The organism is Streptomyces sp. NPDC047079, assembly GCF_040643755.1.
GTDB lineage: Bacteria > Actinomycetota > Actinomycetes > Streptomycetales > Streptomycetaceae > Streptomyces.
This window is the reverse complement of record NZ_JBEYUZ010000007.1, coordinates 115,344-171,394: the sequence shown is the minus strand read 5'-3', so window position 1 is coordinate 171,394 and position 56,051 is coordinate 115,344. Positions and strand designations below refer to the sequence as shown.

The following is a 56,051-nucleotide window of genomic DNA, read 5'->3' as shown; positions in this document are numbered from 1 at the left end:
GACACGGTCGGCCGGTCCAGGTGCAGCAGGTCCGGGATGCGGGAGAGGAACCCGGGCAGGCCGCCGGCGAAGTGGAAGTCCTCCATGAGGTACGTCCGTCCGCTCGGGCGGACGTTGGCGAGTACCGGGACCGTGCGGGCGATGCGGTCGAAGTCGTCGAGGGTGAGCCGGACCCCGGCGCGGCCCGCCATGGCGATCAGATGGATCACGGCATTGGTGGACCCGCCCAGTCCGAGGACCGTGGTGACCGCGTCCTCGAAGGCCTCGCGGGTGAGGATCTCGCTCAACCTGCGGTCCCGGTGGACCAGTTCGACGATCGTCCTCCCGGCCCTGGCGGCCATCCGCTCGTGCCCGGAGTCGACGGCCGGGATGCTGGACGCGCCCGGGACGGTCACGCCGAGCGCCTCGGCGGCGGCGGTCAACGTGGAGGCCGTCCCCATGGTCATGCAGTGCCCCGGCGAGCGCGCGAGTCCGCTCTCCAGCTCCGCCATCTCGCAGTCGCCGATGAGCCCTGCGCGTTTGTCGTCCCAGTACTTCCACATGTCGGTGCCGGAGCCCAGGACCTCGCCCCGCCAGTGACCGGGCAGCATGGGACCGGCCGGCACGAAGACGGTGGGCAGGTCGACGGAGGCGGCGCCCATGAGGAGCGCGGGCGTGGACTTGTCGCAGCCGCCCATCAGCACGACCCCGTCGACGGGATAGGACCGCAGCAGTTCCTCGGTCTCCATCGAGAGCAGATTGCGGTACAGCATCGGGGTCGGCTTCTGGAAGGTCTCGCTGAGCGTGGCGACCGGGAACTCCAACGGGAAGCCTCCGGCCTGCCACACGCCCCGCTTCACGGCCTGGGCGCGGTCACGGAGGTGGACGTGGCAGGGGTTGATGTCGGACCAGGTGTTGAGGATCGCGACGACGGGCTTGCCCAGGTGTTCCTCGGGCAGGTAGCCGAGCTGGCGGGTGCGGGCCCGGTGGCTGAAGGAGCGCAGCCCGTCGGTGCCGCACCACTGATGGCTTCTGAGGTCCTCCGGGCCTCTCCGCGGGAGGCTCATGCCGGCCACCCGGCGGCGATGGCGGCGACCTCGGCGCGCGCTTCCTCGGGCAGGGTCCTGCTCGGCGGGCGCACGTCCCGGCGGCACAGGCCGAGGGAGGCGAGGGCCTCCTTGACGACGGCGACGTTGTCGGCGGAGCCGTTCGCGGCGCGCAGTTCCTCGAAGCGGCGGATCCGCTCCCACACCTTCATGGCGGCCGGGTGGTCTTCGGACCGGAGTGCTTGGAGCATGTCCAGCGAGACGGCCGGTGCGACGTTCACTAGTCCGGACGTGAAGCCGGTGGCCCCGGCCGAGAAGTACGAGGGGGCGTACGGCTCCGCCAGACCCGCCACCCAGGTGAAGCGCTCCAGCCCGGCGTCCCGGGCGAAGGCGGCGAAGCGGACGGCGTCGGGGACGGCGTACTTCACACCGATGACGTTCGGGCAGTGGTCGGCCAGCTCGGCGAGCCGGACGCCGGGCAGCTGGGCGTTGCGGATGTAGGGGACCACGCCCAGCTCGGGCACGGCCTCGGCGACGGCCCGGTGGTAGTCGACCCAGCCGCCGTCCGCGATGTACGGATGCACGGGCTGGTGGACCATCACCATCGCAGCGCCCCGGTCTCGGGCATGCCGGGCGGAGCCGACGGCGGTGGGCACCTCGTGTCCCACACCGACGAGGACCGCGGCCCGCTCGCCCGCCTCGGCGACGGTCAGCTCCGTCACGAGCCGCCGCTCCTCAGGGGTGAGGGCGTAGAACTCTCCGGTGTTGCCGCACGGTGTCAGGGTTCTGATCCCGCCGTCGAGCAGGCGGCGCAGCAGGGCCCGGTGGGCGCCGCGGTCGACGGAGCCGTCCTCGGCGAACGGGGTCACCGGGATGGCGATCACGTCGGCCAGGGCCGCACGCTGGGCCTCGAAGGTCGTCGTCATGCCGGACCGTCCTCTCCCCGGGCCTCGGCTTCGGGGAAGGCCCGTCGTACGAACGACGCGATGTGGGCGTGCAGGGCGGTGGCCGCGCCGTCGGCGTCGCCGTCCAGGGCCAGCCGCAGGATCTGCCGGTGCTCGGCTGCCTCCCTCTCCCAGGAAGGGTCGGTGGCCCAGGCGACGGCGGACACGAGGGCCGCCTGGTCGCGGACCTCGTCGAGCATCCGGGCGAGCAGCGGGTTGCCGCACGGTGCGTACAGGGCGCGGTGGAACTCCCGGTTGGCCAGGGAGCGTTCGGCGGTGTCGGTGGCCGCGTCCGCCCGGTGCAGCGCGTCGCGCGCGGCGTCCAGGCAGGCTCCCCGGCGCACCGAGCGCCGCAGCGCCTCCGGCTCCAGGAGCAGCCGGACGTCGTAGACCTCGCGCGCCATGTCCGCGTCGACCATGCGCACGGTGACGCCCTTGTACTGGTTCATCACGACGAGCCCGGTCCCGGCGAGGGTCTTGAGCGCCTCGCGCACGGGAGTCTTGGACACCCCGAACAGTGCGGCGAGGTCGGTCTCGACCAGTGCCTGACCGGGCGTCAGCAGACCGGTGAGGATGCGGTGTCTGATCCCCTCCAGCACGACCTGGGTGCGGGAGGGGATCGGCGTGGGCACAGAGGTCATGCGCGCCTCTCGGATGTCGCGTACCTGATGTCGCGTCGGGCGTGTCATATATGACGTATGAAGTACGACGCGACGACGGTAAAAGCGCGCTGAGCTCACGTCAACGCCTGGGGCGCAGGGAAGCCGAAGTCGCCTCGAGCCACACGCCCCAGGGGCAACCGACAGGCTGCAACGGGTTCCCGTCCGGCGGCCGGGGCTCGGCGGTGACAGCAACGGCGGCGACGGCCGTCGCGTCGGCTCCGCCGGCTCAGAGCGCGGCGAGTGCCGTGCGTACGGCGTCCAGGTCGCCGTCGGACGCCAGTCCGGCGTGATACAGCCGCAGTTGCGCGGCGCCCAGCTCCGCCGCGGCCCGCGCGTCCCGCTCCAGCGTCGCCGGACTGCCCCCCATGCCGGAGACCACGGTGAAGTTGGCCGCGAGGACAGCGCCCGTCCGGCGCTGCTCCGCGAACGGTGTCAGCAGGCCCGCGCCGTTCGTGCAGGGCACCACCACCCCGTCCGCGACGGACAGGATGTGCGCGGGGTCGACGCCCGCGTTCGCCCCGCAGTGGTACGACACCGGGTCCGCGTGCAGCAGCACCTGGAAGCCGCCGGGTGCGGCCGCGCGGACCGCCGTCACCGCCGCCTCCTGAAGGGTGCGTGCGGTGTGGTCGCGCCACGCGCGCGTGGCGGCCGCCCTGGTCTCTCCGAGGAGCTTCTCGACTCCCGTCCAGCCTCCCCCGGTCTCGGCCTCGCTCGACCGGGCGGTCCCCCCGTCACAGTGGGCGCCGCGCCAGGCCGGCTCCAGCGCGGCCCGCACCGCCGCCGCGAGTTCGTCGGCGTCCAGGCCCCGTGTCCCGTAGCCCTCGCGGCAGACGGCGCAGAAGCACAGCGACATCAGGTACTGCCCGGCGTCCCCGAGCCCCACCCCGCCGATCTTGTCGTGGGCGTGCGGATGCGCAAGGCCGTACCAGCCGAGCGACTCCAGTTCGGTGCCGCGGGCGCCCGGCCGCACGGCCGCCTCGGCCGCGAGGTCCACGAGGTAGGCGCGCGTGTCCGGTTGCGCGATGCACGGCGCCCACGGGTAGCGGTCTCCGTAGGCGTTGACGACCGAGGTGTCCGGATGCTCCTCCCCGAGGCGGGAGTTGTGTGCCAGCACCACCCAGGTGTGCACCTCCAGGCCGGCGTCTGCGAGCGCCCTCGCCGCCTCGCCGAACGCGTCGCCCGGCGCCCAGTCGCCGGCCTGGTACGGCCGCAGGCGGCGGCCGTGCCAGCGCGCGTCCGGCGGGAAGAGCACGGCGGCGTGGCGGGCCGTCACGACGCGGTGGCGCGGATGGCGGGGCGTGAGCGCGCGCGTGGAGTGGTACGCGGACGCGAGGGTAACCTGGCGCACGCCGAGCGAGGCGACGCGGTCCGCAGCCTCCGGGTCCCCGGTGACGTCCCAGGGGTAGAGGAACGCCGACGCTCTCACATGCCCTCCCGCAGCAGGGCCTGGCCGCGGTCGATGAGGCGGGCGAGCCGTTCGACGTGCTCCTCGCTCGGCTCGTGCAGCGGCGGCCGTACCTCGCCGACGTCGAGGCCGCACAGCCGGACGCCCGCCTTGACGAGCGAGACGGCGTAGCCGCGGCCCTGGGCACGGAGTTCGACGAACGGGGCGTAGAAGCCGTCGAGGAGGCGGTGGACGGTGGTGTCGTCGCCGGAGTTCAGCGCCTTGTGGAAGGCGAGGGCGATCTCCGGCGCGAAGCAGAACACGGCGGACGAGTACAGCGCGACGCCGATGCCTCGGTAGGCGAGCTGGGTCTGCTCGGCGGTCGGCAGACCGTTGAAGTAGAGGAAGTCGCCGGGGACCGCCGTCCGTACGGCGCTGACGATGCGCTGCATCAGGTCCAGATCGCCGAGTCCGTCCTTGATGCCGATCACGCCGTCGGTGCGGGCCAGCTCGACCACGGTCTCGGGGGTGAAGACGGCGTTGTCGCGCTGGTATACGACGACCGGCAGCGAGGTCGCCGCGGTCAGTTCCCGGTAGTGCCGCAGCAGGCCCTCCTGACCGGCGACCACGAGGTAGGGCGGCATGGCGAGCAGTCCATCGGCCCCGGCCTCCTCGGCGAGCCGCGCGTAACGCACGGCGAGCGCGGTCCCGTATCCGGCGCCCGCCACGACGGGCACCCGCCCGTCGGCCACCTCGACGGCCGCCCGTACGCACTCCTCGAACTCCTCTGGTGCGAGCGCGTGGAACTCGCCGGTGCCGCAGCAGGCGAAGACGGCGGCGGCGCCCGCCTCGACCCCCTTGCGCACATGCGCGCGGTAGGCGCCGAGGGCCAGGGAGCCGTCGGGCCCGTACGCGGTCACGGGGAAGAACAGCGGCCCGCTGGGGATGCTGAGTCGAGCGGCGAGAGGGGCTGACGTCACGGGCTCTCCCTTGAACAGGCGTGCACAGGCGCTGACGCGGGGACCGATCCCACGCCGGTGCACGTTTCTGATCCATGTCCATATTTCTGAACACAGCCACGCTAAGGCGCCACCTCGGGGCAGGTCAAGCGTGCAAACCGGCAACTCAGAGGTGGATTCCCCCTTCGCGCGCGACACTTGACGGGCCGGGCCGCGCTCCCTAGCGTGTTTATGGATATGAATGTCGTACATGAATGCGGCCGTCGATTCCGCGAGTGAGCCGGGGGGCGCACCCCGACGGCGAACGAGCGACAAGACAAGGAGACCCGAGAGATGCCCGCTCCCCGCACCGTTCTGCTCACCGGCGCCGCCGGCGGACTAGGCACCCTGATGCGGGGACTGCTGCCCGGGTACGGCTACGAACTGCGGCTCCTGGACCTCAGGCCGATCGAGGACGAGCCGGACGCGATCATCGCGGACCTCGCCGACCGGGAGGCGCTGCGGGAGGCCGTGCGGGGCGTCGACGCGATCATCCACCTCGCGGGCATCTCCCTGGAGTCCACGTTCGAGAAGATCGTGAAGGCGAACATCGAAGGCACGTATCACCTGTACGAGGCCGCGCGCGAGGAGGGCGTACGCCGGATCGTGTTCGCCTCCTCCAACCACGCGGTCGGCTACACCCCGCGTCCCCGGGGCGACGACCCGCTGATCACGGTCGACACCCCGCGCCGCCCGGACACCTTCTACGGCCTGTCGAAGTCCTTCGGGGAGGACCTCGCCCAGTTCTACTGGGACAAGCACGGCCTGGAGACGGTCTCGGTGCGCATCGGCTCCTGCTTCCCCGAGCCGACCAGCGTGCGGATGCTCTCCGTCTGGATGAGCCCCGGGGACGGCGCCCGTCTCTTCCACGCGGCCCTGACGGCCGAGAACGTCGGACACACCGTCGTCCACGGCTCCTCCGACAACACCCGCCTGTGGTGGGACCTCACCAGCGCCCGGGCGCTCGGCTACCAGCCGCAGGACGACTCCGAGCCCTACGCCGCCAAGCTCATCGCCGAGCAGGGCGAGCTGGACCCGGACAACCCGGCTCACGCGTATCTCGGCGGCCACTTCGTCACCGACCCCCCGATCTGGCCGTACTGACGGAACACTCCGGGGCGGGCGGGCACCGAACGGGCCCGCCCGCCCCCCGTTTCGGTCACACGGGGTGCCCGATCCCACCGTCCACCCCGCTGCACTCCAGGTCCCCGAGGGGCACAGGGTCCGCCGAACGGGCGGGATCGGGCACACTCGGGCATGGAACAGGCCTGGTCGCCGCCGCATACCCGCTGTAGAAAGTCCTCCAAGGGCCTCACCGGGCCCGAACGGGCACCGGCTGGAGCGCCCCCTGGGTGAAACAAGCCACATTGGAGCAGCGGACCGACGGCGGGAGGCGACGATGACGACGAGGACCGCGGAAGAGCGCCAGCGCGAGATCGTCATGGCCGCCCGCCGCACCGGCTCGGTCGACGTCACCACGCTCGCCGCCGAACTGGGCGTGGCCAAGGAGACCGTCCGACGCGATCTGCGCGCCCTGGAGGACCACGGGCTCGTCCGCCGCACACACGGTGGCGCCTATCCCGTGGAGAGCGCCGGTTTCGAGACGACCCTCGCTTTCCGCGCCACCAGCCAGGTTCCCGAGAAGCGCCGGATCGCGGCCGCCGCGGCCGAGTTGCTCGGGGACGCCGAGACCGTCTTCGTGGACGAGGGGTTCACCCCGCAGCTGATCGCCGAGGCACTGCCCCGGGACCGTCCGCTGACGGTGGTCACCGCCTCCCTGGCCACCGCGGGCGCGCTCGCGGAGGCCGGGAACACCACGGTCCTGCTGCTGGGCGGCCGGGTACGGCCCGGCACGCTGGCCACCGTCGACCACTGGACGACGAAGATGCTCGCCGGATTCGTCATCGACCTGGCGTACATCGGCGCCAACGGCATCTCCCGCGAACACGGGCTGACCACGCCCGACCCGGCGGTCAGCGAGGTCAAGGCCCAGGCGGTCCGCGCCTCCCGGCGCACCGTCTTCGCGGGGGTGCACACCAAGTTCGGGGCAGTGAGCTTCTGCCGGTTCGCGGAGGTCGGCGCGCTGGAGGCGATCGTCACGAGCACGCTGCTGCCGGCGTCGGAGGCCCACCGCTACTCGCTGCAGGGCCCGCAGGTCCTCCGCGTCTGACCCCGTCCGACAACGCCCCCCCTCGCCCCGCTCCCCCCGAGCCCCCACACCCGTACGCGCCCCTTATATCCCCTTACGTCCAGGAGCGATCCATGCGCACCCAGAGCCGACGGAGGCCGCGAGCCACGCTCGCCATGGCCGCCGCAGGGACGCTGCTCGCCCCGCTTCTCTCCGGCTGCTGGGTCGGAGCGGGCGGGTCCGGGTCCGGCGGCGACTCCATCAACGTGCTGATGGTCAACAATCCGCAGATGGTGGAGTTGCAGAAGCTCACCGCCGCGCACTTCACCAAGGAGACCGGCATCAAGGTGAACTTCACCGTCCTGCCGGAGAACGACGTCCGCGACAAGATCAGCCAGGACTTCGCCAACCAGGCCGGCCAGTACGACGTCGCCACCCTCAGCAACTACGAGATACCGATCTACGCCCGCAACGGCTGGCTGCACGAGATGGACTCGTACGCGGCGAAGGACGGCGGCTACGACGAGCAGGACATCCTGAAGCCGATGCGCCAGTCGCTGACCGGCGACGACGGCAAGCTCTACGGGCAGCCCTTCTACGGCGAGTCGTCCTTCCTGATGTACCGCAAGGACGTGTTCGCCGAGAAGGGCCTGACGATGCCCGCCCACCCCACCTGGCAGCAGGTCGCCGACCTGGCCGCCGAGGCCGACGGCGCCAAGCCCGGGATGCGGGGCATCTGCCTTCGCGGACTGCCCGGCTGGGGCGAACTCATGGCACCGCTCACCACGGTCGTGAACACCTTCGGCGGCACATGGTTCGACAAGGACTGGACGGCGCACCTGAACGCGCCCGCGTTCGAGAAGGCGACAAAGTTCTATGTCGGCCTCGTGCGCGACCACGGCGAGTCCGGAGCCGCTCAGTCCGGGTTCGCCGAGTGCCTCAACAACATGACCCAGGGCAAGGTCGCCATGTGGTACGACGCCACGTCCGCGGCCGGTCTCCTGGAGGCCGCCGGGTCCCCGGTGAAGGGAAAGCTCGGCTACGCACCCGCCCCCGTCGAGAAGACCGCCTCCTCCGGCTGGCTCTACACCTGGGCCTGGGGCCTGCAAAAGGCGTCCCGCAACCCGGACAAGGCCTGGAAGTTCATCTCCTGGGCCTCCGGAAAGCGCTACGAGCAGCTCGTCGGGGACACCAGCGGCTGGGCCAACGTCCCCGCGGGCAAGCGGGCCTCCACCTACGAGAACGCGGCCTACCGCAAGGAGGCGTCCTCCTTCCAGGAGATGACCCGCGAGGCCATCGAGGGCGCACGGCCCCGTGACCCCGGGGTCCAGCCGCGCCCCGCGCCCGGCATCCAGTTCGTCGGCATCCCCGAGTTCACCGACCTCGGCACCAAGGTCTCCCAGGAGATCAGCGCGGCCGTCGCCGGACGCCAGTCCGTCGACGAGGCCCTGAGGAAGTCCCAGAAGCTCGCCGAGAAGATCTCCAAGGAGTACGAGGGACGATGACCGCCACGACCGCGGCCCCCGTGGCCGCCACTCCCGCACGCACCGTGCACCGGCCCCCCGCCCGTCTGCGCGCCTGGGCCACCCGGGCGCCGCTCCTGCCCGCCCTGATCTTCATGATCGCCGTGACCCAGCTGCCCTTCGTGGCCACGCTGGTGATCTCGTTCTTCGACTGGAACGCCCTCTACCCGAAAGCCCGTCACTTCACCGGCGTCGACAACTACCGCCAGGTCCTCACCGACCCGGACCTGCGCCACTCGGTGTGGACGACGGTCCTGCTGACGGTCGCGGTGGTGCTGGCCAGCCTGGTGCTTGGCCTCGCCCTCGCGCTCCTGCTGGACCGCAGGTTCCGCGGCCGGGGGGTTGTCCGCACCCTGCTGATCGCGCCGTTCCTGGTGGTCCCGGTGGCGGCGGCCCTGCTGTGGAAGCATGTGCTCTACAACCCCGAATACGGCCTGCTCAACGGGCTGTTGCACACGGTGGGCGGCCCCCAGCCCGACTGGATCTCGAGCACCCCGCTGCTCGCGGTCGAGGCCTCGCTGGTCTGGCAGTGGACGCCGTTCATGATGCTGATCCTGCTCGCCGGCCTGCAAAGCCGCGACCAGCAGCAGATCGAGGCCGCACGGGTGGACGGCGCGAGCGACTGGCAGATCTTCCGTCACCTGACCCTGCCGCATCTGCGGCGCTACCTCGAACTCGGCGCCCTGCTGGGCTCGATCTACATCGTCCAGAACTTCGACGCGGTCTTCACGATCACGTCCGGCGGACTGGGCACGGCGAACCTCCCGTACACCGTCTACCAGAGCTTCTACCAGGCCCACGAGAACGGGCTCGCCTCCGCCGCGGGCGTCCTGGTCGTCATCGGCTCGATCGTCATCGCGACCTTCGCCCTGCGCGTGGTGTCGTCCCTGTTCCGCGAGGAGGTGTCCCGCGCATGAGCACCATGGCCGTACGAGTCCGCCGCAAGGGTATGGGGCTGGGTCTGGTGGCCTGGCTGGCCGGCATCGTCTTCTTCCTGCCCATCGCCTGGATGGCGCTGACGTCCTTCCACTCGGAGGCGGACGCGGCGACCAATCCGCCCTCCCTCGCGGCGCCGCTGACCCTGGACGGCTACCGCGAGTTCTTCGGCAGCGGCGGCGGGGCGAGCCCGTGGCCGGCCCTGGTCAACTCGGCGGTGGCGTCGGTGGTCTCGACGCTGTGCGTCCTGCTGCTGGCCCTCCCGGCCGCCTACGCGCTGTCCATCCGCCCGGTGAGGAAATGGACGGACGTCCTGTTCTTCTTCCTGTCCACCAAGATGCTGCCGGTGGTGGCGGGGCTGCTGCCCATCTACCTGTTCGCCAAGAACGCCGGGATGCTCGACAACATCTGGCTCCTGGTCGTCCTCTACACCTCCATGAACCTGCCGATCGCGGTGTGGATGATGCAGTCGTTCCTGGCCGAGGTGCCGGTGGCGGTGATCGAGGCGGCGCGTGTGGACGGGGCGCGGCTGCCGACGATCCTGGCACGGGTGGTGGCCCCCATCGCGCTGCCGGGCATCGCCGCGACGGCGCTGATCTGCTTCATCTTCAGCTGGAACGAGCTGCTCTTCGCCCGGGTGCTCACGGGAGTGGTCGCCGGGACCGCGCCCGTCTTCCTGACCGGCTTCATCACCAGCCAGGGCCTGTTCCTCGCGAAGGTGTGCGCCGCGTCGCTCGTCATCTCCCTGCCGGTGCTCGCCGCGGGGTTCGCCGCCCAGGACAAGCTGGTCCAGGGCCTGTCGTTGGGAGCCGTCAAATGAAGGCCGCCGTCATCGAGTCCGTGGGCCGCGCCGTGGTGTCCGAGGTCCCGGACCCGACGCCCGGGCCCCGCGAGGTCGTCGTCGAGGTCGCGGCCTGCGGGCTGTGCGGCACGGATCTCCACATCCTCCAGGGCGAGTTCGCGCCCAAGCTGCCGATCGTGCCCGGACACGAGTTCGCGGGCACGGTGGTCGGGGTCGGCACCCAGGTCACCGAGGTGTCGGTCGGCGAGAGGGTGGCCGTGGACCCGTCCCTGTACTGCTACGAGTGCCGGTACTGCCGTACCGGCCACAACAACCTCTGTGAACGGTGGGCGGCGATCGGCGTGACGACCGCCGGAGGGGCGGCGCGGTACGCGGTGGCGCCCGTGGCCAACTGTGTGAAGCTCCCCGAGCACGTCCGCACCGAGGACGCGGCGCTGATCGAGCCGCTGTCCTGCGCGGTGCGCGGCTACGACGTCCTGAAGTCGCAGCTGGGCTCGCACGTTCTGATCTACGGCTCGGGGACGATGGGCCTGATGATGCTGGAACTGGCCAAGCGCACCGGCGCGGCGAGCGTGGACGTGGTGGACGTGAACCCGGCGCGCCTCGAGACCGCGCGCCGGCTCGGTGTCACGGCGTCCGCGGCGAACGCCGACGAACTGGACCGCCCTCAGGGCTGGGAGCTGGTGGTGGACGCCACGGGCAACGCGGCGGCGATCCAGGACGGTCTGGGACGGGTGGCCAAGGCCGGCACGTTCCTTCAGTTCGGCGTCGCGGACTATGCGACACGCGTCACGATCGATCCGTACCGCATCTACAACCAGGAGATCACGATCACCGGTTCCATGGCGGTGCTGCACAGCTTCGAGCGGGCGGCGGAGCTGTTCGCGGGCGGGGTCCTCGACCCCGACGTGTTCATCAGCGACCGTATCCCGCTGGAGCGGTACCCGGAGGCGCTGGAGCGGTTCGCGGCGGGAGTGGGGCGCAAGATCGTGGTCGTTCCGTAGCGACCCGGGCCGGGGGTCCGCCGCCTCAGCCATACGGCCGTCGGTAAGGGAACGGTAAAGCGGCCTCGTTCGTTCACGGGGCATGACAGCTATGACCCCCGGCTCGAACATCCCGCTCGGAGCCACCCGCGTGACCGTCGATGTCGCCGCCCCGGTGCGGCTCGACGTATCGGCCCTGCTGCTCACCGCCGACGGCAAGGTGCGCTCCGACGACGACTTCATCTTCTACAACCAGCCCACGGGCCCGGGCGTCATCCATCGCTCCGGCGGCGGTGCGAGCCCCGACTCGATCACGGTCGACACGGCCACCGTTCCCCCGGGCATCGAGAAGATCGTCGTCACGGCGAGCCCCGACGCCGCGGGCCAGAGCTTCCAGGGCATCGAGCCGACGGCCACCCTCCGCAACGCGGACGACAACAGCGTTCTGGCCACGTTCACCCCGCCCCAGCTCGGCACCGAGACGGCCCTGGTGGTCGTGGAGATCTACCTCAGAGGCGGCGTATGGAAGGCCCGCGCCGTCGGGCAGGGCTATGCGAACGGGCTGGCGGGCATCGCCACCGACTTCGGCGTCACGGTGGAGGAGCCGGCCGCGCCCCCGCAGCCGGTGTCCCCGCCCGCGCCCGCGATGCAGCCCCAGACCGCCCCTCCGGCCCCGGCCCTCGCCGCGCCCCCGGCGCCCGCCGCTCCCCCGGCTCCGCCCGCCCCTCTCCCCGGCGCCGGAAAGATCAACCTCGACAAGGGCCGGGTCAGCCTTCAGAAGAACCAGACCGTGTCCCTGGTCAAGGGCGGCCGCCCTCTGCTGTCCCAGGTCAGGATGGGCCTCGGCTGGGAGCCCGCTTTCCGGGGCAAGGACATCGACCTGGACGCCTCGGTCATCGCGTACGGCCCGCAGCGCAACCACATCGACAGCTGCTACTTCGGCAAGCTGGCCATTCTGGACGGCGCGATCAAGCACTCCGGCGACAACCTCACGGGCGAGGGCGGAGGCGACGACGAGGTCATCACGGTCGACCTCGGACGCCTTCCCCAGGAGGTGACGGGCCTGGTCTTCACGGTGAACTCCTTCTCCGGCCAGAAGTTCACCGAGGTCGCCAAGGCCTACTGCCGTCTCGTGGACGCCGCGACGGACCAGGAGCTGGTCCGCTTCGACCTCACGAACGCCGAGCCGCAGACGGGCGTGATGATGGCGAAACTGATCCGGCAGTTCTCCGGGGAGTGGGACATGACCGCCATGGGCGACTTCGTCAAGGCTCGCACGGTGCGGAACATGGTGAAGCCGGCGGCGCAGGCCCTGTAGGCAGTCGTACGACACCTGCGGGCCCCGGCCGGGGTCCGCAGGTGGGGCGCGGGCGGGGCCTCAGGGCCGCAACCCCTCCGTGAGCAGGGACAGATAGCGGCGGATGTGCCTGCCCTCCCCGTCCGCCAGTTCCGACGCCGTCGCCACCCCGTGCGCCAGCCGAAGGATCTCGATCGGTTCGATGTCCGCCCGCAGGCTCCCCTCCCGCTGCGCCGCCCGCACCAGACGCGTCGCCGCCCCCTTGATCGAGGTGCCGCAGACCGTGAGCGCCGCCGAGCCGCCGTCCGCGACGGCCGACCCCACGAGGGCCTTGAGCCCGCGCACCTGGATCGTCCCGACGCAGAGTTCGTTCAGCCACTCCGCCAGCGCCTCGCCCGGCGGCATTTCTCCCGCGAGTTCGTCGGCCCTGGCCGCGATCGCCTCGATCCGGTCGACGTAGGCCGCCTCCAGCAGCGCCTGGCGCGTGGGGAAATGCCGGTAGAGGGTGCCGGATCCGACTCCCGCCCGCTTGGCGATGTCATCGAGTGACGCGTTCTCACCGTGCTCGGCGAAGGCGACGGCCGCCGCCTTCAGCAACCGTTCGTAGTTGCGCCGAGCGTCCGCTCGCATGGGCCTGACCTGTGACATACAGATACTCCTTGCGAACCGGGGACCCGTTCCGTACTTTAACGGGCACCAACCGGAGAGACTCCCCGGTTATTTCCGTCCCGCCGGGGTGCGCGCCTGCCCCGGGACAGGCCGCCTTTCGCCACGACGACCGAACGGACCCCGGCATGTCCTCCACTCCCCCCGGCCGGCCTCGGCCCTCTCGGCATACTGGCCCGCTACCGTCGCGCGATGCTGGAGAAGTCCGCGGACGACCTGGCCGCCCTGTACGCGGTCGACGCGGTACATGAGTTCCCGTTCCTCTTCCCGGGCATGCCCGCCCGATGGCACGGACGCGAAGAGGTGCGCGCGGGGTACCGGGCCGCCTGGGACGCAAGCCCGGCGCTGCCCGAGCAGGTCCTGGAGGTCGCCGTCCACGCCTCCACCGACCCCGAGGTGATCACCGTCGAGCAGACCGCCGTCACGGGGACCGTGGCCACCACGGGAGAGCCGTTCGCGTTCCCGGGACTTCTGGTGATGCGCGTCCGCGGCGGTGCGCTCGTACACGTGCGGGACTACATGGACGGTCTCGGCGTGGCCCACGCGCTGGGCCGGCTGCCCGCCGTGGCCGCCCTGCTCGAGGGCCGCCGGCCGGGATGATCAGCGCCACCCGGCGCGGGCGGGCCACGACGGCGGGCCGCAGGCGCACACGGCGGGCCGCAGGCGCACACGGCGGGCCACGACGGCGGGCCGCAGGCGCACACAGCGGGCCACGACGGCGGGCCGCAGGCGTACACAGCGGGCCACGACGGCGGGCCGCAGGCGCACACAGCGGGCCACGACGGCGGGCCGCAGGCGCACACAGCGGGCCACGACGGCGGGCCGCAGGCGCACCGGGGGGCCGCCCGCCCAGGCAACAGGGCCCGCACCGGAGTGCGGGCCCTTGCGGGGAGGGGCGGGCCGGGGTCCGGGCGAGGCCCGGACCGGGCGGCGGCCGCCGGATCTCAGTGGCGCTTGTGCCGCTTCCAGGGGCCGGTGATGGCCAGCATGATGCCGGGCTCCTGGATGTTCGCGAACAGGGTCGTTCCGTCGGGCGAGAAGGTGACGCCCGTGAACTCGCTGTACGCGGGCTCCTCCGCGGAGCCGATGTTCAGCTCGTTGCGGGCGATCGGGTACGTGCGGCCGCTGTCGGTGGCGCCGAAGAGGTGCTGGACGCCCTCGCCGTCCTCCGCGATGACCAGACCGCCGTACGGCGAGACGGTGATGTTGTCCGGACCGTCGAAGTTGCCGTCCCTCGCCGGGTCCGGGTTCACGCCGAGCAGGACCTTCAGCGTCAGGGTGCGGCGCCGGGGGTCGTAGAACCAGACCTGGCCGTCGTGCTGGACGGGGCTCTCCTCACGGGCGTAGGAGGCGACGATGTACGCCCCTCCGTCGCCCCACCACATACCCTCCAGCTTGCGGGCGCGGGTGATCTCGCCGGACGCGAACTGCTTGCGGACGGAGACGGTCCTGGCATCGCGGTCCGGGACGTCGATCCAGTCGACGCCGTAGACCGTGCCGGTCTTCGTGGCCCGGGAGAGGTCGTCCACGAACCGGCCGCCGGAGTCGAAGCACTTGAAGGCCTGGAGGCGGCCCGCGTCGTCGGCGAGGGTGCGCAACCCGCCGCGGCCGTGGTGGAAGCCCTCGGGCGGGGTCCAGCGGTAGAGCAGACCGTTCGGGCCGGACGCGTCCTCGGTCAGATAGAGGTGGCCGCGCTTGGGGTCGACGACGACGGCCTCGTGGGCGTAGCGGCCCAGCGCCTTGATCGGCTTGGGGTCGCGGTTGGCACGGCGGTCCTCCGGGTCGACCTCGAAGACATAGCCGTGGTCCCTGGTCATGCCGTTCTGGCCGGCCTTGTCCTCGGTCTCCTCGCAGGTGAGCCACGTGCCCCACGGGGTGTTGCCGCCCGCGCAGTTGGTGGAGGTGCCCGCGATGCCGACCCACTCGGCGACATGGTCGTGGCGGACCTCGACGACGGTGCAGCCGCCGGACGCGGCCGGGTCGTAGACGAGTCCCTCGGTGAGCGGGACGGGGTGCGCCCAGTGGGCGCGCGGGCCCTTCAACTCGTGGTTGTTGACGAGGAGGGTCGCGCCGCGCGGGCCGTCGAAGGTGGAGGTGCCGTCGTGGTTGGAGGGCGTGAACTCGCCGGACTCCAGCTTGGTCTTCCCGCTGTAGGTGACGATCCGGTACGAGAAACCGGCGGGAAGCGCGAGGATGCCCTCCGGGTCGGGGACCAGGGGGCCGTAGCCGAGGCCGTCGTGGCGGCCCTCCTCCCCCTGGTCGCCCGCGGTCTCGGTGTCCGTGGAGGCGAGTGCGCCCGGAGCGGTGGCGAGGGCATCGACGCTGCCGGCCAGGGCGATGCCGGCGCCGGTGAGCGCGGACCGTCTGGCGAAGTCCCTGCGGGTGAGCGACATGCTGTCTCCTGTGGAAGGGGAGGAGTCGGTCGGGATCTGACTCGGCGGACCTCATTGCCGCGCACACGGTCCCGCCCCGGGCTGAACGCCCGTTGAACACCGGCCGACGTCCCGGGGCGCTGTTCCATGAATCCCCCAAGCACTGCCCAGGAAGAGGGCACGCCTCTCAACGACGGTCCGTGCAACGCCGCGTCCGCGGCACCCGTCAGACCACCGACGGCAAGTCCGCCTACAGGCAAGCCCCTTGACGGGACGCGCCGGCCCGACAGGACAGCCCGGACCCTAGGACGCCCGCCGCCCACAGGACGCAGCCCGCAACACCTGCCCCCGGCACGCCCGCTCACGGGACGCCCGCCCCCAGCACCCGCCCCCGGCACGCCCGCCCACGGGACGCCCCGACGACGTACGACCTCCGCGGCGGCCGCTCCCCGCCGGCTCGTCGGCTCTCAACCCCCGTGCTGCGAGCGCGCCTTGAAGGCCGCCTTACGGGCCTCCTTGGCCATCTTCTTGTCCGGGTGCAGGCGTCCCATCGCCTCCAGGACCTCCGGAGTCGCCGGGTGGTCCACCCGCCACGCCGTGGCGAAGAAGCCTCTGTGCTGCGCCGCCAGGCCTTCCACCAGGCCCCGGAGTTCCGCGGAGTTGCCCTCCGCCGCCAGCTGCGCGGCCACGGTGTCGATGGTCAGCCAGAACACCATCGACTCCGGCGGCGCCGGCACGTCGGCCGCCCCCCGCTCGGTGAGCCAGACCCGTGCCAGGCCGCCCAGTTCCGCGTCGTCCAGCACCTCGCGCAGCGCGGGCTCACCCTCCGGCCCGATCAGGGACAGCGCCTGCTGACAGCGCAGCCGGCGCAACGGCGCGCCGGCGTCCGAGCCGCGCGCCGCCGCGAGCAGCTCCCGTGCGGCCACGAGCGGTTCACGGCGGGCCAGCCACTGCTCGGTCTCGGCCTGCGCCGCCGCCGGGGGAAACACGGACGTGCCGTCGAGCAGCGCGTCCGCGCCCTTGTCCGCCAGTTCCCCGACCGCGGGAGCCGTCATCCCGGCCTCCAGCAGCCGCGCGCGCATCCCGTACAGACCGAGCGGGGTGAGCCGTACCATCCCGTACCGGCTGACGTCCGTCTCGTCGACGGGCACGGCCGGCTCCTCGTCGGTGTCGGTCATCAGCGCCTCGTCGACGGGCTGGAAGTCGACGAGGCCGATCGGCCGGAGGATCCGGAACTGGTCGTCGAGCCGCATCATGGCGTCCGACACCTGTTCAAGGACGTCGTTGGTGGGTTCGCCCATGTCGTCGGGCACGATCATCGACGCGGCGAGCGCGGGCAGCGGCACCGGATCGCCACCGGGCCCCTCCTCGCTGACCGTCAGCAGGTAGAGATTGCCGAGGACGCCGTCGAGGAACTCGGCCTCCGCCTCCGGGTCCCAGTCGAGGGAGGAGAGGTCGATCTCGCCGCCCTCGTCCATGGCGTCGACGAGGTCGTCGAGGTCGGGCACGCTCGCGTCGGCGAGCACGGTCTCCAGCGCGCCGAGCCACACACCGAGGACGTCGTTCGGGCTTCCGGAGGTGAGCAGGGAGAGTTCGGCGCCCGGGGTGACCGTCCCCTCCTCCTCGTCGACGATCTCGACGAGTCCGGTGTCGACGGCGACCCGCCAGGCCTCGCTGGCGCAGGCGGCGGCGTCCTCGCCGGTCAGCCCGAGGGCCTCGGCCGCGGCGGGCAGCTGTTCCTCGACGAGTTCGCCCCCGCTGCCGACGCGCGTGTCCGGCCCGGCCCAGCGGGCGAGCCGGGCGGCGCGGGAAAGCAGCGGAGTGGCGAGCGCGTCCCGCGCAAGCTCCGCTTCGGAGCGCAGTCGGACCGGCGGCAAGGGCGAGCTGTCTGACATCGGCTGGGTCTCCTTGGGACGTGCGTAGTGACCGAGGGGGCGCCCCGAAACACACGGCTCAGCCTAGACGGATTTCCACCCATGCCGCCCGGTTCATCTCCCGGCCAGGCCCCGTACATGGCCGAAACCTTGACAACTGGCCCAAGAACACAGGAGATTGACGCGCGTAGAAGTCGGCGGACACTTGTTCACCGGGATGCGGTCGGCTTTCACCGGCACCTGTCGGCGTGCACCTGCATCCTCCGCTTCTACGCGCGTCGCCACCGCCCCACCGGTCGCGGCCGCCACGGCTCCACGCTCCACTCAAGTCCCGGCGCCCACGCATGTCCCCGGAGGGATCCCGTTGCCGAGCAAGTCTTCCGCGCGCCTCGCCGCGCTCACCGTCGCCGCCGTTTGCTCCACGCTGTCCGGCGTGGTGCTCATCACGCCGGCGCATGCGGACACCGTGCGCATCCATGACATTCAGGGCACCACTCGCATATCGCCGCTCGCGGGCCAGAAGGTCACGGACGTGGCCGGAATCGTCACCGGTGTCCGGACCTACGGCTCGTCGAAGGGGTTCTGGATGCAGGACCCGAGCCCGGACGCCGACCAGGCCACCAGTGAGGGTGTCTTCGTCTTCACCAGCTCCACCCCGAAGGTCGCCGTGGGCGACTCGGTGACGGTGACGGGCACGGTCTCCGAGTACGTCCCGGGCGGCGCCTCGTCAGGGAACCAGTCGCTCACCGAGATCACCAAGCCGACGGTGACGGTGGTGTCCAGCGGCAACGCCGTCCCGGCGCCCACCGTCATGGACGAGAAGTCGGTGCCCGCCCAGTACACCCCGGCGGGCGACGCGGCCGCGAACGGCTCGGTCAACGGCCTCACCCTTGAGCCGACGCGGTACGCCCTGGACTACTACGAGTCCCTGGAGGGCATGAACGTCCAGGTCGCCGACGCGCGCGTGGTCACCGCCACCGACCCGTACACCGAGCTGTGGGTCACGGTGAAGCCGCATGAGCACGCCAACCGCCGCGGTGGCACGGTCTACGGCTCCTACACGTCCCAGAACACCGGCCGGCTCCAGGTCCAGTCCCTCGGCTCGACCGCCGACTTCCCGGCCGCGAACGTCGGCGACGAGCTCACCGGCACCACCACCGGCCCCCTGGACTACAACCAGTACGGCGGCTACACCCTCGTCGCGGGCAAGCTCGGCGCTCTGAAGAGCGGGGGCCTCCAGCGCGAGACGACTCGCCGGCAGGCGCGCGGCGAGCTGGCCGTGGCCACGTACAACGTGCAGAACCTGGACCCGTCCGACACCAGCTTCGCGGCCCACGCCTCCGCGATCGTGAACAACCTCGAGTCGCCCGACATCGTGTCCCTGGAGGAGATCCAGGACAACAACGGTGCCAAGGACGACGGCACGGTGGACGCGAGCCAGACGGTGACCAAGCTGATCGACGCGATCGTCGCGGCGGGCGGCCCGAGGTACGAGTGGCGCTCGATCAACCCGGTCAACGACCAGGACGGCGGCGAGCCGGGCGGCAACATCCGCCAGGTGTTCCTGTTCAACCCCGAGCGGGTCTCGTTCACCGACCGTCCGGGCGGCGACTCCACGACCGCCGTGGGCGTCACCAAGGTGCACGGCAAGGCGCAGCTGACGGTCTCCCCCGGCCGCATCGACCCGGCCGGCGACGCCTGGAAGTCCAGCCGCAAGCCGCTCGTCGGCGAGTTCGTCTTCCGCGGCAAGACGGTCTTCGTGATCGCCAACCACCTGAACTCCAAGGGCGGCGACCAGGGGCTGACCGCGCAGTACCAGCCGCCGACGCGCAGCTCCGAGACCCAGCGCCACCTCCAGGCGACCGAGGTGAACACCTTCGTCAAGGACATCCTGGACACGCAGAAGAATGCCAGGGTCATCGCGCTCGGCGACATGAACGACTTCGAGTTCTCCGACACCACGAAGATCCTCGAGGGTGACGGCGAGCTGTGGTCGGCGATCAAGTCGCTGCCGAGGAGCGAGCGGTACACGTACGACTACCAGGGCAACAGCCAGGTCCTCGACCAGATCCTGGTGAGCCCGTCGATCCGCCGCGGCTGCGACCTGGACTACGACAGCGTGCACATCAACTCGGAGTTCCACGACCAGATCAGCGACCACGACCCGCAGGTGCTGCGGTTCCGCCCGTAGCACCCGCGGAGCGTGCTGGACGGGGTCAGGCGTAGACCCCGTCCAGCCACTGCTGCCAGGCGAGTTCGTTCGCCTTGGCGTCGGCGTCCGGGGCGAAGTCGTGGACGCTGATGCCCACGGGGGCACCCCAGTGGTTGCGGCCGAAGAAGCGGATCAGGGCGCCCTCGGTGCGCAGCCCGATGAAGTACGCGTTGCGGAAGTCCAGCACGGCGTCCAGGGGCCGCCCGCCGGGACCCCGGACGCTGACGGCGGCTCCCTCGGCGGCGTCCTCGGGCAGGCCGAGGGCCCCGGCGACGGCGGTGAAGGCGTCGGCCGCGGTGGAGGCCTCGGGGCCGTTCAGGGTCGCGAAGGTTACCGGGCGCGGCGCGAAGTGGGTCAGGTACTCGCGCAGGGTGTGCAGATAGAAGTCGGTGTGCTTGCTCGCGCCGTCGTACTGGTTGTCCCAGTCGTCGACGAAGATGCCGCTGTGCACGTACCGCACCCAGGCGCGACGGCCCTCGTCGCGCGGCTCGATGGTGTGGTCGAGCTGGTTGAGGGTCTGCTGGGAGATGCCCTCCACGTCCTCGACACGGTTGGTGTAGCGATGGGGCGGGTCCCAGGCGACGATCTCGGAGCCGAAGGGTCCCTTGCCGCCCTCCCGGGGCTCCGGGGGCTCCATCGGCCACAGATACCCTCCGGTGCCGCGGGTGATCGCCTCCCACACTTCCTCCGGAGTGGCGTCGACCTCGAACTCGCGGGCGATCTCGAATTCCTTGGACATGGTGGCTCCTGCGCGAAGTGAGTGGTTCAGTCGGTGAGTTCGGCGGCCGGGGATGCGGTGGACCCGGACTCGGGCCCGGCGGCCTGCTCTTTGAGCGCGGGATGGACGGCGACGACGATCCGGTGGTCACGGCCGCTCTCGGCATCCGGGGCGTCGTACTTGTGGATCAGGGCGCTGACGCCCGCCGTCAGCTCCTGGATGAACGCGGCGCGGTCGGCGGCCGAGGCGAAGCGGACCTCGCCGTCCAGCGCGTACGTCGCGAGCCGCTTTTGGGCCTTGGTGGCGCCGGTGATCAGCGAGCCGACGTCCCGCACCAGCCGCGCGCCGAGGGCGAGCAGCCATCGGGCGGAGAGCTGGTCGCGGAAGCGGTCCGGGTCCGGCTGCACGGCGGCCAGCGCCAAGGGGCTGATCACATACGAGGCGGCGGTGGCCTGCATCAACCGCTCGGTGACATTGCCCTTGCGGCGCTCGCCGGCCAGTTCGACGAGGCCGTGCCGTTCCAGGGCCTTCAGGTGGTAGTTCACCTTCTGCCGGGGCAGTCCGATCCGGCCGGCCAGCATGGCGGCCGACGCGGGCCCGGCCGCCAGCTCGGCCAGCAGCCGGGCCCGCACGGGGTCCAGTGATACGGCTGCGGCTTCGGCGTCCTCGATCACGGTCACGTCCAGCATGGCTCCACCCTCCCACCGAAAACTTTTTTTGTCCAGACGGTCAAAGTTTTCGGTAGATGGATGCAGGCGATGCCGGGACGCGTACTGCCGGGAGGGAGGAGGACGGCCGACGAGGGCTTCACGGAGGGCCCGGGCTGTCCTACTGCGCTTTCGGGCCCCGCTTCTCCAGGCGTGCCAGCTGGCTCTGGAACCAGTCGAGCCGCGCCTGGAGCAGGGCCGCCTCGGCGACCAGCTCCGGGAGGCCGAGGTCGGCGGGGCGGCTCGCCACGCCCTGGCCGGCCCGCACCCGCAGCCCCTCTCCGGCGAGCCGCGCGAACGCGGCGAGCGACACCGAGATACGGCCGCGCACGCACCTGACGCATGCCGACCGGAGCACGCGCCAGCCCGGGAGTCCCCAGCCGGCGTCGGCCAGAGCGGCAGCCGCCCCGCCGCACGCGCACGAGCCCACCGTCATGGACCGCACCCGCTGGCGCGCGTACCGGAAGCCGCGCTCGAAGCGGATGTACGCGCCGAGCACGGAGACCTCCAGCAGCACGGCCGCCCGGTGCTCCCCGGCGCACAACAGAGCCTCGGCCTCCGCCCGGTCGTGCACACAGTGGAAGCCGCAGTCGCAGCGGCGGTGCGGCGCACGGTGCCGCAGCCCGTACACACACCGGGCCTCGTCGAGGGCTCCGTAGGGCAGCGCGCCCCCCAGGGACACACCGGTGAACCCCGCCCTGGTGCCGTCCTGGGACAGCACCGGGTGGGCGATCTTGTATCCGGTCGGCGGCTCCGTCGGGCGTTCCTCGGGGAGCCGCAGTCTCATCGGGCGGCCGGAACCTCTTCGGGAACGGACGCCGCGGGGTCCTCGACGACCTCGGTGACCTTCAGGCCCGACTCTTCCTCCGGCGCCTCCGGGCGCTCCTCCGCGACCCCGGTGGCGAGTGCCTTGCCCAGCCTCATGACGCCTCCCGCTGTTGGTTACCGTCCCGCCCATGGTGACCCATTGAGTCCGGTTTGGCACCAGTGCGTGGCACTCCGCGCCGCTCCCCGCCCCCCTGGCTCCTCCGTTGGGTGCGGGGGGAAACATCAGCATCCCTAACCCATACCAAGTAGGAAATTTAAGTAGACCTTCACGATCGGCGCCTCGACACTGCTCCCATGACTGCTCCCATGACGACGACAGCCTCCGCGCCCCCGCCCTTCGGCCGTGCCCTGTGCGCCATGGTCACGCCGTTCACCGAGGAGGGATCGCTCGATCTCGACGGGGCCCAGCGGCTCGCCGACCGGCTGGTGACCGAGGGGTGCGACGGACTGGTGCTGAACGGGACGACGGGCGAGTCTCCGACCACGACGGACGCCGAGAAGTCGGCCCTCATCGTGGCCGTCCGGGAGGCGGTCGGCGACCGGGCGTCCCTCGTGGCGGGCGTGGGCACCTTCGACACCCGGCACACCGTGGAACTGGCGCGGGAGGCCGAGAAGGCGGGTGCGGACGGCCTGCTGGTGGTCAGCCCGTACTACAGCAAGCCCCCCCAGGACGCCCTCGCATGGCATTTCCGTCAGGTCGCGGACGCATCGGGACTGCCACTCGCGCTGTACGACATCCCCGGCCGCACCGGGACCCGCATCGAGCCCGACACGGTGATCCGTCTCGCGGAACATCCCAGGATCGTGGCCGTCAAGGACTGTTCCCACGACTTCCTCGGCATCCAGAAGGTGCTCTGCCGGACGGACCTGGCCTGCTACGCCGGCTGCGACGAGCACAATCTCGCGCTGTACGCGGTGGGCGGCGCGGGCTACGTCAGCACGGTGGCGAACGTCGCCCCGCACCGGATGCGATCCGTGCTGGACGCGTTCGACGCGGGCGACACCGCGGGGGCCGCCCGGTTGCAGCAGCGGGTCCTCCCGCTCATCGAGGCGATGATGGCGGCGAACCTGCCCGGCACGGTCACGGCCAAGGCACTGCTCGGCGCCCTCGGTCTGCCCGCGGGCCCGGTCCGCGCACCGCTGCGGCCCGCCGGCCGCGAGGCGCTCGACGGGCTGCGGACGGCGTACGAGCGGCTCATGACCGGCTGATCAGCGCTGGGCGAGCACGGGTGTCCAGGGGCCGGGCGCGAGACCACCGCCAGCGCGCCGACCGCCGGGCGGGACGACCTTGCCGCTGTGCGGGGACGGGCGCTGTGCAGGGTGACCAGGCCGGTGCCGTACGGTGGCCGCGTGGACCGGCCCCTGCTCTTCCTCGACGTCGACGGCCCGCTGAACCCATGGGCGGCCCAGCCGGAGCGGCGCCCCGCGGGCTATACGACGATCACAGTCGCCCTGCATCCGGGGCGGGCCCTGCGCGTGTGGCTGAATCCCGAGCACGGCCCCGCGCTGCTGGCCCTGGGGTTCGACCTGTGTTGGGCAAGTACGTGGATGGACGCCGCGAACCGCTGGATCGGCCCGGTCATCGGCCTGCCGGAGCTGCCCTACGTCGACTTCGGCGCGGGCCTGTTCGCGCTGCGCCCGGACGCAGTGCACTGGAAGACCGCGGCGATCGTGGCGTACGCCGGGGGCCGCCCCTTCGCCTGGGTGGACGACGAACAGACCCCGGCGGACGAGGAGTACGTCGCCGCCCACCACCCGGGGCGGGCGCTGCTACACCACGTGAACCCGCGGCTCGGCCTGCGCCCGGACGACTTCACCGCACTGACGCAGTTCGCGACCTCCGTGACGACATGAACGAGCGCCCCGCCACGAGAGGTGGCGGAGCGCTCGTCGGACTGCCCGCGTCAGGTGTGCGTGCGCACGGCCTGGTTCGGGCCGTGCCAGTTGCGGCTGTTCTGAATGAGACGCAGGTCAGGGACTCGACTCGCCCGTGGGCCGTTTCGGGGCAGTCATCGGCGCTGTCCGGGTTGCGGAGGACCCGGTCGACGGCGGCCCGGGCACGCCTGGTATGGCCTTTATCTGCCGAACGACAGGAACTGTGCCGCCAAGGAAGCCGACGTCCTCACCTTCAAGTGCGGTCGGCGGATGGGGTGCCCTCCCCCAACAGCGGAAGGGCACCCAAGGGCTGTCAGCGGTGACCGTCGCGGCCGTGGCTCCAGTCGTGCCGGTCGCCCCACCCGTGGCCGCCCCAGCGGCGGTCGCCCCAGCGGTGGTCGCCCCAGCGGTGGTCGCCCCAGCGGTGGTCGCCCCAGCCGTGGTTGCCCCCGCGGTGGTGGCCCCAGCGGCCCTCGCGGTCGCCGCGCCCGTAGTCATCATGGTCGTGATCACGGTCGTGCGTGGCATGAGACACCACCGAGGGTGCATAGGTCGCGGCACTGGCACCAGTGGCTCCGCCCAGCAGGACGGCGGCCGCGACGCCCAGCGCGGCGGCAAAACGGGAAACCCGCATTCCGTGCTCCTTTCACGGCAGGTGCCTGATGCGCCCGCCTGGTCGAACACGTCAATGTTTACAGCCGAACTGTCACATTGAGTCAGAATTCTGACCAAAGACACCTTTTGCAATGGTGTGTGTTGAGTCAGGAACCGGCGCCAGGCGTGTCGGCGTCAGGCGCGCGCACGGGAACCGGAGACCCGCTCCCCGATGCCCCTTCCGCCGCGTGTGCCGAAGTCGGCGCGCACAGGTCCGGGCATGCCACTCGGCGGGAGGAGTCCCGTCCCACACAACGTAGGCGGCACCGCTGCGAACAGCGGCCAGGGCGGCCACGGACGCCTCGTCGACACCGTCCAACAACCGCACCAGCAGATGCCGTTCAACAGTCACCCCGCCGGGATCTGCTGTACAGCCTCGAAGTACCGCAACCGCGTGTCTGACATCCACGGCTGAAATCAACGACACCCGCACGGGGGCGCACAGCGATGCTCCTGCCCGGCCGTCATGCCAGTCGACGGCCGCAGCCGGAGGCAGGCACGGACCGAACTCCTAATGCGGTGCTCACGCACGAGCGCCCTCCCCCGGGCCGTCCTGGGGCCGTGAAAGGGCGCTCGATGGTGACCAACGCCGACAACTGCTGACGGCTCGGCAGGAGGTCAGGACATTGATCCACAACGCGGCCGCAGGTCGCGGCCGCCGGTGATCAGTTGTGGCTGTGCAGGATCTCGTTCAGGCCGCCCCAGACCGCGTTGTTCGGCCGGGCCTCGACCGCGCCCGTGACCGAGTTGCGGCGGAAGAGGATGTTGGAGGCGCCGGAGAGTTCGCGGGCCTTGACGATCTGGCCGTCGGGCATGGTCACCCGTGTGCCGGCGGTGACGTACAGGCCGGCCTCCACGACGCACTCGTCGCCGAGGGCGATGCCGACGCCCGCCTCCGCGCCGATCAGGCAGCGCTCGCCGATGGAGATGATCACGTTGCCGCCGCCGGAGAGCGTGCCCATGGTGGAGGCGCCGCCGCCGATGTCCGAGCCGTCGCCGACCACGACGCCCGCGGAGATGCGGCCCTCGACCATCGAGGTGCCGAGCGTCCCGGCGTTGAAGTTCACAAAGCCCTCGTGCATGACGGTCGTGCCCTCGGCGAGGTGGGCGCCGAGGCGCACCCGGTCGGCGTCGGCGATACGGACGCCCTTCGGGACGACGTAGTCCGTCATGCGCGGGAACTTGTCGATGGAGGTCACCTGGAGGTGGAGGCCCTCGGCGCGGGCGTTCAGGCGCACCTTCTCGATGTCGTCGACGGCGACGGGGCCGAGCGAGGTCCAGGCGACGTTGGCGAGGAAGCCGAACATGCCGTCCAGGCTCTGGCCATGGGGCTTGACCAGACGGTGCGAGAGCAGGTGCAGGCGCAGGTAGACGTCGTGCGCGTCGATCGGCTTGTCGTCGACGGACGCGATGACCGTGCGGACCGCGACCACTTCGACGCCCCGGCGGGCGTCCGGGCCGACCGCCTTCGCGGCGCCTTCGCCGAGCAGTTCCACGGCACGCTCGGGGGACAGCCGCTCGGTGCCGGACGGGCCGGGCTCGGTGGCCAGTTCGGGAGCGGGGAACCACGTGTCGAGGACGGTACCGTCGGCGGCGATGGTGGCGAGGCCGGCGGCCACGGCACCGGTGGTGCGGGGAGCAGTCGTGTCGGTCATGAGGGAAACCTAACGTGGCAAGGGGCGCCCGGGCGAACCCGTGAACGAGCCGTCTCATGTGCCGGGCGTCCGTGCGGCCGGACGCACGGAACACCCGGTCAGGGAAGTAGCCGCGCCAGTGTCTCCCTGGCGTACTCCTCGTCGTAGGGCGCCCCCGTCAGCAGCACTTGCAGACAGATCCCGTCCATCAGCGCGAGCAGCGCCCGTGCGGTGACCGGGTCGGTGCGCCGGGTCAGCCGCTCGGCGGTCTCCCGCGTCCACTCGGCGGCGACCGGGCGCAGGACGGGGCGCCGCAGGGCCGCGAGATACAGCTCGTACTCGAGCTCGACCCCCGTGCGGTCCCCGCCCAGCCACTCGCCCAGGACCCGGGCGAGGTGACCGGCGACGTCACCGCCGGTGTCCTCCAGCAGTCCGCTCGCGGCGAGCACCTCGGCGAAGCCCTCGCCTGCCTGCCTGAGCGCGGCGACCGTCAGCTCGTCGAGGGTCGCGAAGTGGTACGTCGTGGAGCCGAGCGGTACGTCCGCCTCGGCCGCGACGGAGCGGTGGCTCAGTCCGGCCAGGCCCTTCTTCCCCACCACCCGGATCGCCGCGTCCACGATGCGCTGCCGCCGCTCGGGGTCGTAGCGCCGGGGCATCAGTGAGCACCTCCCAGGTTCAGGACCACCACACCGCCGACGATCAGCACGATCCCGGCGATCTTGGCAAGGCCCAGGCCCTCGCCGAAGAGGACCAGTCCGATCGCGGCGACGGTCGCGGTGCCGACCCCCGACCAGATCGCATAGGCCGTGCCGATCGACACGGTTTTGAGAGTCCGTGCGAGCAGCGTGAAGGAGACGACGTAGCCGAGGAGCGTCAGCAGGGAGGGCCCCAGCCTGCTGAAGCCCTCGCTGTACTTCATGGCGGTGGTGGCGACGACTTCCGCGGCGATGGCCCCCGCGAGGAACGCGTATCCCATATGGACGAGCGTACGCATCGATGTGTACACCTGTACACAAGCGGTCCGCCGCCCTTCCGCGTGCCCCCGGCCGGGTCGGCCGCGGCCGCGCTGAGGGGCCCGGCGGACCGGCTCGGCTTCTCGCTGCCCGCCGCCGCCGTGGCGGCGCCGAGCGCGAAGAGCGGCATGGCCTCCGCCTGCGACGTCGCGTCGCAGAGACAGCGCACGAGAAACGGCGACGCCCGTCGGGCGTCGCCGTTTCCTCACAGCCGGGGAAGGCCAGGGGTCTCAGACGTTGAAGCCGAGCGCCCGCAGCTGCTCGCGGCCATCGTCCGTGATCTTGTCGGGACCCCACGGCGGCATCCAGACCCAGTTGATCCGCAGCTCGCTCACGAGACCGTCCGTGGCGGACTTGGCCTGGTCCTCGATGACGTCCGTCAGCGGGCAGGCCGCGGAGGTCAGGGTCATGTCGACGGTGGCGATGTTCGCCGCCTCGTCGATGTGGATGCCGTAGATCAGGCCGAGGTTGACGACGTCGATGCCCAGCTCGGGGTCGACGACGTCCATCAGGGCCTCGCGGAGCTCCTCCTCCGAGGCCGGCTTCATCTCCACGGTGTCGCTCATGCCGTCTTCCTTTCGGCGTCGGCTCCGCCCAGCGCCTGGGCCGTCGCGTCCTTCCACGCCATCCAGCTCAGGAGGGCGCACTTGACCCGTGCCGGGTACTTGGAGACACCCGCGAACGCGACCGCGTCCTCCAGGATGTCCTCCATCGCGTCGTCGGGCTCGATCTTGCCCTTGGACTGCATCAGCTCCAGGAAGGTCTCCTGGACCTTCTGCGCCTCGGCCAGGTCCTTGCCGACGAGGAGTTCGTTCAGCACGGAGGCCGAGGCCTGGCTGATGGAGCAGCCCTGGCCCTCGTACGAGACGTCCTTGATCGTCGTACCGTCGTACTTCACGCGCAGCGTGATCTCGTCGCCGCAGGTCGGATTCACGTGGTGCACCTCGGCGTCGCCATCCCGAAGACCACGCCCGTGCGGGTTCTTGTAGTGGTCCAGGATGACTTCCTGGTACATCGAGTCCAGCTTCACGGTCTCAGCTCACGCCCTTCAGCCGAAGAAGTTCCGTACGTGCTCCAGCCCCTCGACCAGTGCGTCGATCTCGGTCGGCGTGGAGTACAGATAGAAGGACGCTCGCGTGGTCGCAGGAATTCCGTAGCGGAGGCACACGGGCCGCGCGCAGTGGTGACCCACGCGCACCGCGATGCCCTGCTCGTCGAGGACCTGGCCCACGTCGTGGGGGTGGATGTCGCCGAGCGTGAAGGAGATCGCCGCGCCCCGCTCCTCGGCCGTGGTGGGGCCGATGATCTTCAAGTCGGGCACCTCGCCCAGCCGCTTCACCGCGTACTCGGTGAGCGCGTGCTCATGGGCGAGGATCTTGTCCATGCCGATCGAGGTCAGGTAGTCGATCGCAGCGCCCAGACCGACCGCCTGGGCGATCGGCGGGGTGCCCGCCTCGAACTTGTGCGGGGCGGGAGCGTACGTCGACGAGTGCATCGACACCGTCTCGATCATCTCGCCGCCGCCGAGGAACGGAGGAAGGTCCTCCAGCAGCTCCTGGCGGCCCCAGAGGACGCCGATACCCGTCGGACCGCACATCTTGTGGCCGGTGAAGGCCACGAAGTCGGCCTGGAGGGCCTGGACGTCCAGCGGCATGTGCGGTGCGGCCTGGGAGGCGTCGACACAGACCAGCGCGCCGACTTCCTGCGCCCGGCGGACTATCGCCTCGACCGGGTTGACCGTGCCGAGGATGTTGGACACCAGCACGAAGGAGACGATCTTCGTCTTCTCCGTGATGATCTCGTCGATGTTCGACAGGTCGAGCCGGCCGTCGTCGGTGAGGCCGAACCACTTCAGCTTCGCGCCCGTGCGCTGCGCGAGCAGCTGCCACGGCACGATGTTGGAGTGGTGCTCCATCTCCGTGATGACGATCTCGGTGTCGTGGTCCACCCGGTAGGGCTCGTCGGCCCAGCCCAGCATGTTCGCCACGAGGTTGAGCGACTCGGAGGCGTTCTTGGTGAAGATGACCTCGTCGCGGCTCGGCGCGTTGATGAACTCGGCGACCTTGTCACGCGCGCCCTCGTACAGCGCCGTGGCCTCCTCGGCGAGCACATGCACACCGCGGTGGACGTTGGCGTTGTAGCGCTCGTAGTACTCGCTGAGGACGTCCAGCACCTGGCGCGGCTTCTGCGAGGTCGCCGCGTTGTCCAGGTACACGAGCTTCTTGCCGTCGTGGACCAGACGGTCCAGAACGGGGAAGTCCTTGCGGATCGCCTCGGTGTCGAGGAGGCCCGGCAGCTGTGTCACGCGGATGCGCCACCCTTCACGTATGCCTCGTAGCCCTCGTTCTCCAGCTTGTCCGCGAGCTCCGGGCCACCGGACTCGACGATCCGGCCGTTGGCGAACACATGGACGTGGTCGGGCTTGATGTAGCGCAGGATGCGCGTGTAGTGCGTGATCAGCATGGTGCCGACCTCGCCGGTCTCGCGGACACGGTTGACGCCCTCGGAGACGATGCGCAGCGCGTCGACGTCCAGGCCGGAGTCCGTCTCGTCGAGGATCGCGATCTTCGGCTTGAGCAGCTCAAGCTGGAGGATCTCGTGGCGCTTCTTCTCACCGCCGGAGAAGCCCTCGTTCACGTTGCGCTCGGCGAAGGAGGGGTCGATGTGGAGACGCTCCATGGTCTCCTTGACCTCCTTCACCCAGGTGCGCAGCTTGGGGGCCTCGCCGCGGATCGCGGTGGCGGAGGTGCGCAGGAAGTTGGAGACGGAGACGCCGGGGACCTCGACCGGGTACTGCATCGCCAGGAACAGGCCCGCGCGGGCGCGCTCGTCGACGGACATCTCCAGGACGTCCTCGCCGTCGAGCAGCACGGCGCCGCTGGTGATCGTGTACTTCGGGTGACCCGCGAGGGAGTAGGCGAGGGTCGACTTGCCCGAGCCGTTGGGGCCCATGATGGCGTGCGTCTCGCCCTGCTTCACGGTGAGGTCGACGCCCTTGAGGATTTCCTTCGTGGCGTTGTCGGCCTCGACGGTGACGTGCAGGTCTCGGATTTCAAGCGTTGCCATGGGTGCCTCAGGACTCCTGGGTGAGGGAGACGAGCACATCGTCCCCTTCGATCTTTACGGGGTATACGGGGACGGGGCGCGTCGCGGGAAGGGCGTCGGGCTTGCCGGAACGGAGGTCGAAGCGCGAGCCGTGCAGCCAGCACTCGATGTGGCAGTCGTCGACCTCGCCCTCGGACAGGGAGACGTTCGCGTGCGAGCAGATGTCGTTGATCGCGAACACCTCGCCCTCGGTCTTCACGACGGAGATCGGCGTGCCGTCGACTTCCACCCGCCTCGGGGTGTCCTCCTCCAGCTCGCTCAGGCCACAGACGCGTACGAACTTCGACGAGTCAGTCATGCGACCGACGCCTCCAGCTCCTCTTCGATCTTGGCGATCAGCCGCTCCTCGATGTCCGCGACACCGATCTGCTGTACCAGCTCGGCGAAGAAGCCGCGGACCACCAGACGGCGGGCCTCGTGCTCCGGGATACCGCGGGCCATCAGGTAGAAGAGCTGCTCGTCGTCGAAGCGGCCGGTGGCGCTGGCGTGGCCGGCGCCGACGATCTCGCCGGTCTCGATCTCCAGGTTGGGGACCGAGTCGACGCGGGCGCCGTCCGTCAGCACGAGGTTGCGGTTCATCTCATACGTGTCCGTGCCCTCGGCCTTGGCCTCGATGAGCACGTCACCGATCCACACGGCGTGCGCGTTGTCGCCCTGGAGCGCGCCCTTGTAGGCGACGTTCGACTTGCAGTGCGGGGTGTTGTGGGTGACCAGCAGGCGGTGCTCCTGGTGCTGGCCGGCGTCGGTGAAGTACAGGCCGTACAGCTCCGCCTCGCCGCCGGAACCGGCGTACGTCACGCGCGGGTGCAGGCGGACCACGTCGCCGCCGAAGGTCACGACCACGGACTTGAAGGAGGCGTCCCGGCCGACCAGCGCGTTGTGCTGGGCCACGTGGACGGCCTTGTCGTCCCAGTCCTGGACCGAGACGACGGTCAGCTTGGCGCCGTCACCGAGGATGTAGTCGACATTGGCGGCGAGCACCGCGTCACCGGTGTGGTCGATGACCACGACGGCCTCGGCGAAGGTGCCCAGCTCGACCACCTGGTGACCGAAGGCGGTCCCGCCCTCGCCGTGCACCGCGATGCGGATCGGCTCGGTGAGGACGGTCTCCTTAGGGACGGTCACGACCGAGGCCTTCTCGAAGGCGGAGTACGCCTGGGCGGCGACGCGGTCCACGGGGGTGCCCGCCTTGCCGAGGCGCGCGTCGTCACGGCCGACGGCCTCGACGATGACACCCTCCGGGGCCTGGACGTCGACCTTCACGCCGTCACCGTTCGCGACGGCGGTGCCGTCGTGCAGGCCGCGCAGGCGCTCCAGCGGGGTGAACCGCCACTCCTCCTCACGGCCGTGCGGCACCGGGAAGTCCGCCACGTCGAAGGAGGGGGGCGCGCTCATGCGCGAGACGACGGTCGACTCCGCGGCGACCGCGATCGAGCCCGCGGTGGTCGACCCCAGCGGTGGGGGTCCCCCCGCTCGAACGGAGTTGGGAGTGGGGGAGTTGGGGGCCTCAGCCATGGCTGTCGTTGTGCTCTCTTCCTACGTCGATTCTGCGTGCTGCTTCGGGGCGGACCGGTGACTAACCGACCGCGCCCTCCATCTGCAGCTCGATCAGCCGGTTGAGCTCCAGCGCGTACTCCATGGGCAGCTCCTTGGCGATCGGCTCGACGAAGCCGCGCACGATCATCGCCATCGCCTCTTCCTCGGACAGGCCACGGCTCATCAGGTAGAAGAGCTGGTCCTCGGAGACCTTGGAGACGGTGGCCTCGTGGCCCATGGAGACGTCGTCCTCACGGACGTCCACGTACGGGTACGTGTCCGACCGGGAGATCGTGTCGACGAGCAGGGCGTCGCAGAGCACGTTCGACTTGGCGCCCGAGGCACCCTCGCCGATCTCGATGAGACCACGGTAGGAGGTACGGCCGCCACCGCGCGCCACCGACTTGGAGACGATGTTGGACGAGGTGTTCGGCGCCATGTGGACCATCTTGGCGCCCGCGTCCTGGTGCTGGCCCTCGCCGGCGAAGGCGATGGAGAGCGTCTCGCCCTTGGCGTGCTCGCCCATGAGGTAGACGGCGGGGTACTTCATCGTCACCTTGGAGCCGATGTTGCCGTCGATCCACTCCATGGTCGCGCCCTCGTAGGCCACGGCGCGCTTGGTGACCAGGTTGTAGACGTTGTTCGACCAGTTCTGGATGGTCGTGTAGCGGCAGCGGGCGTTCTTCTTGACGATGATCTCGACGACCGCGGAGTGCAGCGAGTCCGACTTGTAGATCGGGGCCGTGCATCCCTCGACGTAGTGCACGTAGGCACCCTCGTCGACGATGATCAGGGTCCGCTCGAACTGGCCCATGTTCTCCGTGTTGATGCGGAAGTAGGCCTGGAGCGGGATCTCCACGTGCACGCCCTTCGGCACGTAGATGAAGGAGCCACCCGACCACACGGCGGTGTTCAGCGCGGCGAACTTGTTGTCACCGGCCGGGATGACCGTGCCGAAGTACTCCTTGAAGAGCTCCGGGTGCTCCTTGAGCGCGGTGTCGGTGTCGAGGAAGATGACGCCCTGCTCCTCCAGGTCCTCGCGGATCTGGTGGTAGACGACCTCCGACTCGTACTGGGCCGCCACACCGGCCACGAGGCGCTGCTTCTCCGCCTCGGGGATGCCGAGCTTGTCGTACGTGTTCTTGATGTCCTCGGGCAGGTCCTCCCAGGACTCCGCCTGCTTCTCCGTGGAGCGCACGAAGTACTTGATGTTGTCGAAGTCGATGCCCGACAGGTCCGAGCCCCAGTTCGGCATGGGCTTCTTCTCGAAGAGCCGCAGACCCTTGAGGCGCAGCTTGGTCATCCACTCCGGCTCGGACTTCTTGCCCGAGATGTCACGGACGACGGCTTCGCTCAGACCGCGCTTCGCCGCGGCACCGGCCTCGTCCGAGTCGGCCCAGCCGTATTCGTACTTGCCCAGGCCCTCGAGTTCGGGGTGGGCAGTCTCCGTGGGGAGAGTCATGCGGGGTTCCTCCCGGCCGTGCTGGCAGATGCGTTGTGGGTGGTCTCGGAAATCTTTGAGGCTTTGGTCGCCCGGGGCGCTTTGGGGATGAACGTCGTACAGACGCCGTCGCCGTGCGCGATCGTCGCCAGTCGCTGCACATGCGTGCCGAGCAGCTCGGAGAAGATCTCCGTCTCGACCTCGCACAGCTGAGGGAACTTCTCCGCGACGTGGGCGACCGGGCAGTGGTGCTGGCAGAGCTGTTCGCCGACCGGTGCGCTGCGCGCCGTAGCAGCGTACCCGTCCGCGCTCAGGGCCTTGGCCAGTGCTTCGGTCCGCTGATCGGGGTCGGCGGCCTCGATGGCCCGGCGGTAGGCGGTCGCCTGCTCGGTGATCCTGGCGCGCGCGAAGGCGACGACGGCCTCGTCCCCGCCGAACTGCTCCCTGATCCAGCGCAGCGCGTCCGCGGCGAGCTTGTCGTACGACTGGTCGAAGGCGTCCCGGCCGCAGTCGGTGAGCGCGAAGACCTTGGCGGGGCGGCCTCGCGTACGCGCGCCGTACACGCGCTGCTCACGCGGCTGGACGACGTCGTCCGCGACCAGGGCGTCCAGGTGGCGCCGTACGGCCGCCTGAGTGAGTCCCAGCCTTCCGGCCAGCTCGGCGACGGTCGACGGGCCGTGGTCCAGGATGGATCGCGCGACCCGGTTGCGCGTGGAGCGCTCCCCGGTCGCGAGTTCCTCCTGAGGAGTGCCCGTGGGGGCCTCCCGAGCCTCGCCGACGTTTTTCACAACGCCATTGTTGCGTAATTCCTCGGAGCCTGACAAGCGCCGCCCGAACGGGCCGCCGGTGCGGTGCATCACTTAGGCATACCTAAGCTGACCTGCGTGAACGATCTCCGATCGATCAAATCGGTGGCAGTCCGAAGTGGCCTCCGGAAGACTTCCGGACCGTGCCCACACCCCCTCCCACCGGCCCTCTTGTCACCCGGGACACGGTGGTCACCCAGCTGCGCACGCTCGGCGTCGAACCCGGCGAGACGCTCCTCGTGCACTCCTCGCTCAGCGCGCTCGGCTGGGTCTGCGGAGGCGCCGTCGCGGTCGTCGCAGCACTCCTCGACGCGCTCGGACCGGACGGCACGCTGGTCGTTCCCAGCCAGTCGGGTGACCTCTCGGACCCGGCGTTGTGGGCCCGTCCGCCGGTACCCGAGGAATGGTGGGACACGATCCGCGCCACGATGCCCGCCTACGACCCGCTCGTCACCCCCTCGCGCGGAGTCGGCGTGATACCCGAGACCGTCCGCAGATGGCCGGGGGCCCTGCGCAGCGCGCATCCGCAGACCTCGTTCGCGGCCGTCGGAGCGCGGGCGGCGGATGTCGTCGCCGGACACGCCACCGACTGCCGCCTCGGCGAGCGGAGCCCGCTGGCCCGACTGGAGGCGATGGCCGCCCGGGTCCTCCTGCTGGGCACGGGCTACGACACGTGCACGAGCTTCCATCTGGCCGAGTACCGGATCCCGTCCTCCCTGGTCCGGGTGGGTCGCCCCGGACCGGACGGCTGGGAGGTGGTGACCGAGGTCTCGATCACCTCCGAGCGGTTCGACGAGCTGGGCCGCGACTTCGAGCGGGACCGTCCGGTGGTCCGCGGGACGGTGGGCGCGGCAGAGGCACGGCTCTTCCCCGTGGCGGACGCGGTGGGCTACGCGCAAAGGTGGCTGGCCGTGCACCGGCCACGCGACGAGTAGTTTTCGGACCCCCCGGTCCGGAGTCCGGCGCGGCTACCTAGACTCTGCCCATGCGAAGTGAGCCGGTCATCCAGGTGCAGTCCCTGGTGAAGCGGTACGGCACGAAGACCGCGGTGAACGGCCTCGACCTGGTGGCCCGGCCGGGTGTCACCGCCGTACTCGGACCCAACGGGGCGGGCAAGACGACCACTGTCGAGACCTGCGAGGGGTACCGCAAGCCGGACTCCGGAACGGTGCGGGTCCTTGGCCTCGACCCGGTCCGCGAGGCCGCCGCGCTGCGGCCCCGCATCGGCGTGATGCTCCAGTCCGGCGGCGTCTACGCAGGCGCCCGCGCCGACGAGATGCTCCGCCACATCGCGAAGCTGCACGCACACCCCCTGGATGTGGACGCGCTCATCGAGCGGCTCGGTCTCGGCAGCTGCGGACGGACGACGTACCGGCGGCTGTCGGGCGGCCAGCAGCAGCGGCTCGCGCTCGCGATGGCCGTGGTGGGCCGCCCGGAACTGGTCTTCCTCGACGAGCCCACCGCCGGCCTGGACCCGCAGGCCCGCCGGGCCACCTGGGACCTCGTGCGCGATCTGCGATCCGACGGCGTCTCCGTGATCCTGACGACCCACTTCATGGACGAGGCCGAGCAGCTCGCCGACGACGTCGCGATCATCGACGCCGGCCGGGTCATCGCCCAGGGCTCCCCGGAGGAGCTGTGCCGCGGCGGCGCGGAGAACACGCTGCGCTTCACCGGCCGCCCGGGCCTCGATGTCGGGTCCCTGCTCAAGGCCCTCCCGGCGGACTGCACGGCGGCGGAGCTGACGCCGGGTGCGTACCGCGTCGTCGGCAAGGTCGACCCGCAGCTGCTCGCCACGGTCACCTCCTGGTGTGCCCAGCACGGAGTGATGCCGGACCGGATCTCCGTCGAACGGCACACCCTCGAGGACGTCTTCCTGGAGCTGACCGGTAAGGAGTTGCGCTCATGACGGCGGCACGCGCGGCCTTCGGCCGGGGGTCCGGGGGTCGTCCCCCGGGAGAACACAGCCTGGAGCCGACCGGTAAGGAGTTGCGCTCATGACGGCGGCACGCGCGGCCTTCGGCCGGGGGTCCGGGGGTCGTCCCCCGGGAGAACACAGCCTGGAGCCGACCGGTAAGGAGTCGCAGTCATGACCGCCGTCGGCACGTACACGCCCAAGCCCGGCGCCGCGCCGCTGCCGCGGATGATCGCCGCGCAGGCCGCGCTCGAGACGAGGATGCTGCTGCGCAACGGCGAGCAGCTGCTCCTGACGGTCGTCATCCCGACGCTGCTGCTGGTCCTCTTCAGCTCCGTCGACGTCGTGGACACCGGCGCAGGCAAGGCCGTCGACTTCCTCGCCCCCGGCGTCCTCGCGCTCGCCGTGATGTCGACCGCGTTCACGGGGCAGGCCATCGCGACGGGGTTCGAGCGCCGGTACGGCGTACTGAAGCGGCTCGGCGCCTCGCCGCTGCCCCGCTGGGGGCTGATGACCGCAAAGACGGCCTCCGTCCTGGTGACCGAGGTCCTTCAGGTGGTCCTGCTGACGGTCATCGCCTTCGCGCTGGGCTGGTCGCCGCACGGCAATCCCTTCGCCGTGCTGTTGCTGCTGCTCCTCGGTACAGCGGCCTTCTCCGGGCTCGGCCTGCTGATGGCGGGCACGCTGAAGGCGGAGGCGACCCTGGCCGCCGCCAACCTGGTCTTCCTGCTGCTGCTCGTCGGCGGTGGGGTGATCGTGCCGCTGGACAAGTTCCCCTCCGGGGCCCAGGACGTGCTGGGAGTGCTCCCGATCTCCGCCCTGTCGGACGGCCTGCGGGAGGTGCTCCAGCACGGGGCGGGCACGCCGTGGGGCGACCTGGGCATCCTCGCCGTGTGGGCCGTCGCCGGGCTGGCCGCGGCCGGCCGGTTCTTCCGCTGGGAGTGACGCCCGGAGGCGGTGGGCGGTGATGCGCCCGCTCCCGCGGGCGCACCCCTAGTGAAAGCGTGCACAAGCGGCCCCCTACGATGAGGGGCGTGCCAAACGTGACCCGCGCCGATGCCGTAGCGGCCGTGCGCAACCCGCTCGCCTTCATCGCCGCACGCTGGACCCCGAAGCCCGGGACGGTCCGGCGGGCGGCGCTCGCCGCGCTCGTCATGTCGGTGGTCATCGTGGTCACCGGCGGTGCCGTACGCCTGACCGGCTCCGGGCTCGGCTGCCCGACCTGGCCGCAGTGCACGGACGACTCGCTGACCACGACCAGCGCCATGGGCGTGCACGGGGCCATCGAGTTCGGCAACCGCATGCTGACGTACGTGCTGTGCGCGGCGGTCGGCTGGGCGATCGTCGCCGCCCGCTCCCGCAAGCCGTGGCGACGGGACCTCACCCGGCTCGGCTGGGCGCAGTTCTGGATCGTCATGAGCAACGCGGTCCTCGGCGGCATCGTGGTCCTCGTCGGTCTCAACCCGTACACCGTCGCCGCTCACTTCCTGCTCTCCACCGCCCTGATCACGGTTGCCGCGGTCATGTGGCAGCGCACCCGGGAGGGAGAGGGGGAGCCCCGCCCGCTGGTCGGCAAGGCCGTGCAGCAGCTGGTGTGGTTCCTCGTGGTCGCCGCGGTCCTGCTGATCGCGGTGGGCACGGTGGTCACGGGCGCGGGCCCGCACGCGGGCGACTCACGGGAGGTCGCGCGCATCGATGTCGACTGGGAGTCCGTCGCCAAGCTGCACGCGGTGCTGGCCTGGATCGTGGTGACGCTGACCTTCGCGCTGTGGTTCGTCCTCAAGGCGGTGGACGCGCCCAAGGGGCCGCTGCACCGGGCCCGTGATCTGTTCCTGATCCTGCTGGGCCAAGGCGTGATCGGCTATGTGCAGTACTTCACGCATCTCCCCGAGCTGCTGGTGGGGCTGCACATGTTCGGGTCCTGCCTGGTGTGGATCGGGGTGCTGCGGGTGCTGCTGTCGCTGCGCGAGCGCCCCGAGGTGACGGCGGGTCTTCCGGGCCCCTCGGCAAAGTCCGCGCTCACGGCGGCGTGACCCGGGGGCCCGGGAGCCGTTCCACACTCGCTGCTGTGGCCCCACCACTGGCGCGCGAACCGGCACGTCCGGCTGTACACCCCGCCTGACGCGCGCACGGGTCACGTCAGCCCGTACACCCGCCGGGCGTTCCCCGCCGCGACCATCCCCGCCACCCGCTGCGCGTCCTCCAGCGACCAGGCGCCCTCGGAGACCCACCCGCCGAGCACCCGGGAGAGTGCCTCGCGGAACAGGCGGGCGCCGATCAGATGCAGCTCGGGCAGGCCGTGGGCACCGCTGGAGAAGAGGAGTTTGCCGAAGGGGGCCAGTTCCAGGAGTTCCGCGAGGACGGCGGCGGCACGGGCGCCCGTGCGGGCGAGGGCTGCACCCAGGTCGGCGTACACATGCGGGAACACCCCGGCCAGATGCGCCGCGTGCCGGTGGTACGGATAGCCGTGCAGCAGCACCAGGTCCGTGCCGAGTCCGGCCGTGGCACGTACGAAGTCGGTGAGCAGGACCGGGTCGGTGCGGTCGATGCGCAGGCCCGGCTCGCCGAGGCCCGCGTGGAGCTGGAGGGGGCGGCCCGAGGCCACCGCGCTCCACAGCAGATGGCGGAGCAGGACCGGGTCCGACAGGGCGCCGCCCACCCGGCGCCCCGCGAGCCAGCGGCCGGCGGCGCCCCGCACCTCCCCCGGCCCCGGCGGCTCCGGCGCGAGCGCCAGACCGTGCCGTACGCCCGCCAGGGACGTGAACGCCACCGCATGCGCCGCCGCCCCGTGGATCGACTCGGCGAGATTGGCGAGAAATGCCTCGACCGTGCCGGAGGTGTCGGCCACTTGTTCGGCAAGCAGCTCCAGACGGACGATCTCGTGCGCCTCGGCGTCCCCCGCGGAGGCCATCTCGGGGGGCCCGGTCAGATCGCCGGGCAGCCCGGTGTCGACGAGATAGGTGGTGATGCCGCTGCCCCGCAGCAGTCTGCGGCCTGCCTCCAGGACGCCGAGTTCGCGGCGCCGGGCGAGGTAGCGGGCGGGCGGGCAGTGCGGCTCCAGGCCGAGCAGCGGCGGACACCAGCGGCGTACGGCGAAACCGGTCTGGGTGTCGAAGAGGGTGGTGCCGGCGGCGGGCGGGCCCTCGGTGCGCGCGAGGTGGGCCTCGAACGTGCCGAGGCCCAGCTCGGTACGGAGCACGCCGTGGCAGTACTGGTCCACCAGGGACGGCGTTTCGATCATCCGGACTCCCCGCGACTGGACCGTGCCTCCTAAGGTCCTAACGGGTGAACCGGCGTGAGGTGTTGCTCTCAGGCGGTGCGCTTGCCGCCCACCTGGATTCCCGCCATCCGCGTCCACTCGTACGGGCCGGTCTTCACCTTGCCCGCGAACTCACCGTCGAAGGTCTCGTGGACGGTGATTCCGGCCTTCTGCACCGCCTTCTCGGCGATGTCGTACGTCGGTGCGACGAGGTCGCCCCAGCCGCCGTCCTCGCCGACGAGCACGATCCGGGCGCCGCGCTCCCCGATGTACGCCACCTGGCCCTCGGCACCGCCGTGCGCCTTGGCGAAGGCGTCGATCTCCTTGGCGAGCCGGGCCGCCCTGCGCTCGGCCTTGGCGGCCCGCTTGGCGTCGGTGGCCTCGTCAACCTGCTGCGTGTCTGCCATAGCCAGGATGCTACCGACGGGTAGATCAAACGGCGACGGGAGGGGTGCGTGGCCTTGGCCACGCACCCCTCCCGTCGGTTGTCCGCAGCAGGCGCTAGCGCAGGAACGGATCCACGGCGACCGCGACGAACAGCAGCGAGACGTAGGTGATGGACCAGTGGAACAGCCGCATCTCCTTCAGCTTCACGCCCGTCGCCTCCGCCTTCGCGCGGTTCTGGAGCGCGTGCGCCTCCCACAGCCACCAGCCGCCGGCCGCGAGGGCGACCGCCGTGTAGAACCATCCCGTGTAGCCGAGCGGGGTGAGCAGCAGCGAGACCGCGACCATCACCCAGCTGTAGATCACGATCTGCCGGGCGACCACCTTGTTGGAGGCGATGACCGGCAGCATCGGCACGCCCACGCGCGCGTAGTCCTCCTTCACCTTCATGGACAGCGGCCAGTAGTGCGGCGGCGTCCAGAAGAACATGACGAGGAAGAGGATGACCGGCGCCCACGAAAGCGAGTCGGTGACGGATGACCAGCCGATGAGAACCGGGAGACAGCCCGCGATGCCGCCCCAGACGATGTTCTGCGACGTACGCCTTTTGAGGATCATCGTGTAGACGACGACGTAGAAGAGCAGCGCTCCGAGCGACAGCCACGCGGACAGCCAGTTGACGGTGAAACCGAACAGCAGCGTCGAGACGACCGCCAGCGTGATGCCGAAGGCCAGGCACTCACGGGGGCTGACCATGCCGGTCACCAGGGGACGCTGGGACGTGCGCTCCATGAGCGCGTCGATGTCACGGTCGATGTACATGTTCAGCGCGTTGGCGCCGCCCGCGGAGAGATAGCCGCCGATGCAGGTGAGCAGCACAAGTCTCAGGCTCGGCACGCCCTGCTGGGCGAGGAACATCACCGGGACGGTGGTGATCAGCAGCAGCTCGATGATCCGCGGCTTGGTCAGCGCCACGAACGCCTTGACACGGGCCCCAAACGGCCGCTGGCCCCGGCTGCTGCTCACTTCGAGCACTCCCGGCGGACGGGATTCGACGGCCGTCACGTACACCCCTGACAGAGACATCCCAGCGAGCCCGGCTGTGAAGTAGCGGTAAAGGCTCGCGCGTACCTCCGCAACTTTAGACGTTGCCCCAAGCCCGCCCTTCGCGGGGGTGGGTCGTGTTGGCGCCGCCGCCCGGTGCGCGCGTGAGCTGTGGGGCCCGTCCGCCGGACGCAGGGAAAGGCGGGAAAGCACGAGCCGGGGACCGCTCGACTGAGCATTCGGATGAGCGGCCCCGTATTCATTTGCCGAATACCGTTCCGGCCGGTCGGGAGGCGGATCGGGGTGACTCCCGGCAGTCTGGAATGACTCGAAAAGACGCACGTACTCACGGGGGTAGGCTCAGCAGCGGCCGGTGGGCGCCAAGCGCACCGGCATTCGACATGTGGAGAGGAGCCCTGACTCAGGGTGAGCACCAAGCCGACCACCACAGACCTCGAGTGGACCGAGTTGGACCAGCGGGCCGTGGACACCGCCCGTGTCCTGGCCGCCGATGCCGTACAGAAGGTCGGCAACGGCCATCCGGGTACGGCGATGAGCCTGGCTCCGGCCGCCTACACCCTCTTCCAGAAGGTGATGCGCCACGATCCGGCGGATCCCGAGTGGGTGGGGCGCGACCGTTTCGTGCTGTCAGCCGGCCACTCGTCCCTGACCCTCTACACCCAGCTCTACCTGGCCGGTTTCGGCCTGGAGCTGGACGATCTGAAGGCGTTCCGCACCTGGGGCTCGAAGACCCCGGGCCACCCGGAGTACGGGCACACCAAGGGTGTGGAGACGACCACCGGCCCGCTGGGCCAGGGTGTGGCCAACGCGGTGGGCATGGCGATGGCCTCCCGTTACGAGCGCGGTCTGTTCGACCCGGACGCCCCGCAGGGCGCTTCGCCCTTCGACCACTTCATCTACTGCATCGCCGGTGACGGCTGTCTCCAGGAGGGCATCTCCGCGGAGGCGTCCTCGCTGGCCGGTCACCAGAAGCTCGGCAACCTGATCCTGCTGTGGGACGACAACCACATCTCGATCGAGGGCGACACGGAGACCGCGGTCTCCGAGGACACGGCCAAGCGGTACGAGGCCTACGGCTGGCACGTGCAGCGCGTGGCGCCGAAGCCGGACGGCGACCTGGACCCGCACGCGATCTACGACGCGATCCAGGAGGCCAAGAAGGTCACCGACCGGCCGTCCTTCATCGCGATGCGCTCGATCATCGCCTGGCCCGCCCCGCACGCCCAGAACACCGAGGCCGCGCACGGCTCGGCGCTGGGCGAGGAGGAGGTCGCGGCCACCAAGCGCGTCCTCGGCTTCGACCCCGAGAAGCACTTCGATGTCGCGGACGAGGTCCTGGCGCACACCCGCAAGGCGCTGGAGCGGGGGCGTGAGGCCAAGGCCGAGTGGGAGAAGAGCCTCCAGGAGTGGCGGACGGGCAACCCGGAGCGCGCCTCCGAGTTCGACCGCATCAGCAAGGGGGAACTGCCCACCGGCTGGGAGGAGAAGCTCCCGGTCTTCGAGGAGGGCAAGGCGGTGGCCACCCGCGCCGCCTCCGGCAAGGTGCTCCAGGCCCTCGGCGCGGTCGTCCCCGAGCTGTGGGGCGGCTCGGCCGACCTGGCCGGCTCCAACAACACCACCATCGACAAGAACAGCTCCTTCCTGCCGGCGGACAACCCGCTGCCGGGGGCGAACCCGTACGGGCGCACGATCCACTTCGGTATCCGCGAGCACTCCATGGCCGCGGAGATGAACGGCATCACCCAGCACGGCAACACCCGCGTCTACGGCGGCACCTTCCTGGTGTTCTCCGACTACATGCGCAACGCGGTCCGTCTGTCGGCCCTGATGCACCTGCCGGTGACGTACGTGTGGACGCACGACTCCATCGGTCTGGGCGAGGACGGCCCGACCCACCAGCCGATCGAGCACCTGGCCAGCCTGCGCGCCATCCCGGGCCTGAACGTCGTGCGTCCTGCCGACGCCAACGAGACGGCCATCGCCTGGCGCGAGATCATGCGCCGCTGGACGAAGGAGTACGGCAAGGGCGCCCCGCACGGTCTCGCGCTGACCCGTCAGGGCGTGCCCACGTACGAGCCCAACGAGGGCACCGTGCGCGGTGGTTACGTCCTGTTCGAGGCCGAGGGCGGCGAGCCCCAGGTGATCCTGATCGCCACCGGCTCCGAGGTGCACGTGGCCGTCGAGGCCCGTGAGCAGCTCCAGGCCGAGGGCATCCCGACGCGGGTCGTTTCGATGCCGTCCGTGGAGTGGTTCGAGGAGCAGGACCAGGGGTACCGGGACAGCGTCCTGCCGCCGTCGGTGAAGGCACGGGTCGCGGTGGAGGCCGGGATCGGTCTCACCTGGCACCGTTTCGTCGGGGACGCGGGCCGCATCGTTTCCCTGGAGCACTTCGGTGCTTCGGCCGACGGCAAGGTGCTCTTCCGTGAGTTCGGTTTCACTCCCGAGAACGTCGCATCCGCCGCCCGGGAATCGATCGCCGCAGCCCAGCGCTGACGCTCATATACGACACGTAGGAGATGCATTTTCCATGACAGACGCACTCAAGCGCCTCTCCGATGAAGGCGTCGCGATCTGGCTGGACGACCTGTCGCGCAAGCGGATCACGTCCGGCAATCTCGCCGAACTGATCGACCAGCAGCACGTGGTGGGCGTCACCACGAACCCGACGATCTTCCAGAAGGCGATCTCGTCGGGCGACGGCTATGAGCAGCAGCTCACCGACCTCGCCGCCCGCAAGGTCACCGTCGAAGAGGCGGTCCGCATGATCACCACGGCGGACGTCAGGGACGCCGCCGACATCCTGCGCCCGGTGTTCGACGCCACGCAGGGTCTGGACGGGCGTGTGTCGATCGAGGTAGACCCGCGTCTGGCCCACAACACCCGGGCCACCGTCGCCGAGGCCAGGCAGCTGGCCTGGCTGGTCGACCGGCCGAACGCGTTCATCAAGATCCCGGCCACCGAGGCGGGTCTCCCGGCCATCACCGAGACGATCGCCAACGGCATCAGCGTCAACGTCACGCTGATCTTCTCGCTGGACCGCTACCGCAAGGTCATGGACGCGTACCTGACCGGCCTGGAGAAGGCCAAGGAGCGCGGCCTGGACCTGTCCAAGATCCACTCGGTGGCGTCCTTCTTCGTGTCCCGTGTGGACACCGAGGTCGACAAGCGGATCGACGCGCTCGGCACTCCCGAGGCCAAGGCCCTGCGCGGCAAGGCGGCCATCGCGAACGCGCGGCTCGCCTACCAGGCCTACGAGGAGGTGTTCAGCAGCGACCGCTGGGCCGCCCTGGACAAGGCGCAGGCCAACAAACAGCGTCCGCTGTGGGCCTCCACCGGCGTCAAGGACCCGGCCTACAAGGACACCATGTACGTCGAGGAACTGGTGGCACCAAACACGGTGAACACCATGCCGGAGGCCACGCTGCTGGCCACCGAGGACCACGGCGAGATCCGCGGCAACACCATCGCCGGCAGCTACGAGCAGGCGCGCGCCGACCTGGACGCGGTCGAGAAGCTCGGGATCTCGTACAACGAGGTGGTCCAGCTCCTGGAGGACGAGGGCGTCGAGAAGTTCGAGGCCTCCTGGAACGACCTTCTGAAGTCGACGGAGGCGGAGCTCGAGCGCCTCGCCCCCTCGGAGGGCTGAGATCTTGACATCCGCACACGGAGCGAACCCGCTTCGTGACGCCGCGGACCGACGGCTCCCGCGTGTCGCGGGGCCGTCGGGCCTGGTCATCTTCGGCGTTACGGGCGATTTGTCACGTAAAAAGCTGATGCCTGCGGTTTACGACCTGGCCAACCGCGGCCTGCTGCCGCCGGGCTTCTCGCTCGTCGGCTTCGCCCGCCGCGAATGGAAGGACGAGGACTTCGCGAACGAGGTCCACGACGCGGTCAAGGAGCACGCCCGCACTCCCTTCCGCGAAGAGGTCTGGCAGCAGCTCATCCAGGGCATGCGGTTCGTCCAGGGCACCTTCGACGACGACGACGCGTTCGAGCGGCTGCGCGCCACCATCGACGAGCTGGACAAGGCCCAGGGCACGGGAGGCAACTTCGCCTTCTACCTCTCGGTGCCGCCGCGGTCCTTCCCGGTGGTCATCCAGCAGCTCAAGAAGCACGGCCTGGCCGACCCCAAGGAAGGCTCCTGGCGCCGGGCGGTCATCGAGAAGCCCTTCGGCCACGACCTGAAGTCGGCCGAGGAGCTCAACGCGATCGTGCACGAGGTCTTCGCTCCGGACCAGGTCTTCCGCATCGACCACTACCTGGGCAAGGAGACCGTTCAGAACATCCTGGCGCTGCGCTTCGCCAACCAGTTGTTCGAGCCGGTCTGGAACCGGTCCTTCGTGGACCACGTACAGATCACCATGGCCGAGGACATCGGCATCGGCGGCCGCGCCGGCTACTACGACGGCATCGGCGCCGCCCGCGACGTCATCCAGAACCACCTGCTGCAGCTGATGGCGCTGACCGCCATGGAGGAGCCCTCCTCCTTCGGCGCGGACGCGCTCGCCGCCGAGAAGACCAAGGTCCTCGGGGCCGTCCGGCTGCCCAGGGACCTCGGCCAAGACTCCGTGTTCGCGCAGTACACGGCCGGCTGGCAGGGCGGTGAGAAGGTCATCGGGTACCTCCAGGAGGAGGGCATCGACCCGCACTCGAAGACCGACACCTACGCGGCCATCAAGCTGGAGGTCGACAACCGCCGCTGGGCGGGCGTCCCCTTCTACCTGCGCACCGGCAAGCGGCTCGGCCGCCGGGTCACCGAGATCGCGGTCGTCTTCCAGCGCGCCCCGCACTCCCCCTTCGACACCACCGCCACCGAGGAACTCGGGCAGAACGCGATCGTCATCCGCGTCCAGCCCGACGAGGGCGTCACCGTCCGCTTCGGTTCCAAGGTGCCGGGCACCTCGATGGAGATCCGGGACGTGTCCATGGACTTCGCCTACGGCGAGTCCTTCACGGAGTCCAGCCCGGAGGCCTACGAGCGTCTGATCCTGGACGTGCTGCTCGGCGACGCGAACCTGTTCCCGCGTACCGAGGAGGTCGAGCTGTCCTGGAAGATCCTCGACCCGATCGAGGAGTACTGGGAGAAACACGGCAAGCCCGCGCAGTATCCGGCCGGCACCTGGGGGCCCGTCGAGGCCGACAAGATGCTGCAACGAGACGGACGGAGCTGGCGCCGCCCATGAAGATAGACCTCACGGACACCACGGCCAGCAAGATCAACAAGGCGCTGGTGCAGGGCCGCCGCGCGATCGGCACCCCCGCCGTCGGCATGGTCCTCACGCTGGTCATCGTCACCGACGAGGAGAACGCCTACGACGCCCTGAAGGCCGCCAACGACGCGTCCCGCGAACACCCCTCGCGCACGCTGGTGGTCATCAAGCGCGTGTCGCGTTCCCCGCGCGACCGCACGTCCTCACGCCTGGACGCCGAGGTACGGGTGGGCGCCGAGGCGGGCACCGGTGAGACGGTCGTCCTGCGGCTGTACGGCGAGGTGGTCGAGCACGCCGACTCGGTGGTCCTGCCGCTGCTGCTGCCGGACGCGCCCGTGGTCGTGTGGTGGCCGGTGAACGCCCCGCTCGACCCGGCCAACGACCCGCTCGGCGCGCTCGCGCAGCGCCGGGTCACGGACACCTACACGGCCGAGGCGCCGGTGCGGGAGCTCAGCGCCCGCGCCGACGCCTACACGCCCGGCGACACCGACCTGTCCTGGACCCGCATCACGCCCTGGCGCTCGATGCTGGCCGCCGCCCTCGACCAGGTCACCTGCGAGGTCGGGGCCGTCGAGGTGGAGGGCGAGGAGTTCAACCCGAGCTGTGAGCTGCTCGCGATGTGGCTCGCGGACCGGCTGGACGTCCCCGTCAAGCGGTCCCTGTCCTCCGGCCCCGGGCTCACGGCCGTCCGGCTGGACACGAGCTGCGGCGCGATCGCCCTGGACCGGGCCGACGGCTCGCTGGCCACGCTCTCCATCGAAGGGCAGCCGGACCGCGCGGTGGCGCTGAAGCGCCGCGACACCTCCGAACTGATCGCGGAGGAGCTGCGCCGGCTCGACCCGGACGACATCTATGCGTCGGCGCTGCGGTACGGCGTGCACCGGCTGGCCACCGCGGCCGAACCGGCCCCGGCCGGGGAAGCCGGGGCGGCCGAAGGCGCCGTGGCGGTCGAGGCACCCGTGGAGACCGCCGCCAAGGCACCCGCGCAGAAGGCCGCCAAGAAGGCTCCGGCGAAGAAGGCGGCAGCGAAATGAGCACTCCCCAACTCGTCGTCCACCGCGACAAGGAGCTGATGGCCCAGGCCGCGGCGGCCCGGCTGATCACCAAGATCGTGGACGCGCAGGCCTCGCGGGGCTCCGCGTCGGTGGTGCTCACCGGCGGCCGCAACGGCAACGGCCTGCTCGCCGCGCTCGCCGCCGCGCCCGCCCGGGACGCCATCGACTGGGGCCGGCTCGACCTGTGGTGGGGCGACGAGCGCTACCTGCCGGAGGGCGACCCGGAGCGCAACTACACCCAGGCGCGCGAGGCGCTGCTCGACGCCGTCCCGCTGGACCCTAAGCGCGTGCACCCCATGCCCGCGTCGGACGGCCCGTACGGGGCCGACGTGGAAGCGGCGGCCGAGGCGTACGCGGCGGAGCTGGCCCGGGCGGCAGGGCCCGAGAACCATGGCTCGGTGCCCACCTTCGACGTCCTGATGCTGGGCGTCGGCCCGGACACCCATGTGGCCTCGCTCTTCCCTGAAATGCCCGCGGTGCGGGAGACCGAGCGGACGGTGGTCGGTGTGCACGGCGCACCGAAGCCGCCGCCGACCCGGATCACCCTCACGCTGCCGGCGATCCGCTCCGCCCGTGAGGTGTGGCTGCTGGCGGCCGGCGAGGACAAGGCGCAGGCCGTGGCGATCGCGCTGTCGGGCGCGGGCGAGATCCAGGCTCCGGCGGCCGGGGCGCGCGGCAGGTCGCGCACGCTGTGGCTGCTGGACGCGGCGGCGGCTTCCCAGCTGCCGAGATCGCTGTACCCGCCGGCGTCCCCCTGACCGGCGCGGTCGTCGTCGCACGCCGGACGGGCCCTTCACCGCCCGTCCGGCGTGCCGTCCACGGGGCGGGGCTACTTGACCGAGCCCGCCATGACCCCCTGCACGAAGTGCCGCTGGAAGGCGAAGAACACCACCACCGGCACGATCAGCGACAGGAACGCCCCGGGCGCCAGGACGTCGATGTTGCTGCCGAACTGCCGTATCTGCGACTGCAGTTCGACCGTCAGCGGCTGGGAGGAGCTGTCCGCGAACAGCAGGGCCACCAGCATGTCGTTCCACACCCACAGGAACTGGAAGATGGCGAGGCTGGCGATGGCGGGCCGCCCCACCGGCAGCACGAGCCGTGTGAAGATGCGCCACTCGCTCCCGCCGTCCATCCGCGCCGCCTCCAGCATCTCCTTCGGCATCTCGGCGAAGTAGTTCCGCAGCAGGAACACGGCGAACGGCAGGCCGTAGGCCACGTGGAAGAGCACGACTCCGGGGATCGTGCCGAACAGCCCCAGCTGGCCGAAGAGTTTGGCGACCGGCAGCAGACCGATCTGCACCGGCACCACCAGCAACGCCACCACCAGCAGGAAGAGCGGCTCGCGCCCGGGAAAGTCCAGCCAGGCGAAGGCGTATCCGGCGAGCGCCGCGATGATCACGACCAGCGCGGTGGTCGGCACGGAGATCAGCACCGTGTTCCAGAACGCCTGCGTCATCCCGGCGTTCTTCAGCAGCGCCGAGTAGTTGTCGAAGGACAGCTGACCGGGACTGGCCAGGGCCGTCCACCAGCCGCCCTTCGCGGTGTCCTCGGCTGACCGCAGCGACGAGACGAACAGCCCCGCCAGCGGGGTGAGCCAGATCAGGCCGATCACCACGAGGAAGGCCTGCACCAGCCCGTTGCCGAGGCCACGCCTGACCGCGTTCATCGCTGACTCCTTCGGAAACGGCGGACGTTGAACACCATCGCGGGGATCACCAGGAGCAGGAGCAGTACCCCGAGGGCGCTGCCCAGCCCCTGGTTGTTGCCGCCTCCGAACGAGACCAGCCACATCTGCGTCGCGAGCACGGTCGCGTCCTCCTGCACCGGCCCGGGCGCGATGATGTAGACGAGGTCGAAGACCTTCATCACATTGATGACGAGCGTCACGAAGACGACGGTCAGCACGGGCGCGAGCAGCGGCACGGTGATGCGCCGGAAGATCTGCCACTCGTTCGCCCCGTCCATCCGCGCCGCCTCCAGCGCGTCGCGCGGCAGGGTGGACAGGCCCGCGCCGATCAGCACCATCGCGAAGCCGGTCCAGATCCACAGGTACGCCCCGATGATCGCGGGCGTGACCAGGGCGGGCCCGAGCCAGGAGACGCCCTGGTACGGCGGCGCGAAGTTCGCCGCCGGCAGCTTCACCGTGTACGTACCGGAGGCCAGCCCGGTGAAGCGGAAGGAACCGTCCGAGGCCGTCGTCGTGCTCGCCACGGTCCGCCCGTCACGGACCGCCTCGACCCTCATCTCCGGCAGGCCGCTCTCCCGCCGGTCGACCTTGCCCTGCCGCCCTCCCCCGCCGGGCGTGAAGTCCAGGTAGACGACTCCGCGCAGCTCGTCGGAGGCGGGCTTGTGCCCGGCCGCCGCGTAGGCGGGCGCGGCGCTACCGGGCAGGTCCTTGGGCAGTACGCCGACCATCGGGAGCGTCACCGAGGCACCGGGCGACACGCCCTTGCCCGTCGTGTAGGAGCCGTCCCGGCCCTTGGTCAGCCCCTGTCCCTGTCGGGCCCGGGCGGTCGGATACGAGGACGTGCCCTGGAAGGCGTCGTGGACCGAGACCACGGCGGCGTTCAGGACACCCTTGTCCGGGTCCTCGTCGTAGGCGAGCCGGAAGATGATGCCCGCGGCGAGGAAGGACACGGCCATCGGCATGAAGAGCAGCAGCTTGAAGGCCGTGGCCCAGCGGACCTTCTCGACCAGGACGGCCAGGATCAGGCCCAGGCCGGTCAGCAGCGCAGGGGCGACGACGACCCAGATCGCGGTGTTGCGGATGGCCTTCAGCGTGGCCGGGTCGCGGAACATCTCGGCGTAGTTGCCGCCACCCACGAAGCGTGTGCCGGAGGCGTCGAAGAAGCTGCGGCCGACCGAGAACAGCACCGGGTAGACGACGAGCGCGCCGAGCAGCAGCAGCGCCGGGAGGGCGAACAGCAGGGCGATGATCCGGCCGCGCCGTCGCGTGCGCCGTGTGCCGGGGGCGGACGCGACGGGCGGGGAGCTCGCCTCTTTCGCGAGCGTGGGGGCGGTCATGGCCGGTCAGCCCCGGTAGGCCTTGGCCGCCGCGGCCTCCAGCGCAGCCGCGGTCGCCTTGGGGTCCGACGGGTCGCGCAGGAAGTCCTGGAGGAGCTTCCACTCGCCGGTGCCCTTGGTGCCGCCGAAGGAGGCGGGCGCCTGGTCGGACATGTCGAAGCGGACCGAGTCCCCGGCGCCGACGAGGGACTTGGCGGTGGCTCGGGTGACGTCGTCGCCGTAGGAGGCGAGGTCGAGCTTCTTGTTCGGGGACAGGAAGCCGCCCGCCTTCGCCCACACGGCCGCCGCCTCGGGGGTCGCCAGGTACTCGAGCAGCTTCATGCCGGCGTCGGCGTTCTTGCCGTCCTTGAGGACGACCGCCGCGTCACCGCCGCTGACCACCGGCGCGGGGCCGCCGTCGACGGAGGGGAACGGGAAGAAGTCCGCGTCCTTGCCGATGGTCTTGCCGAACTGGTCGTGGGCGACCCCGGCGACGAAGTCGCCCTCGTAGACGAGGCCGGCCTCGGGCTTGGGGCCGAAGACCTTCTCGACGGAGCCGGGGAAGTCGGTGTTGAGCGCCTCTTTCTGGCCGCCCGCGATCAGCTGCTTGTCCTTGAAGAGCTTGCCGAGTGTGGTGAGGGCGTTCACCACGCTCGGGTCGGTCCACTTCAGCTTGTGCGCGGCGAGTGCGTCGTACTTCTGGGGTCCGGCCTGGGAGAGGAAGACGTTCTCGAACCAGTCGGTGAGCGTCCAGCCGTCCTGCCCGGCGACGGCGAAGGCCGCGAGACCGGAGTCGGAGACGGTGTGCCCGGCCTTGAGCATCTCCTCGTACGTCTTGGGCGGCTTGACGCCGGCCTGCGTGAGCGCGTCGGGGCTGTACCAGACGGTCGACTTGTGGGCGGCCTTGAAGTACAGGCCGTAGAGGGTGCCGTCGACGCTGCCGTAGTTCTTCCAGACGGGCGCGTAGCCGGCGTCGACGGACTGCCGGGTGGTCGCCGACAGCGGCTTGAGCCAGCCCTTCTTCGCGAACTGCTGGAGCACGCCGACCTGCGGGACCATCACCACGTCGGGGGCGTTTCCGCCCTCGATCTTGCTGCCGACGACGGTGGAGACGTTGTCCCCGGTGGAGACGAACTGCGTCTTGGCGCCGGTCTTCTCGGTGAACGCGTCCAGCACCTTCTGGAAGTTCTTCTGCTCGCTGCCCGACCAGACGCCGGCCACGGTGACCGTCTGGCCGCTGAGGGCCTTGTCTCCGCCGCCGGCGGAGACCGGCCCGCCGCCGCAGGCCGTCGCGCCGAGCGCCAGTGCCAGGGCGGTGCAGCCGGTGAGCAGGGTGGTACGTCGTCGCATCATCGTTGATGTCCCTTCGGGGAAGTGGGGAAACTGAGGGGGCTCAGAGGCCGAGGGCGTCGTCGCTGATCCACCAGGCGGCCGTGGAACCGGCGAGCACCCCGGGCGGGCAGGGGCCGCTGGCGAGCAGCGGGGTGCCGGAGACGGGCGCGGGTGTGGGGGCGGTACCGAAGTTGACGGCGCAGACCAGGCCGTCGCCGCGGACGAAACCGAGGACGCCGGGCGGCGTGTCCAGCCAGCGCAGGGTGCCCTCGCCCAACTGGGGCAGCGCCGCGCGCAGTTGCAGACCGTCGCGGTACAGGTGCCAGAAGGAGCGGGTGTCGGCGAGGGCCCGTTCGGTGGCGTGTTCGGCGAACCACTCGGGCTGCGGCAGCCAGGGCTTGGCGCTGTCGGCACCGGAGGTGAAGCCGAACGGGGATGCCTGCCCCGACCACGGCAGCGGCACCCGGCAGCCGTCGCGGATCCGGGCGCGGCTGCCGGTGCGGTGGAAGATCGGGTCGGTGAGGACGTCGTCGGGCAGATCCACGACCTCGGGCAGGCCCAGCTCCTCGCCCTGGTAGATGTACGCGGCACCGGGCAGCGCCAGCATCAGCAGCGCGGCGGCGCGGGCCCGGGCGGGGCCCAGACCGCTGCCCTCGGTGGCGGGCTCTCCGTAGCGGGTGACCGTGCGCACCTGGTCGTGGTTGTTGAGGACCCAGGTGACCGTGGAACCCGTACCGGCGATGTCCTGCATGGCCTCCGAGATCACCTTGCGGAAGGCGTCGGGGTCCCAGGGGGCGCTCAGCAGGTCGAAGAAGAACGCCTGGTGCAGTTCGTCCGGGCGGACGTACTCGGCGTGTTCGCGGGCGGTCGGCACGGAGACCTCGCCGACGAGCAGCCGTTCGCGGCCGTCCCGTGCGGTGTACTCCTCGCACACCGCCCGCCAGTGCCGCCACACCTCGTGCACCTCGGGCTGGTTCCAGGCGAGCGGGTTGACCGAGTCGCGGGTGCGGGCGTCGGCCTCCGGGTCCGGGGAGTCCGGCAGTTCGGGGTGCTTGAAGAGGCCGGCGGCGACGTCGATGCGGAAGCCGTCGACGCCCCGGTCCAGCCAGAAGCGCAGCACCCGGTCGAACTCGGTGGCGACCTCGGGGGTGCGCCAGTTCCAGTCGGGCTGCTCGGGCGTGAACATGTGCAGGTACCACTGGCCGGGGCGCCCGTCCGCCTCGGTGACGCGGGTCCAGGCGGGGCCGCCGAACATGCCGTGCCAGTTGTTGGGCGGCTCCGCGCCGTCCGGTCCACGGCCGTCGGCGAAGTGGAAGCGGGCACGGGCGGGGCTGCCGGGCGGGGAGGCGAGCGCCTCGCGGAACCAGGGGTGCTCGCTGGAGCAGTGGTTGGGCACGATGTCGAGCAGGACCTTGATGCCGAGCCGGTGGGCGGCCGTCGTCAGCAGGTCGAACTCGGCGAGGTCGCCGAAGAGCGGGTCGACGTCGCAGTAGTCGGCCACGTCGTAGCCGTGGTCGTGCTGCGGCGAGGGATAGAAGGGGCTCAGCCAGATCCCGTCGACTCCGAGCTTCTTGAGGTACGGCAGCCCGGCCCTGACCCCTGCGAGATCGCCGATGCCGTCGCCGGTGCTGTCCAGGAAGCTGCGGACGTACACCTGGTAGATCACTGCGTCGCGCCACCAGCGGTGGGTGCGGATGCGCTCGAGACTCACCCCGTCGACCTGTCTGTGCGTGCGGGAAGGCCCTGTTCGCGCAGAGCCAGCGGTTATGCATGCATGTTAAGTAGAGATGTCGCCTGGGTGTCAATGAACAGGCGTAAGATAGCCACCAGTTGGCCCGTCTTATGGGTATATATCGGGCCCCTAACCCACAAGTCTGGGCCTTGGCGTTACCTAACATGTAACTAGTGCGGTCAGGGGTGGGAGACCGCGGCCAGCTCCCTCGCCAGCCGTCGCACCGCGCTCTCGGGCGTCTCGTGCCCGGTCAGCGCGTCATGGACGACCGCCTGCACGGCCAGGCTGACCTGGTCGTAGCGCGGGCTCTTGGGACGCGGGGCGGCGGCGAGGACACTCGCGCGCAGGGTAGGCAGATACGGGAACCGCCGCACCAGTTCGGGGTCGTCGTAGAGCGCGGCCCGCACAGGCGGCAGGGCGCCGCGCGTGAGGACCTGCCGCTGGACCCGTTCACCGGTGAGGTAGGCGATCAGGCGCGCGGCGGAATCCGGATGCCGCGCATGTGCGTTGACGGCCAGGTTGGAGCCGCCGAGGACACTCGTCCCCGGCCCGTGCGGCCCTGGCAGCGGCACGGCGCCGATCCTGCCGGCGACCTCGGACCCCCGGGCGGAGGCGACGACGTACGCGTAGGGCCAGTTGCGCAGAAAGAGAAGCCGGCCGTCCTGGAAGGCCTGTTTGGACTCCTCCTCCTTGTACGTCAGCGCCTCCTTGGGGATCCAGCCCTCCCGCACGCCGCGGGCGAGGAAGCCGATGCCCTCGCGGGCCGCGGCCGAGTTCACGGTGACGCGTTCGCCCTCGTCGCCGAGGATCGTGCCGCCCGCCGAGTACACGGCCTCGGCCGCGTTGACCGTGAGGCCCTCGTACGGCAGGAACTGGCCCGCGTACCCCCCGAGTCCGTACTTCGGGGCGATGGTCCTGGCCTCCCGCTCCAGTTCCGCCCACGTACGCGGCGGTGCCACGCCCTCCTTGGCGAGGATGTCCTTGCGGTACAGCAGCAGACCGGCGTTGGTGACATACGGGACCGCGTACAGCTGCCCGTCGTAGGTCGCCGTGTCGACGACCGGCGGCAGGAAGCTCTTCAGCGGGAAACGGTCGCGCGGCAGCGGACGGATCCAGCCGGCCGCCGCGAACTCCGAGGTCCAGGCGACATCGATGTTGAGGACGTCGAACCGGCTGCGGTCGCCGCCGCGCAGGTCGGTCGTCATCTGCGCGTGGGTCTCGTCCGCGGAGTCCGGCAGCTCGACGAGGGTCACCTGCTCGCCGGGGTGGGTGCGGTTCCAGCCCTGGAGCAGCGGGCCGAGGTAGCCGGTGAGGTCGCCGGCGGTGGCCAGGGTGAGCGGGCCACGGCCGCCTGCGGCCCCGTCGTCGGCGCGGGCGCCCGAGGCGACGTAGCCGGTCAGGACCACGGCGAGGACGAGGAGGCCCCTACCGGCGGCACGCATCCACCGCATAGGTTCCTCCCTGTACACCGGCGCCGGGCACCCTTGCCCGGGTCAGAGGCATGTATACCTGTTAGGTATGGGCGATACTAGGGCCTGGAGCACATTACGAGGACAGGAGGACAGCACGAGTGCGCCTGCCCCTCCTGGCACTCCTCGCACGCGGCCCCGCCCATGGCTACGAGCTCAAGCAGGACCTTGAGCAACTGCTGGGCTCCGCGTACCCTCAGCCGAACGTCGGCCAGATCTACGTCACCCTCGGCCGCCTCGAGAAGTCGGGACTGATCGAGGGCGAGGAGGTCGAGCAGTCCAGCCGGCCCAACAAGAAGATCTACCACCTCACCGACGCCGGGCGTGAGGCGCTGCGCGCCTGGTACGAGGAGACCGAGGACGAGCCGCGGGTCAGGGACGAGTTCTTCATGAAGCTGGCGCTCGCCCCGCAGACCGGTCTCGCCGACCAGATCGCCCTGATCAACAAACAGCGGCGCCAGTACCTCAACACCATGCGCAGCCTGTCGAAACTGGCCGCCGCCGAAGACCGCGACAACCGGGTCGCCCATCTGCTGATCGAGGGCGCGATGCTGCACCTGCAGGCCGACCTCGACTGGCTGGAGCGGTGCCAGGAGGAACTGGAGGAGCTGGAGTGAGCGAGGGCTCCCCACCTCTGCTGCGGGCCGAGGGCCTCGTCAAGACCCACCACGGCGAGGGCGCGCCCGCCCACGCGGTGCGCGGGGTCGACCTGCGCGTGCGCCGGGGCGAGTTCGTGGCCGTCACCGGCCCCTCGGGCGCCGGCAAGTCGACGCTGCTGCACCTGCTGGGCGGGCTCCAGCGGCCCGACGCCGGCCGTATCTGGCTGGACGGCGAGCGCACGGACTCCTACACCGAGGCACGCTGGGCCGTCGAGCGCAGGAAGCGCATCGGAATCGTCTTCCAGTTCTTCAACCTGGTCTCCAACCTGTCCGTCGCGGACAACGTCGAGCTGCCCGCGCTGCTCGCCGGAGTGCCGCCGAAGCAGGCGCGCGCCGGACGGGAGGAGCTGCTGGCCGAGCTGGGCCTGACGGGCAAGGAGCGCAGCATGCCCGGTGAACTGTCCGGTGGCGAGCAGCAGCGGGTCGCGCTGGCCCGGGCCCTGGTGAACCATCCGCCACTGCTGCTCGCCGACGAACCCGCGGGCAGCCTCGACAGCAAGGGCACCCGCGAGGTGATGCGGCTGCTCACCCGCTTCCACCAGCGCGGCCAGACCATCGTGCTCGTCACCCATGACGCCCGGCTGGCGAGCGCGGCCGACAGGGTGATCAGCTTCTTCGACGGCCGGATCGTCGACGACGCGGAGCTGGACGGCACGCCGTCCCGGCGGAGCGGGACGTCCGGTGTGCTGGAACTGAGGGACTGATCGCCGTGCACGACCGTCCGGTGCCGAGCCGCCGCACGCCCCCCGGTCCGAGGAGCTGACGCCGTGCGGGCCACCCTGCGCTGGGCGCACTCCGATCTGCGGACGCACCGCGGCGAGGCGCTGTTCATGGTGCTCGCC

General features: G+C 70.7%; 56 protein-coding genes (2 of these 56 cut by a window edge). 23 read left to right on the top strand and 33 right to left on the bottom strand.

Annotated elements, in window-relative coordinates; translation table 11 throughout:
- From araD to ABZ823_RS12940, 5 genes are all read right to left on the bottom strand, one after another.
- Positions 1–1,046: the 5' portion of an L-arabinonate dehydratase gene (araD, locus tag ABZ823_RS12960; RefSeq protein ID WP_361657940.1), read on the bottom strand. Its footprint begins 688 nt before the window's first position; the window shows 1,046 of its 1,734 coding nt (coding positions 1–1,046); it begins with the start codon at positions 1,044–1,046; its stop codon lies beyond the left edge, outside the window.
- Positions 1,043–1,951, bottom strand: a complete 909-nt coding sequence (locus ABZ823_RS12955) for a dihydrodipicolinate synthase family protein (protein WP_361657937.1) — start codon at positions 1,949–1,951, stop codon at positions 1,043–1,045. The genes araD and ABZ823_RS12955 overlap by 4 nt, the downstream gene beginning before the upstream one ends.
- Positions 1,948–2,610 (bottom strand): GntR family transcriptional regulator, encoded by a 663-nt coding sequence (locus tag ABZ823_RS12950; protein WP_361657934.1) that lies wholly within the window; start codon positions 2,608–2,610, stop codon positions 1,948–1,950. Before ABZ823_RS12950 ends, ABZ823_RS12955 begins: the two co-directional genes overlap by 4 nt.
- Positions 2,611–2,857: 247 nt before the next feature.
- Positions 2,858–4,057, bottom strand: a complete 1,200-nt coding sequence (locus tag ABZ823_RS12945) for a hypothetical protein (RefSeq protein ID WP_361657932.1) — start codon at positions 4,055–4,057, stop codon at positions 2,858–2,860.
- Positions 4,054–4,995, bottom strand: a complete 942-nt coding sequence (locus ABZ823_RS12940) for a 5-dehydro-4-deoxyglucarate dehydratase (RefSeq protein ID WP_361657929.1) — start codon at positions 4,993–4,995, stop codon at positions 4,054–4,056. The genes ABZ823_RS12945 and ABZ823_RS12940 overlap by 4 nt, the downstream gene beginning before the upstream one ends.
- 312 nt (positions 4,996–5,307) lie before the next feature.
- On the opposite strand from ABZ823_RS12940, the gene ABZ823_RS12935 reads away from it, so the two are divergent.
- From ABZ823_RS12935 to ABZ823_RS12905, 7 genes are all read left to right on the top strand, one after another.
- Positions 5,308–6,117: an NAD(P)-dependent oxidoreductase gene (locus ABZ823_RS12935; protein ID WP_361657926.1), complete on the top strand. Its 810-nt coding sequence runs from the start codon at positions 5,308–5,310 to the stop codon at positions 6,115–6,117.
- Between the two features lie 295 nt (positions 6,118–6,412).
- Entirely contained in the window at positions 6,413–7,183 is a 771-nt protein-coding gene (locus tag ABZ823_RS12930) for a DeoR/GlpR family DNA-binding transcription regulator (protein WP_361657923.1), read from the top strand.
- Between the two features lie 92 nt (positions 7,184–7,275).
- Complete coding sequence (locus tag ABZ823_RS12925; RefSeq protein WP_361657920.1) at positions 7,276–8,646, top strand: sugar ABC transporter substrate-binding protein; 1,371 nt, start codon at positions 7,276–7,278, stop codon at positions 8,644–8,646.
- Complete coding sequence (locus tag ABZ823_RS12920; protein WP_361657917.1) at positions 8,643–9,581, top strand: sugar ABC transporter permease; 939 nt, start codon at positions 8,643–8,645, stop codon at positions 9,579–9,581. Before ABZ823_RS12925 ends, ABZ823_RS12920 begins: the two co-directional genes overlap by 4 nt.
- Positions 9,578–10,420, top strand: a complete 843-nt coding sequence (locus tag ABZ823_RS12915) for a carbohydrate ABC transporter permease (protein ID WP_361657914.1) — start codon at positions 9,578–9,580, stop codon at positions 10,418–10,420. The genes ABZ823_RS12920 and ABZ823_RS12915 overlap by 4 nt, the downstream gene beginning before the upstream one ends.
- Complete coding sequence (locus ABZ823_RS12910) at positions 10,417–11,406, top strand: zinc-dependent alcohol dehydrogenase family protein (RefSeq protein WP_361657912.1); 990 nt, start codon at positions 10,417–10,419, stop codon at positions 11,404–11,406. Before ABZ823_RS12915 ends, ABZ823_RS12910 begins: the two co-directional genes overlap by 4 nt.
- A gap of 91 nt (positions 11,407–11,497) precedes the next feature.
- On the top strand, positions 11,498–12,703 hold the full coding sequence (locus ABZ823_RS12905) for a TerD family protein (protein WP_361658212.1): 1,206 nt from the start codon (positions 11,498–11,500) through the stop codon (positions 12,701–12,703).
- Positions 12,704–12,763: 60 nt separating this feature from the next.
- Here ABZ823_RS12905 and ABZ823_RS12900 read toward each other — a convergent pair whose 3' ends face one another.
- A complete protein-coding gene (locus ABZ823_RS12900) occupies positions 12,764–13,330 on the bottom strand; it encodes a helix-turn-helix domain-containing protein (protein WP_361657909.1) in 567 nt (188 codons plus the stop codon).
- Between the two features lie 96 nt (positions 13,331–13,426).
- Between ABZ823_RS12900 and ABZ823_RS12895 the strand changes: the two genes are divergently transcribed.
- Complete coding sequence (locus ABZ823_RS12895; RefSeq protein ID WP_361658209.1) at positions 13,427–13,948, top strand: nuclear transport factor 2 family protein; 522 nt, start codon at positions 13,427–13,429, stop codon at positions 13,946–13,948.
- On the opposite strand, the gene ABZ823_RS12890 is transcribed toward ABZ823_RS12895, so the two are convergent.
- The 3 genes from ABZ823_RS12890 to ABZ823_RS12880 form a co-directional block, all read right to left on the bottom strand.
- The gene (locus ABZ823_RS12890; RefSeq protein WP_361657906.1) at positions 13,949–14,182 is read right to left on the bottom strand and encodes a hypothetical protein; all 234 of its coding nucleotides are present in this window, start codon (positions 14,180–14,182) and stop codon (positions 13,949–13,951) included. It lies immediately after the preceding gene.
- A gap of 110 nt (positions 14,183–14,292) precedes the next feature.
- Positions 14,293–15,741: an alkaline phosphatase PhoX gene (locus ABZ823_RS12885; protein ID WP_361657903.1), complete on the bottom strand. Its 1,449-nt coding sequence runs from the start codon at positions 15,739–15,741 to the stop codon at positions 14,293–14,295.
- 446 nt (positions 15,742–16,187) lie between these two features.
- Complete coding sequence (locus tag ABZ823_RS12880) at positions 16,188–17,615, bottom strand: hypothetical protein (RefSeq protein ID WP_361657900.1); 1,428 nt, start codon at positions 17,613–17,615, stop codon at positions 16,188–16,190.
- Positions 17,616–17,958: 343 nt separating this feature from the next.
- Between ABZ823_RS12880 and ABZ823_RS12875 the strand changes: the two genes are divergently transcribed.
- The gene (locus ABZ823_RS12875; protein WP_361657897.1) at positions 17,959–19,785 is read left to right on the top strand and encodes an endonuclease/exonuclease/phosphatase family protein; all 1,827 of its coding nucleotides are present in this window, start codon (positions 17,959–17,961) and stop codon (positions 19,783–19,785) included.
- A 25-nt stretch (positions 19,786–19,810) separates the two neighbouring features.
- Here the strand turns inward: ABZ823_RS12875 and ABZ823_RS12870 are convergent, their stop codons facing one another.
- The 4 genes from ABZ823_RS12870 to ABZ823_RS12855 form a co-directional block, all read right to left on the bottom strand.
- On the bottom strand, positions 19,811–20,545 hold the full coding sequence (locus ABZ823_RS12870) for an SRPBCC domain-containing protein (protein ID WP_361657895.1): 735 nt from the start codon (positions 20,543–20,545) through the stop codon (positions 19,811–19,813).
- A gap of 26 nt (positions 20,546–20,571) precedes the next feature.
- Positions 20,572–21,213: a helix-turn-helix domain-containing protein gene (locus ABZ823_RS12865; RefSeq protein WP_361657892.1), complete on the bottom strand. Its 642-nt coding sequence runs from the start codon at positions 21,211–21,213 to the stop codon at positions 20,572–20,574.
- A gap of 139 nt (positions 21,214–21,352) precedes the next feature.
- On the bottom strand, positions 21,353–22,018 hold the full coding sequence (locus ABZ823_RS12860; protein ID WP_361657890.1) for a hypothetical protein: 666 nt from the start codon (positions 22,016–22,018) through the stop codon (positions 21,353–21,355).
- A complete protein-coding gene (locus tag ABZ823_RS12855) occupies positions 22,015–22,155 on the bottom strand; it encodes a hypothetical protein (protein WP_361657887.1) in 141 nt (46 codons plus the stop codon). The genes ABZ823_RS12860 and ABZ823_RS12855 overlap by 4 nt, the downstream gene beginning before the upstream one ends.
- A 210-nt stretch (positions 22,156–22,365) precedes the next feature.
- On the opposite strand from ABZ823_RS12855, the gene dapA reads away from it, so the two are divergent.
- Both dapA and ABZ823_RS12845 read left to right on the top strand, forming a co-directional pair.
- The gene (gene dapA / locus ABZ823_RS12850) at positions 22,366–23,268 is read left to right on the top strand and encodes a 4-hydroxy-tetrahydrodipicolinate synthase (RefSeq protein ID WP_361657884.1); all 903 of its coding nucleotides are present in this window, start codon (positions 22,366–22,368) and stop codon (positions 23,266–23,268) included.
- 141 nt (positions 23,269–23,409) lie between these two features.
- Entirely contained in the window at positions 23,410–23,913 is a 504-nt protein-coding gene (locus ABZ823_RS12845) for a hypothetical protein (RefSeq protein ID WP_361657881.1), read from the top strand.
- A 334-nt stretch (positions 23,914–24,247) separates the two neighbouring features.
- On the opposite strand, the gene ABZ823_RS12840 is transcribed toward ABZ823_RS12845, so the two are convergent.
- The 12 genes from ABZ823_RS12840 to ABZ823_RS12785 form a co-directional block, all read right to left on the bottom strand.
- Positions 24,248–24,568 carry a hypothetical protein gene (locus ABZ823_RS12840; protein WP_361657878.1) on the bottom strand — a complete coding sequence of 107 codons (321 nt, stop codon included), beginning with the start codon at positions 24,566–24,568 and terminating at the stop codon, positions 24,248–24,250.
- Positions 24,569–25,253: 685 nt separating this feature from the next.
- Positions 25,254–26,243 (bottom strand): 2,3,4,5-tetrahydropyridine-2,6-dicarboxylate N-succinyltransferase, encoded by a 990-nt coding sequence (dapD, locus tag ABZ823_RS12835; RefSeq protein ID WP_361657875.1) that lies wholly within the window; start codon positions 26,241–26,243, stop codon positions 25,254–25,256.
- Between the two features lie 98 nt (positions 26,244–26,341).
- Positions 26,342–26,878 carry a TetR family transcriptional regulator gene (locus ABZ823_RS12830; protein WP_361657872.1) on the bottom strand — a complete coding sequence of 179 codons (537 nt, stop codon included), beginning with the start codon at positions 26,876–26,878 and terminating at the stop codon, positions 26,342–26,344.
- Positions 26,878–27,198 (bottom strand): multidrug efflux SMR transporter, encoded by a 321-nt coding sequence (locus tag ABZ823_RS12825; RefSeq protein ID WP_361658207.1) that lies wholly within the window; start codon positions 27,196–27,198, stop codon positions 26,878–26,880. Before ABZ823_RS12825 ends, ABZ823_RS12830 begins: the two co-directional genes overlap by 1 nt.
- 267 nt (positions 27,199–27,465) lie before the next feature.
- Positions 27,466–27,801, bottom strand: a complete 336-nt coding sequence (locus tag ABZ823_RS12820; RefSeq protein WP_234516749.1) for a metal-sulfur cluster assembly factor — start codon at positions 27,799–27,801, stop codon at positions 27,466–27,468.
- The gene (gene sufU, locus ABZ823_RS12815) at positions 27,798–28,265 is read right to left on the bottom strand and encodes a Fe-S cluster assembly sulfur transfer protein SufU (protein ID WP_361657869.1); all 468 of its coding nucleotides are present in this window, start codon (positions 28,263–28,265) and stop codon (positions 27,798–27,800) included. The genes ABZ823_RS12820 and sufU overlap by 4 nt, the downstream gene beginning before the upstream one ends.
- Before the next feature lie 18 nt (positions 28,266–28,283).
- Positions 28,284–29,540: a cysteine desulfurase gene (locus tag ABZ823_RS12810; protein ID WP_361657866.1), complete on the bottom strand. Its 1,257-nt coding sequence runs from the start codon at positions 29,538–29,540 to the stop codon at positions 28,284–28,286.
- Entirely contained in the window at positions 29,537–30,301 is a 765-nt protein-coding gene (gene sufC, locus ABZ823_RS12805) for a Fe-S cluster assembly ATPase SufC (protein ID WP_361657863.1), read from the bottom strand. The genes ABZ823_RS12810 and sufC overlap by 4 nt, the downstream gene beginning before the upstream one ends.
- Positions 30,302–30,308: 7 nt before the next feature.
- Positions 30,309–30,638, bottom strand: a complete 330-nt coding sequence (locus ABZ823_RS12800) for a non-heme iron oxygenase ferredoxin subunit (protein ID WP_361657860.1) — start codon at positions 30,636–30,638, stop codon at positions 30,309–30,311.
- Entirely contained in the window at positions 30,635–31,855 is a 1,221-nt protein-coding gene (gene sufD / locus ABZ823_RS12795) for a Fe-S cluster assembly protein SufD (RefSeq protein WP_361657857.1), read from the bottom strand. Before sufD ends, ABZ823_RS12800 begins: the two co-directional genes overlap by 4 nt.
- 61 nt (positions 31,856–31,916) lie before the next feature.
- Entirely contained in the window at positions 31,917–33,338 is a 1,422-nt protein-coding gene (sufB, locus tag ABZ823_RS12790; RefSeq protein ID WP_361657855.1) for a Fe-S cluster assembly protein SufB, read from the bottom strand.
- Complete coding sequence (locus ABZ823_RS12785; protein ID WP_361657853.1) at positions 33,335–34,105, bottom strand: metalloregulator ArsR/SmtB family transcription factor; 771 nt, start codon at positions 34,103–34,105, stop codon at positions 33,335–33,337. The genes sufB and ABZ823_RS12785 overlap by 4 nt, the downstream gene beginning before the upstream one ends.
- A gap of 161 nt (positions 34,106–34,266) precedes the next feature.
- Here ABZ823_RS12785 and ABZ823_RS12780 point away from each other — a divergent pair, with 161 nt between their 5' ends.
- The 4 genes from ABZ823_RS12780 (at position 34,267) to ABZ823_RS12765 (ending at position 38,071) form a co-directional block, all read left to right on the top strand.
- Entirely contained in the window at positions 34,267–35,058 is a 792-nt protein-coding gene (locus tag ABZ823_RS12780; RefSeq protein WP_361657850.1) for an AAC(3) family N-acetyltransferase, read from the top strand.
- 50 nt (positions 35,059–35,108) lie between these two features.
- Positions 35,109–36,032: an ABC transporter ATP-binding protein gene (locus ABZ823_RS12775; RefSeq protein WP_361657847.1), complete on the top strand. Its 924-nt coding sequence runs from the start codon at positions 35,109–35,111 to the stop codon at positions 36,030–36,032.
- A 180-nt stretch (positions 36,033–36,212) separates the two neighbouring features.
- Positions 36,213–36,983 carry an ABC transporter permease gene (locus tag ABZ823_RS12770; protein ID WP_361657844.1) on the top strand — a complete coding sequence of 257 codons (771 nt, stop codon included), beginning with the start codon at positions 36,213–36,215 and terminating at the stop codon, positions 36,981–36,983.
- A gap of 80 nt (positions 36,984–37,063) precedes the next feature.
- Positions 37,064–38,071 carry a COX15/CtaA family protein gene (locus tag ABZ823_RS12765; protein ID WP_361657841.1) on the top strand — a complete coding sequence of 336 codons (1,008 nt, stop codon included), beginning with the start codon at positions 37,064–37,066 and terminating at the stop codon, positions 38,069–38,071.
- 101 nt (positions 38,072–38,172) lie between these two features.
- On the opposite strand, the gene ABZ823_RS12760 is transcribed toward ABZ823_RS12765, so the two are convergent.
- From ABZ823_RS12760 to ABZ823_RS12750, 3 genes are all read right to left on the bottom strand, one after another.
- Positions 38,173–39,279: an amidohydrolase family protein gene (locus ABZ823_RS12760; protein WP_361657838.1), complete on the bottom strand. Its 1,107-nt coding sequence runs from the start codon at positions 39,277–39,279 to the stop codon at positions 38,173–38,175.
- 68 nt (positions 39,280–39,347) lie between these two features.
- Complete coding sequence (locus ABZ823_RS12755) at positions 39,348–39,704, bottom strand: hypothetical protein (protein ID WP_361657835.1); 357 nt, start codon at positions 39,702–39,704, stop codon at positions 39,348–39,350.
- 94 nt (positions 39,705–39,798) lie between these two features.
- The gene (locus ABZ823_RS12750) at positions 39,799–40,752 is read right to left on the bottom strand and encodes a heme o synthase (RefSeq protein ID WP_361658204.1); all 954 of its coding nucleotides are present in this window, start codon (positions 40,750–40,752) and stop codon (positions 39,799–39,801) included.
- Between the two features lie 399 nt (positions 40,753–41,151).
- On the opposite strand from ABZ823_RS12750, the gene tkt reads away from it, so the two are divergent.
- Genes tkt through pgl form a run of 5 tightly spaced genes read left to right on the top strand, consistent with a single transcriptional unit; the run spans position 41,152 to position 47,769 of the window.
- Positions 41,152–43,239 (top strand): transketolase, encoded by a 2,088-nt coding sequence (gene tkt, locus ABZ823_RS12745; RefSeq protein WP_361657832.1) that lies wholly within the window; start codon positions 41,152–41,154, stop codon positions 43,237–43,239.
- A 34-nt stretch (positions 43,240–43,273) separates the two neighbouring features.
- Positions 43,274–44,392 carry a transaldolase gene (gene tal, locus ABZ823_RS12740; RefSeq protein WP_361657830.1) on the top strand — a complete coding sequence of 373 codons (1,119 nt, stop codon included), beginning with the start codon at positions 43,274–43,276 and terminating at the stop codon, positions 44,390–44,392.
- Between the two features lie 4 nt (positions 44,393–44,396).
- Positions 44,397–45,929, top strand: a complete 1,533-nt coding sequence (zwf, locus tag ABZ823_RS12735) for a glucose-6-phosphate dehydrogenase (protein WP_361657827.1) — start codon at positions 44,397–44,399, stop codon at positions 45,927–45,929.
- Positions 45,926–46,990, top strand: a complete 1,065-nt coding sequence (gene opcA / locus ABZ823_RS12730) for a glucose-6-phosphate dehydrogenase assembly protein OpcA (protein ID WP_361657824.1) — start codon at positions 45,926–45,928, stop codon at positions 46,988–46,990. Before zwf ends, opcA begins: the two co-directional genes overlap by 4 nt.
- A complete protein-coding gene (gene pgl, locus ABZ823_RS12725; protein WP_361657822.1) occupies positions 46,987–47,769 on the top strand; it encodes a 6-phosphogluconolactonase in 783 nt (260 codons plus the stop codon). Before opcA ends, pgl begins: the two co-directional genes overlap by 4 nt.
- Positions 47,770–47,840: 71 nt before the next feature.
- Here the strand turns inward: pgl and ABZ823_RS12720 are convergent, their stop codons facing one another.
- The 5 genes from ABZ823_RS12720 to ABZ823_RS12700 all read right to left on the bottom strand — a co-directional run bounded on the left by ABZ823_RS12720 (position 47,841) and on the right by ABZ823_RS12700 (position 54,532).
- Positions 47,841–48,680 carry a carbohydrate ABC transporter permease gene (locus ABZ823_RS12720; RefSeq protein WP_361657819.1) on the bottom strand — a complete coding sequence of 280 codons (840 nt, stop codon included), beginning with the start codon at positions 48,678–48,680 and terminating at the stop codon, positions 47,841–47,843.
- Complete coding sequence (locus ABZ823_RS12715; protein WP_361657816.1) at positions 48,677–50,038, bottom strand: ABC transporter permease subunit; 1,362 nt, start codon at positions 50,036–50,038, stop codon at positions 48,677–48,679. Before ABZ823_RS12715 ends, ABZ823_RS12720 begins: the two co-directional genes overlap by 4 nt.
- 6 nt (positions 50,039–50,044) lie before the next feature.
- Positions 50,045–51,370, bottom strand: a complete 1,326-nt coding sequence (locus ABZ823_RS12710; protein WP_361657813.1) for an ABC transporter substrate-binding protein — start codon at positions 51,368–51,370, stop codon at positions 50,045–50,047.
- A 40-nt stretch (positions 51,371–51,410) separates the two neighbouring features.
- Positions 51,411–53,045 (bottom strand): alpha-amylase family glycosyl hydrolase, encoded by a 1,635-nt coding sequence (locus tag ABZ823_RS12705; protein WP_361658202.1) that lies wholly within the window; start codon positions 53,043–53,045, stop codon positions 51,411–51,413.
- A 215-nt stretch (positions 53,046–53,260) separates the two neighbouring features.
- On the bottom strand, positions 53,261–54,532 hold the full coding sequence (locus ABZ823_RS12700) for an ABC transporter substrate-binding protein (protein WP_361657810.1): 1,272 nt from the start codon (positions 54,530–54,532) through the stop codon (positions 53,261–53,263).
- Positions 54,533–54,651: 119 nt separating this feature from the next.
- Between ABZ823_RS12700 and ABZ823_RS12695 the strand changes: the two genes are divergently transcribed.
- From ABZ823_RS12695 to ABZ823_RS12685, 3 genes are all read left to right on the top strand, one after another.
- A complete protein-coding gene (locus ABZ823_RS12695; RefSeq protein ID WP_361657807.1) occupies positions 54,652–55,167 on the top strand; it encodes a PadR family transcriptional regulator in 516 nt (171 codons plus the stop codon).
- Positions 55,164–55,913, top strand: coding sequence for an ABC transporter ATP-binding protein (locus ABZ823_RS12690; RefSeq protein ID WP_361657804.1), 750 nt, complete (start codon positions 55,164–55,166; stop codon positions 55,911–55,913). Before ABZ823_RS12695 ends, ABZ823_RS12690 begins: the two co-directional genes overlap by 4 nt.
- 63 nt (positions 55,914–55,976) lie before the next feature.
- Positions 55,977–56,051: the start of an FtsX-like permease family protein gene (locus ABZ823_RS12685; RefSeq protein ID WP_361657801.1), read on the top strand. The gene runs 2,208 nt beyond the window's last position; 75 of the gene's 2,283 nt are visible here — the first part of the coding sequence; it begins with the start codon at positions 55,977–55,979; its stop codon lies off the right edge, out of view.

Bases quoted from the DNA above. Each gene is read 5' to 3' on its own strand.
- ABZ823_RS12935 (WP_361657926.1), top strand. From the start codon at position 5,308: ATGCCCGCTCCCCGCACCGTTCTGCTCACCGGCGCCGCCGGCGGACTA.
- ABZ823_RS12700 (WP_361657810.1), bottom strand. From the start codon at position 54,532: ATGCGGTGGATGCGTGCCGCCGGTAGGGGCCTCCTCGTCCTCGCCGTG.
- ABZ823_RS12870 (WP_361657895.1), bottom strand. From the start codon at position 20,545: ATGTCCAAGGAATTCGAGATCGCCCGCGAGTTCGAGGTCGACGCCACT.
- ABZ823_RS12720 (WP_361657819.1), bottom strand. From the start codon at position 48,680: ATGAACGCGGTCAGGCGTGGCCTCGGCAACGGGCTGGTGCAGGCCTTC.
- sufC (WP_361657863.1), bottom strand. From the start codon at position 30,301: ATGGCAACGCTTGAAATCCGAGACCTGCACGTCACCGTCGAGGCCGAC.
- ABZ823_RS12880 (WP_361657900.1), bottom strand. From the start codon at position 17,615: ATGTCAGACAGCTCGCCCTTGCCGCCGGTCCGACTGCGCTCCGAAGCG.
- ABZ823_RS12900 (WP_361657909.1), bottom strand. From the start codon at position 13,330: ATGTCACAGGTCAGGCCCATGCGAGCGGACGCTCGGCGCAACTACGAA.
- ABZ823_RS12830 (WP_361657872.1), bottom strand. From the start codon at position 26,878: ATGCCCCGGCGCTACGACCCCGAGCGGCGGCAGCGCATCGTGGACGCG.
- ABZ823_RS12755 (WP_361657835.1), bottom strand. From the start codon at position 39,704: ATGGCAGACACGCAGCAGGTTGACGAGGCCACCGACGCCAAGCGGGCC.
- ABZ823_RS12800 (WP_361657860.1), bottom strand. From the start codon at position 30,638: ATGACTGACTCGTCGAAGTTCGTACGCGTCTGTGGCCTGAGCGAGCTG.
- ABZ823_RS12915 (WP_361657914.1), top strand. From the start codon at position 9,578: ATGAGCACCATGGCCGTACGAGTCCGCCGCAAGGGTATGGGGCTGGGT.
- opcA (WP_361657824.1), top strand. From the start codon at position 45,926: ATGAAGATAGACCTCACGGACACCACGGCCAGCAAGATCAACAAGGCG.
- ABZ823_RS12950 (WP_361657934.1), bottom strand. From the start codon at position 2,610: ATGACCTCTGTGCCCACGCCGATCCCCTCCCGCACCCAGGTCGTGCTG.
- ABZ823_RS12775 (WP_361657847.1), top strand. From the start codon at position 35,109: ATGCGAAGTGAGCCGGTCATCCAGGTGCAGTCCCTGGTGAAGCGGTAC.
- ABZ823_RS12885 (WP_361657903.1), bottom strand. From the start codon at position 15,741: ATGTCGCTCACCCGCAGGGACTTCGCCAGACGGTCCGCGCTCACCGGC.
- tal (WP_361657830.1), top strand. From the start codon at position 43,274: ATGACAGACGCACTCAAGCGCCTCTCCGATGAAGGCGTCGCGATCTGG.
- ABZ823_RS12760 (WP_361657838.1), bottom strand. From the start codon at position 39,279: ATGATCGAAACGCCGTCCCTGGTGGACCAGTACTGCCACGGCGTGCTC.
- ABZ823_RS12955 (WP_361657937.1), bottom strand. From the start codon at position 1,951: ATGACGACGACCTTCGAGGCCCAGCGTGCGGCCCTGGCCGACGTGATC.
- sufB (WP_361657855.1), bottom strand. From the start codon at position 33,338: ATGACTCTCCCCACGGAGACTGCCCACCCCGAACTCGAGGGCCTGGGC.
- ABZ823_RS12905 (WP_361658212.1), top strand. From the start codon at position 11,498: ATGACCCCCGGCTCGAACATCCCGCTCGGAGCCACCCGCGTGACCGTC.
- dapD (WP_361657875.1), bottom strand. From the start codon at position 26,243: ATGACCGACACGACTGCTCCCCGCACCACCGGTGCCGTGGCCGCCGGC.
- ABZ823_RS12770 (WP_361657844.1), top strand. From the start codon at position 36,213: ATGACCGCCGTCGGCACGTACACGCCCAAGCCCGGCGCCGCGCCGCTG.
- ABZ823_RS12860 (WP_361657890.1), bottom strand. From the start codon at position 22,018: ATGAGACTGCGGCTCCCCGAGGAACGCCCGACGGAGCCGCCGACCGGA.
- ABZ823_RS12840 (WP_361657878.1), bottom strand. From the start codon at position 24,568: ATGCGGGTTTCCCGTTTTGCCGCCGCGCTGGGCGTCGCGGCCGCCGTC.
- ABZ823_RS12715 (WP_361657816.1), bottom strand. From the start codon at position 50,038: ATGACCGCCCCCACGCTCGCGAAAGAGGCGAGCTCCCCGCCCGTCGCG.
- ABZ823_RS12925 (WP_361657920.1), top strand. From the start codon at position 7,276: ATGCGCACCCAGAGCCGACGGAGGCCGCGAGCCACGCTCGCCATGGCC.
- ABZ823_RS12910 (WP_361657912.1), top strand. From the start codon at position 10,417: ATGAAGGCCGCCGTCATCGAGTCCGTGGGCCGCGCCGTGGTGTCCGAG.
- ABZ823_RS12865 (WP_361657892.1), bottom strand. From the start codon at position 21,213: ATGCTGGACGTGACCGTGATCGAGGACGCCGAAGCCGCAGCCGTATCA.
- ABZ823_RS12765 (WP_361657841.1), top strand. From the start codon at position 37,064: ATGAGGGGCGTGCCAAACGTGACCCGCGCCGATGCCGTAGCGGCCGTG.
- ABZ823_RS12920 (WP_361657917.1), top strand. From the start codon at position 8,643: ATGACCGCCACGACCGCGGCCCCCGTGGCCGCCACTCCCGCACGCACC.
- sufD (WP_361657857.1), bottom strand. From the start codon at position 31,855: ATGGCTGAGGCCCCCAACTCCCCCACTCCCAACTCCGTTCGAGCGGGG.
- ABZ823_RS12710 (WP_361657813.1), bottom strand. From the start codon at position 51,370: ATGATGCGACGACGTACCACCCTGCTCACCGGCTGCACCGCCCTGGCA.
- pgl (WP_361657822.1), top strand. From the start codon at position 46,987: ATGAGCACTCCCCAACTCGTCGTCCACCGCGACAAGGAGCTGATGGCC.
- ABZ823_RS12930 (WP_361657923.1), top strand. From the start codon at position 6,413: ATGACGACGAGGACCGCGGAAGAGCGCCAGCGCGAGATCGTCATGGCC.
- ABZ823_RS12820 (WP_234516749.1), bottom strand. From the start codon at position 27,801: ATGAGCGACACCGTGGAGATGAAGCCGGCCTCGGAGGAGGAGCTCCGC.
- ABZ823_RS12825 (WP_361658207.1), bottom strand. From the start codon at position 27,198: ATGGGATACGCGTTCCTCGCGGGGGCCATCGCCGCGGAAGTCGTCGCC.
- dapA (WP_361657884.1), top strand. From the start codon at position 22,366: ATGACGACGACAGCCTCCGCGCCCCCGCCCTTCGGCCGTGCCCTGTGC.
- ABZ823_RS12855 (WP_361657887.1), bottom strand. From the start codon at position 22,155: ATGAGGCTGGGCAAGGCACTCGCCACCGGGGTCGCGGAGGAGCGCCCG.